This is a genomic window from Hydrogenophaga sp. T2, from assembly GCF_049843535.1.
GTDB lineage: Bacteria > Pseudomonadota > Gammaproteobacteria > Burkholderiales > Burkholderiaceae_C > Hydrogenophaga > Hydrogenophaga crocea.
This window is the reverse complement of sequence record NZ_JBBHZJ010000003.1, coordinates 219,911-276,952: the sequence shown is the minus strand read 5'-3', so window position 1 is coordinate 276,952 and position 57,042 is coordinate 219,911. Positions and strand designations below refer to the sequence as shown.

The following is a 57,042-nucleotide window of genomic DNA, read 5'->3' as shown; positions in this document are numbered from 1 at the left end:
CGTTTCGCCAACGGCGACGACGCGGGCGCCGAGCAGGGCCTGCTCGAGGTGCTGGGCGCCGACGGCCCGCGCCCGGCGCAGGAGTCCGACTGGCTCGCGCTGTTCGACCTCTACCGCGCCACCGGCCAGCTCGCCCCGTTCGAGAACCGCGCCGTCGACTTCGCCACGCGCTTCAACCGCTCGGCCCCGCAGTGGTACGACATGCCCGCCGAAGTGGCGCGGGCCGTGGGCCGCACCGAGACGCCCTGGGCCGCCGGCCAGACCCGCGCCATCTGGGTCGCCGAGGCCGAGCTCGACGCCCATGCCATCGGCACGCTGCAAAACGTGCTGGCGCGCGCGCGCCAGCCCTGGGTGCTCGACTGGACCCCGCTCACCGCCATGGACCCCAAGGCCGCGCGCGCGCTGCTGGGCCTGGTCACGCTCTGGACCGACCAGGACGTCGACCTGCAGTTCGCCGGCGGCAGCCGCCTGCGCGACCTGCTCAAGAGCATGACACCCTCGGGCCGCCGCGACGTGGAGCAGCTCTGGTGGGAGCTGCGCATGGCCGTGCTGCGGCTCATGAACCGCGTCGACGAGTTCGAGCTCACCGCGCTCGACTTCTGCGTCACCTACGAGCTCTCGCCCCCGGGCTGGGAGAAGCCGCGCTGCCGCTACCAGTCGGTGCGCGGCGACAACGGCGACGAAAGCCTGCACTCGGTGCTCGGCGAATCGGTGCTGGAGGCCGCGCCCACCACGGTGTCGGGCGAGTCCATCATCGATTCGCCCACGGGCGGCTACAGCCACCTGGGCCTGGTCGAGCTGCTCGGCGAAATCCGCGGCGATGCGCAGGGCACGATCGACATGCTCGAGCTGCGCCTGAACGGCGCCGACGTGCTCATCCTCTCGTGCCGCAACCTGATCCGCGTCGACTTCTCGGCCGCCGGCACGCTGCTCAACTGGGTCACGGGCCACCACGCCGAAGGCCGGCTGGTGCAGTTCGTCGACGTGCACCGCCTGGTCTCGGCCTTCTTCCACGTCGTGGGCATCACCGAATACGCCAAGGTGGTGGTGCGCAACGACTGACCGGCGGCACCCCCGCCGCGCTGCGCGCGACCCCGCAAGGGGCGGCACCGATGGCCGGGCCAAGCCGGTTGCACGGTGTCTCTTGATCGGCTCCCTCGAACCCCCATCTTGTTTTCCATGGAATCCTTTCACGGCACCACCATCGTTTGTGTCCGGCGCGAAACGCCGTCGGGCGTGCAGGTCGCCATCGGCGGCGACGGGCAGGTGACGCTCGGCAACATCGTGATCAAGGGCACGGCGCGCAAGGTGCGCAAGCTGCACCACGACCGCGTGCTCGCGGGCTTCGCGGGCGCCACGGCCGACGCCTTCACCCTGTTCGAGCGCTTCGAGGCCAAGCTCGAAAAGCACCAGGGTCACCTCGCGCGGGCGGCCATCGAACTCACGCGCGACTGGCGCACCGACCGCGTGCTTCGCCGGCTCGAGGCCATGCTGGCCGTGGCCGACAAGACCGCGGCCCTGGTCATCACCGGCAACGGCGACGTGCTCGAACCCGAACACGGCATCGTGGCCATCGGCTCGGGCGGTGCGTATGCGCAGGCCGCGGCCAAGGCGCTGATCGACCACACCGCGCTCAGTGCCGAGCAGGTGGTGCGGCAATCGCTCGCGATCGCGGGCGAGCTGTGTATCTACACCAACATGAACCACACGATCGAGACACTCGACTGACCAGCGCCATGTCGTCCATGACCCCGCAGGAGATCGTCTCCGAACTCGACCGCTTCATCATCGGCCAGCAGGGCGCCAAGCGCGCCGTGGCCATCGCGCTGCGCAACCGCTGGCGCCGCCAGCTCGTGGACGAGAAGCTGCGTCCCGAGATCACGCCCAAGAACATCCTCATGATCGGGCCCACGGGTGTGGGCAAGACCGAGATCGCGCGCCGGCTCGCCAAGCTCGCTGATGCGCCCTTCATCAAGGTCGAGGCCACCAAGTTCACCGAGGTGGGTTATGTGGGCAAGGACGTGGACAGCATCGTGCGCGACCTGGCCGACATCGCGATCAAGCAGATGCGCGAGAGCGAGATGCGCAAGCAGCGCGCGCGCGCCGAAGACGCCGCCGAGGAACGCATCCTCGACGCGTTGATCCCGCCGCCGCGCAGTGTGGGCTTCGAGCCGCCGCCACCGGCGCAGGACAGCACCGCGCGCCAGACGTTTCGCAAGAAGCTGCGCCAGGGCGAACTCGACGAGCGCGAGATCGAAATCGAACTCGCCGAGCCGCGCCCGGCCATGGAAATCATGGGCCCGGCGGGCATGGAGGAAATGGCCGAGCAGCTCAAGGGCCTGTTCGGCCAGTTCGGTGCCGGCCGCAAGCAGGTGCGCAAGCTGCGCATCGCCGAGGCCATGAAGCTGCTCATCGACGAAGAAGCGGCCAAGCTCGTCAACGAGGACGACATCAAGACGCGCGCCCTGCACAACGCCGAGCAGAACGGCATCGTGTTCATCGACGAGATCGACAAGGTCACCTCGCGCAGCAGCGAGGGCGGCACCGCCGAGGTGTCGCGCCAGGGCGTGCAACGCGACCTGCTGCCGCTGGTGGAGGGCACCACGGTGTCGACCAAGTACGGCCCGATCAAGACCGACCACATCCTGTTCATCGCGAGCGGCGCGTTCCACCTGTCCAAACCCAGCGACCTGATCCCCGAGCTGCAGGGCCGTTTCCCGATCCGGGTCGAGCTGCAATCGCTCTCGGTCGACGATTTCGAGGCCATCCTCACGCAGACCCATGCCTCGCTGGTGCGCCAATACCAGGCCTTGCTGGCCACCGAGGGCGTGAGCCTCGCGTTCACGCCCGACGGCATTCGCCAGCTCGCGCAGATCGCCTGCGAGGTCAATGAACGCACCGAGAACATCGGCGCGCGCCGCCTGTCGACGGTGATGGAGCACCTGCTTGACGAGGTCAGCTTCGATGCCCCGAACCGGCAGGGGCAGACGGTGGCCATCGACGCGGCCTATGTGAATCAACGCCTCGGCGCGCTGAGCCGCGACGAAGACCTGTCGCGCTACATCCTCTGAGGTGCCGGCCGGCGGGCCTCAGGCCGCGTGCACCCGGCTTCGGGTGCCGTCCAGGGCCATGGGCAGGTCGCCGGCCACCGTCACGCGCCGCATGATGCGCATGCGGTCGCCATAGTCGTTGATCGCGTAGTGCTGCGTGGCGCGGTTGTCCCACATGACCAGGTCGCCCGGGGCCCAGCGCCAGCGGATGGTGTTCTCGAGGCGCGTCACATGGGCCTGCAGGATTTCGTAGATGCGGTCCGAATCGTGGGTGTCGCAGTGCACGAAGCGCTGGGCGTAGTGACCCAGCAGCAGGCAGCGCTCGCCGGTTTCGGGGTGCACGCACACCACGGGGTGTTCGCTCTTGATCACCTGTGATGCGTACCGCCGGCGGTACTGGCGCGCGGCCTCGTCGCGCAGCAACTCGACCCGGCTGGCCGCGTAGTCGAAGTCGTTGCCGTGCACCGCCCACAGGCGGTCGGCCATGGCCCGGATCGGCGCGGGCAGGTGGTCGTAGGCCGCGGCGGTGTTGGCCCACACCGTGTCGCCGCCGCGCTGCGGCAGCGTCACCGCCCGCAACATCGAGATCTTCGGCGGGCGCAGCTCGAAGGTGACGTCGGTGTGCCAGGAGTTGGCACGGCCACCGCGGTGCGAATGCAGCTCGAGGATCGATCCGTCGGCCGGGTCGCCCACCGTCGGGTGGCCCACGATGTCGCCGAATTGCGCCGCGAAATCGCGGTGCGATTCGTCGCTGAGCTGATGCTGGTTGCGAAAGAACACCACCCGGTATTTCAGCAGCATCTGGTGGATAAATCCGATTTCGTCGGCCGACATGTTGTGCCGCACGACCATGCCGCGCAATTCCACGCCGAATTCGTCGGAAAACGGCAGGGCGTGGTGAATCGATCGACCCTTGACGTCGCACGCAGACAGTTGTGATTCAGGCAGTGGTGTTTCCATGGGCGGCTCAAGTGGCGCGTTGAAAGGCGAAACGGAGCAGGGTGGCTTCACAGCGCCCCCGCAAGATGAACAAGGCCTGCGTCACGGTGCCCTGAATGGGAGGGCCGGGCGGCTGGCTTTGCAGCAGGCTTGCCAATGCCGGGCCGAGCGCCGCCTGGTAGCGTTCGATGAATTCGTCGGTTTCACCGTCGGGCGGTGAAACCATGAAGGCGCAAAAATCCACATTGGCCACGAAACGGTCCAGTGGGGTGGCCATTTGGGCGCCAGTCGGGTTGAAGAGGAGGGGGAAGAGAATGGTTGAGAGGGATGCCTTTTTGATCATGGATTCGTGACAGCGTTAGGCCTCGATTTCATGGAATTATTAGATTGATCTTAGGCTTGCAAAACGCCTGCAGGCAAACAAAGAGTTGTTATCCGCGGCATAACAGACCGTGAATTCACCCACGCCACCCGCGCCTTCCGACCCCCCGGCGCGCGCCGACATGCTGCGCGGGCGCCTGCTCGCACCCGAGCTGCTGCGCGCCTTCGTGGCCGTGGTCGACTGCGAGGGCCACACCGCCGCGGCCCGCTACCTGCACCGCACCCAGGCCGCCATCAGCCAGCAGATCTCACGGCTCGAAGACTGCGTGGGAACCGATCTGTTCGAACACCGCAAGAAGCCCTTGCGGCTCACCGATGCCGGTCGCGTGCTGCTGGGCTACGCGCGCCGCCTGCTCGCGCTCAACCAGGAGGCGATGGCGCAGATGCAGCCGGACATCGTGCGCGGCACCGTGCGCATGGGCGCGACGCACTTCTACGCCACGGCGGTGCTGCCGCCGCTGCTGGCCGAGTTTTCGGCGCTCTACCCGGCGATCCACATCGATCTGCAGGTGGGCGTCGCCGGAGAGATGCAGCGCAAGCTCGGCACGGAGTTCGACATCACGATCAACGCCTTCCAGAGCGGCCAGGGCCACGGCGTGCTGCTGCGCCGCGACCCGGTGGTGTGGGCGGTGTCGCGGCGCGCCGATCCTCACCGCAAGACCCCGCTGCCACTGGCGGTGTTGCCTTCGGGCTCGCTGCTGCGGCGCTGGGCCGAGGAAGCGCTGACCGCCGCGGGCAGGCCCTGGGTGGTGGTGCAGGAGAGCGCCAGCGTGGAGGTGCTCAAGGCCTCGGTGATGGCCGGGCTCGCGGTGGGTGTGTTCCAGAAGGCCTCCGTCGGCCACCTCGCGGGCCTGCGCTTGCTGACGCCCGACGAGGGCTTTGCGCCGCTTCCGCTGTCCGAGATGTGGCTGGAGCGCGCCGATCGCGAGCTGCCGCGGGCGGCGATGTGCCTGTATGGCTTTCTGCGCGAGCAATTGCCGCCCTGGGACCTGCCGCTGGCCGCGCCGATCGGGCCGGGCGCGGCCTGAGCGACCGCCTGTCGCCCCATCACGGGGCACGGACACCCCATGCGGGTGTTCCGGTTTTGAAGCATCACATGCAGAGCACGTTGTAAGTGCTTGCTTTTTATGTGCTTTTTGGCTTCAAAAGTTGCACGAAATCGCCTCTAAGTGGTTGATTTCATTGGAAAAAAGGCGAGCGACACCGCTCGCTTTGCGGTTTTTTCCTGCTACAGTGGAAAAAAGTGCAATTAAGTGGTGGAAAGTCCCATTTCCAGGGTGATCGCGGTGTTCCAGGGCGCCTCCAATCTCAGTCTCGATGCCAAGGGTCGGCTCTCCGTGCCGACCCGGCACCGTGACGCCCTGGGCGGCGCGCTGACCATCACCAAGCACCCGCACGGCTGCCTGATGGTGTTTCCGCGCGAAGCCTGGCTCGAGTTCAGCGGCCGCATCGCCACCCTGCCCATGCAGGCGCAGTGGTGGAAGCGGATTTTCCTCGGCAACGCCATGGACGTGGAGGTCGATGGCACCGGCCGCGTGCTCGTCTCGCCCGAGCTGCGCGCCGCCGCCGGCATCAGCAAGGACGTGGTGCTGCTCGGCATGGGCGCCTACCTCGAGCTGTGGGACGCCCAGGCCTATGCGGCCCAGGAGGCCGAGGCCATGAAGGCCGAGATGCCCGACGTGTTCAAGGACTTTTCGTTCTGAGGACCCGGGTGCAGACCGAATGGACCCATCAGACCGTCTTGTTGACCGAAGCCGTGCAAGCGCTTTCGATCAACCCGGACGGCCACTACGTCGACGCGACCTTCGGCCGCGGCGGTCACAGCCGCGCGGTGCTCGAGCGCCTGTCTCCCCGGGGCCGGCTGACGGTGTTCGACAAGGACCCGCAGGCGATCGCCGAGGCGCAGGCCCTGGCCGCGGCCGATGCGCGCGTGGCGCTGCGCCACGAAGGATTTCGTGCCCTCGGCGCGCTCGGTGCGGGCTCGGTCGACGGCGTTCTCATGGACCTGGGTGTGAGCTCGCCCCAGCTCGACGACCCCTCGCGCGGTTTCTCGTTCCGCCACGAGGGGCCGCTGGACATGCGCATGGACACCACGCGCGGCCAGAGCGTGGCCGAGTGGCTCGAGACGGTTCCGGTATCCACCCTGGCGGAGATCATTCGTGACTATGGCGAAGAACGGTTTGCTGCACCGATTGCAAAGGCGATTGATCGCCGCCGACAGGAACGGGGCGCTTTTCGAACCACCCGTGAGCTGGCCGAAGTCGTGGCTGGCGCGGTCAAAACCCGCGAGCCGGGCAAGGACCCTGCAACGCGCACATTTCAGGCTCTTCGGATTTTCATCAACGCCGAGCTTGAAGAGCTGCAAGCGGCGCTAGAAGCCAGTCTGACCGTGCTCAAGGCCGGAGGCCGTCTCGTGGTGATCAGCTTCCATTCGCTCGAAGACCGCATGGTGAAGCAGTTCATGGCGCGCCATTCGCGCACCGTGGTGGACCGGCGCGCGCCTTTCGCCGAGCCCGCGCCGACGCTGTTGTGCGACGTGCAGCGCCTCATGCCCTCGGAGGCCGAGGTGCAAGGCAACCCCCGTGCCCGCAGCGCGGTGATGCGCATGGCCACGCGCAGCGCGGTGGGGGTGTCCGCATGATCCGGCTCAACCTCGTGCTGTTGCTGGCCGTGCTCGCGAGCGCCTTCTACCTGGTGCACACCCAGTACGAATCGCGCCGCCTCTACACCGCACTCGACCGCGCGCAGGCCCAGGGCAAGCGGCTCGACGTGGAGCACGAGCAGCTCGTGGTGCAGCGGCGCGCGCAGGCCACGTCGGCGCGCGTGCAGCAACTGGCCTCGCGCCAACTGCAGATGCGCCCGGTGTCGCCCGGCATCACGCAGTACGTGAGCGAGCGCGCCAGTGGCGGCCAGCCCGCACAGCCGGCCACCGGTGCGGAGGCCCGGCCATGAGCCGCAGCATCAACTACACCTCCAGCCCGCTGCTGGCGAGCAAGACGCCGGTGTGGCGCAGCAAGTTCATCGTGGCCGGCCTGGCGCTCGCGTTCGCGGGGCTCGCGGGCCGTGCGGCCTACGTGCAGGTGCTGGGCAACGACTTTTTCCAGCGCCAGGGCGAGGTGCGCTTCGCGCGCACGCTCGAGCTGCCCGCCAACCGCGGCCGCGTGCTCGACCGCAATGGCCTGATCCTCGCGTCCAGCGTGGTGGCGCAAAGCATCTGGGCCATCCCCGAAGACGTCGACAAGAACCACCCCAAGCTGCGCGAGCTCGCGCGCCTGCTCGAGATGCCGCTGGCCGAGCTGCGCAAGCGCCTGGCCGACGAGGACAAGACCTTCGTCTGGATCAAGCGCCAGGTCGACGAGCCCGTGGCGCGCCAGATCGCCGCGCTCGACATCAAGGGCATCTACCAGCGCCGCGAGTACAAGCGCCAATACCCCGAGGGCGAATCCGCCGCGCACGTGGTGGGCTTCACCAACGTGGAAGACCGCGGTCAGGAGGGCGTGGAGCTGGCCTTCAACCAGGAGCTCGCGGGCAAGGCCGGCTCGCGCCGCGTCATCAAGGACCGCCTGGGTCGCGTGGTGGAAGACGTGCGCGACGTGGTGCCGCCCGAGGACGGTCCCGACCTGCAGCTCTCGATCGACAGCAAGGTGCAGTACTTCGCGTGGCAGAAGCTGCGCGACGCGGTCGCCCAGCACAAGGCCAAGGCCGGCAGCGTGATCGTGATCGACACCCGCACCGGCGAGGTGCTCGCGCTGGCCAACATCCCCGGCTACGACCCGAACCGGCGCCGCAACCTCAGCGGCGAGCAGCTGCGCAACCGCGTGCTCACCGACACCTTCGAGCCCGGCTCGACGATGAAGCCATTCATCACCGCGCTGGCGCTCGAAAAGGGCATGGTCAAGCCGACCACGCCCATCAGCACCGCGCCGGGCCGCATCACCATCAGCGGCTCGACCATCCGCGACACGCACCCCTCGGACATCCTCACGGTCTCGCAGATCATCCAGAAGTCGAGCAACGTGGGCACGGTCAAGCTGGCCATGCAGATGAGCCCGCGCGAAATGTGGGAAACCTACGCGCAGGCCGGCTTCGGCCAGAAGCCGCAGGTGCCCTTTCCCGGCGCAGCCGCGGGCCGGCTGCGGCCCTACAAGAGCTGGCGTCCGATCGAGCAGGCCACCATGAGCTACGGCTACGGCCTGTCGACCTCGCTGTTCCAGCTCGCCCATGCATACACCATCTTCGCGCGCGACGGCGAGCTGATCCCGCTCACGCTGCTCAAGAGCGACGCGACCGTGCAGGGCGTGCGCGTGTTCAGCAGCCAGAACGCCCGCGCCGTGCGCGACATGCTGGGCCTGGCCGTGCAGCCCGGCGGCACCGGCACGCGCGCGCAGACCATGGGTTATTCGGTGGGCGGCAAGTCGGGTACCGCGCGCAAGCAGGAAGGCAAGGGCTATGCCGAAGGCAAGTACCGCGGCGTGTTCGTGGGCCTGGCGCCGATCGAGAACCCGCGCATCGTGGTGGCGGTGATGATCGACGAGCCCGGCAACGGCCAGTTCTACGGCGGCCTGGTGGCCGCGCCCGTGTTCAGCGAAACGGTGCAGCAGACGCTGCGCATCCTGGGCGTGCAGCCCGACATGAGCGTCAAGCCCATGATCGTGGCCGAGCCGGTGGAGGAGTCGTTCTGATGGTGCAGACCCTCGTGCACCCGCAGGCCGTGGCCACCTGGTTGCGCTCCAGCGTCACGGGCTCGCTCGTGTGCGACAGCCGCCGCGTGGGCGCAGGCGACGGCTTCGTGGCCTGGCCTGGCGCCGCCACCGACGGCCGCCGTTTCGTGCCCGATGCGCTGCACGCGGGCGCCGCGGTGGCGCTGGTCGAGCGCGAAGGGCTGGAGGCGCACGATTTCCGCGACGACCCGCGCGTGCTCGCCGTGCCCGGCCTCAAGGGCCAGGCCGGCCCGATCGCCAGCGCCTTCTGCCGCGAACCCAGCGCCGCGCTCGACGTCATCGCCATCACCGGCACCAACGGCAAGACCTCCAGCGCCTGGTGGATCGCGCAACTGCTCGGCGCCTGCGCGCGCCCCGCTGCGGTGGTGGGCACCCTGGGCATGGGCCGCCCGGGCGAGGCGCTCGTGGCCACCGGCCTCACCACGCCCGACCCGGTCATGCTGCAGCACCAGCTGCGCGATTTCGTCGACCAGGGTTTGCGCGCGGTCGCGATCGAGGCCTCGTCCATCGGCGTGGTCGAAGGCCGGCTCAACGGCACGCGCGTGTCGGTGGCGGTGTTCACCAACTTCACGCAGGACCACCTCGACTACCACGGCAGCATGGCCGCGTACTGGGCGGCCAAGCAGCGCCTGTTCGACTGGCCCGGCCTCAAGGCCGCGGTGGTCAATGCCGACGACCCCCAGGGCGCGGGCCTGCTCGAGCGCCTCACCGGCCGCGGCCTGGACCTGTGGTCCGTGGGCATCGCTCACCCGGCGCGGCTGCAGGCCCAGCACCTCACCGTCACGCCCGCGGGCGTGGCCTTCGACCTCGTCGAACGCGACCGCCAGGGCCAGGTGCTGAGCCAGCGCTCGATGAGCCTGCCGCTGGTGGGGCGCTACAACGTGCACAACCTGCTCGGCGTGATCGCCACCGCGCGCGCGCTGGGCATTCCGCTGGCCACGGCCGTCGAGGCCTGCGGCGCGATCACGCCTGTGCCCGGCCGCATGGAACAGGCCCGTCCCGCCAGCGCCGGCGCGCCGCTGGTGCTGGTCGACTACGCGCACACGCCCGACGCGCTCGAAAAGGCCTTGCAGGCCCTGCGCCCGCAGGCGCAGGCGCGCGGCGGCCTGCTCTGGGTGGTGGTCGGCTGCGGCGGTGACCGCGACCCGGGCAAGCGCCCGCTCATGGCCGCCGTGGCCGAGCGCCAGGCCGATCGCGCCGTGCTCACGAGCGACAACCCGCGCAGCGAAGCGCCCGAGGCCATCCTCGCGCAGATGGCCGCGGGCCTGTCTTCGCCGCAGGCCGCGCGCACCGTGGTCGACCGCGCCGAGGCCATCGCGCTCGCGATCCGCGACGCCGCCCCGGCCGACGTGGTGCTGATCGCGGGCAAGGGCCACGAGGACTACCAGGAGATCCGTGGCGTGAAGACGCCCTTCGCCGACATCGAACACGCGCGCCGCGCGCTCGACACCCGCCAGGGGGCCGCCGCATGAAGACCATCGCCGAACTCATGCTCGCATTGCCCGGCGCCCGCGCCGTCGGTGCCCTGAGCGCGCCGGTGCAGCGCGTGCACACCGACACCCGCAGCCTGCAGGCCGGCGACCTGTTCGTGGCGCTGCGCGGCGAGCGCTTCGATGCCCACGCCTTCCTGCCCCAGGCCGCGGCCGCGGGCGCCGTGGGCGCGATCGCGCACGCGGGCCTGGCCGAAGCGGGCCTGGCCGGCGTGGAGGTGCCCGATACCCTGGCCGCGCTGCAGCTGCTCGCGCAGGCCTGGCGCGCGCAGTTCACGCTGCCGCTGATCGCTGTGGCCGGCAGCAACGGCAAGACCACCGTCACGCAGATGGTGGCGAGCATCCTGCGCGCGCACGCGGGCGATGCCGCGCACGCCACGCAGGGCAACTTCAACAACCACATCGGCGTGCCGCTCACGCTGCTGCGCCTGGGGCCGCAGCACCGCTGCTCGGTGGTCGAGCTCGGCATGAACCACCCGGGCGAGATCGCGCTGCTCGCGGCCGTGGCCGCGCCCACGGTGGCGCTGGTCAACAACGCGCAGCGCGAGCACCAGGAATTCATGGCCACGGTGGACGCCGTGGCGCGCGAGAACGGGGCTGCCATCGAGGCCCTGCGCGCCGACGGCACGGCGGTCTTTCCCAGCGACGACGCCCACACCGCGATCTGGCGCGAGCTGGCCGGCGCACGCCGCGTGATCGCCTTCAGCGACACCGACCCCGGCGCCGAGGTGCGCGCCACCAGCGCCCGCTGGCTCGGCGAAGCCTGGGCGCTGCACCTCGCCACGCCCGCGGGCGAGACCGAACTCACCCTGCGCATCGCGGGCCAGCACAACGTGCGCAACGCGCTCGCGGCCACCGCGTGCGCGCTCGCGGCCGGTGTGCCGCTCGACGCCATCCGCCGCGGTCTCGAGGCCTTCGAGCCCGTGGGCGGCCGCTCGCGCGCCATCGCCCTGCAGGTCGGTGGCCGCGTGGTCACGCTGGTGGACGACAGCTACAACGCCAACCCCGATTCCGTGCGCGCCGCCATCGAGGTGCTGGCCACGCTGCCCGGCCCGCACCTGCTGGTGCTGGGCGACATGGGCGAGGTCGGTGACCAGGCCCTGGCCTTCCACCTCGAGGTGCTGCGCCACGCCTACGCGCGCGGCATCGACGAAGTGCGCGTGAGCGGCGAGCACATGCGCGCGGCCGTCGAGGCACTGCAGGCCGCCGGCGAGCCCGCGCCCCAGCACGTGGCCGACGTGGCCGCGCTGGCCAGCGACGTGGCGGCCGAGGTCGCCACCGGCGCCGTGGGCAGCGTGCTCGTGAAGGGCTCGCGCTTCATGCGCATGGAGCGCGTGGTGCAGGCCGTGCGCGCGCTCGATCCCACGCAGAACAATCCCGACAAGGACCATCCCCATGCTGCCTAGCATCGCCCTCTGGCTGCAGGGCCTCTCACCCGACCTGGGCTTCCTGCGGGTGTTCCAGTACCTCACCTTCCGCGCCGTCATGGCGGCGCTGACCGCGCTCGTGCTGGGCCTGGTGGCCGGCCCCTGGTTCATCCGCCGCCTGGCCGCGCTCAAGATCGGCCAGCCGATCCGCACCTACGCGATGCAGACCCACATCACCAAGGGCGGCACGCCCACCATGGGCGGTGTGCTGATCCTGTTCTCGATCGCGCTGTCCACGCTGCTGTGGTTCAACTGGAGCAACCGCTTCGTTTGGATCGTGCTCATCGTCACCCTGGGCTTCGGCGCCATCGGCTGGGCCGACGACTGGCGCAAGGTGGTGCACAAGAACCCCGAAGGCATGCGCTCGCGCGAGAAGTACTTCTGGCAGTCGCTGATCGGCCTGGTGGCCGCGTTCTACCTCGTGTTCGCGGTGTCCGAGACCAGCAACGCGCGCGTGTTCGAGCTCTTCATGGACTGGGTCAAGTCGGGCTTCACGCTCGACCTGCCGCCGCAGTCGGGCTTTCTCGTGCCCTTCTTCAAGGAAGTGAACTACCCGCTGGGCGTGGCCGGCTTCGTGATCCTCACCTACCTGGTGATCGTGGGTGCGAGCAACGCGGTCAACCTCACCGACGGCCTCGACGGCCTGGCCATCATGCCGGTGGTGATGGTGGGCTCGGCGCTCGGCATCTTCGCCTACGTCACGGGCAACGCGGTGTTCGCGCGTTACCTGCTGCTGCCGCACATCCCGGGCTCGGGCGAGCTGCTGATCTTTTGCGGCGCCATGGCCGGCGCGGGCCTGGCCTTCCTGTGGTTCAACACCCACCCCGCGCAGGTCTTCATGGGTGACGTGGGCGCGCTCGCGCTCGGCGGCGCGCTCGGCACCATCGCGGTCATCGTGCGCCAGGAGATCCTGCTTGCCATCATGGGCGGCATCTTCGTGGTCGAGGCGCTGTCGGTGATGCTGCAGGTCTCGTACTTCAAGTACACCAAGAAGCGCTACGGCGAAGGCCGGCGCCTGTTCCAGATGGCGCCGCTGCACCACCACTTCGAGAAGAAGGGCTGGAAGGAGACGCAGGTCGTGGTGCGCTTCTGGATCATCACCATGCTGCTGTGCCTCGTGGGCCTGTCCACGCTGAAGCTGCGATGAAAGACCAGCCTGTCCTCATCCTCGGTCTCGGCGCCTCGGGCCTATCGATGGCGCGCTGGTGCGTGCGCCAGGGCGCGCGCGTGACCGTGGCCGACACGCGCGAGGCCCCGCCGCAGCGCGAGGCGCTGCAGCGCGACTGCCCCGAGGCCACCTTCGTGGCCGGCGCCTTCGACGCCACCCTGCTCGCGCGCGAGCCCTGGGCCCTGATCGCGCGCAGCCCGGGCCTGATGCCCGAGGCGCTCCAGACCGTGTTCGAACACGCCCGGGCGCAGCAGATCCCCGTGCTCACCGAGCTCGACCTGTTCGCCCAGGCGCTGCAGGCGCTGTCGCAGCGCGAGCGCTTCCCCTACCGGCCCAAGGTGCTGGCCATCACGGGCACCAACGGCAAGACCACGGTCACCTCGCTCACCGGCCTGCTGCTGCAGCGCGCGGGCTGGCCCGTGGCGGTGGCCGGCAACATCGGTCCCGCGCTGCTCGACGTGCTGGGCCAGGCGCTCGACGCCGAGGCCGTGGCGCAAGCCGCCGACGATCAACGCGCCGCCGCCGAGGCCGCCGAGCAGGCCGCGAAAGACGCGGCCGAGCAAGCCCTGCGCGAAGCGGCCGAGGCCGCCGAAGCGCCCGCCCAGGCCGAGCTGCCGGTGGACGCCGACGCCCCCGACACCGAGGACCCGGCCGACGACGAACCGCTGCCCGCGCCGCCCGAGGACGAGGCCGAACCCCTGCTGGTGCCGCCGCCCGCCGAGCCGCCGCCCGCGCCGCACCTGCCGCGCGTCTGGGTGCTCGAGCTCTCGAGCTTCCAGCTCGACGGCACGGCCCAGGGCGCCTGGGCCGCCGTGCCCACCGCGGCCACGCTGCTCAACCTCACCGAAGACCACCTCGACTGGCACGGCAGCATGGACGCCTACACGCAGGCCAAGGCCGCCGTGTTCGGCAGCCAGGCCCTCATGGTGCTCAACCGCGACGATGCGCGCGTGATGGCCCTCAAGCCCGGGCTGGTCACGGTGAAGGTCGGCAACCGCAACCGCCAGGTGCCCGCGCGGCCCTGGATGAGTTTCGGCCTCGATGCGCCCACGCGCGCCGGCGACTGGGGCCTGGAGACCGTCAACGGCATGACCTGGCTGGTGCGCGCGCTCGCACTCGACGAAACGCGTGCCAAGGGCAAGGCCCAGGCCGACGAAGAGGTGTACTTCCAGCGCCTCATGCCCGCCGAGGCGCTGCGCATCCGCGGCCGCCACAACGCGGCCAACGCGCTCGCCGCACTCGCGCTCGCCACGGCCACCGGCGCACCGCTCGCGCCCATGCTGCACGGCCTGCGCGAGTACCGCGGCGAGCCGCACCGCGTCGAGCCCGTGGCCGTCGTGAACGAGGTCGAGTACTTCGACGACAGCAAGGGCACCAACGTGGGCGCCACGCTGGCCGCGGTCAACGGCCTGGGCGCCGAGCGCCGCCTGGTGGTCATCCTCGGCGGCGACGGCAAGGGCCAGGATTTTTCGCCGCTGGCCGAGCCGCTGGCGCGCCACGCGCGCGCCGTCGTGCTCATCGGCCGCGACGCACCGCGGCTGCGCGCCGCGCTCGGCGAGGCCTTGCAGGCCGCGGGCGTGGACCTGATCGATGCCGGCGAACTGGCCGCCGCGGTGCCGCTCGCGGCCGAGCGCGCGCACGCGGGCGACGCGGTGCTGATGTCGCCGGCCTGTGCCAGCCTGGACCAGTTCCGCAACTACGTGGCGCGCGCCGAAGCCTTCGTGGCCGCCGTGCGCGAGCTGGCCGAGAGCCGCGGCATGAGCCTGGAGGGTGGGCTGTGAGCCGCGCCCAGCGCAAGACCCCCGCCGCCGACACCGGCAGCCCCGCCAGCGGCCTGCGCGCGCGGCTGTCGGGCTGGCTGCCCGCCTGGGCCGGCGGCCTCGCGGGCTCGGGCGTGGGCGACATCCCGGTGCGCCTGTCCAGCCGCAGCTACGGCGGCCAGCGCAACATCGCGGTGCGCGAAACCGGCTTCGACCAGCCGCTGCTGTGGGTCACCGTGGCGCTGGTCTGCTGGGGCCTGGTGATGGTGTATTCGGCCTCCATCGCGCTGCCCGACAACCCGCGCTTCGCCAACTACGCGCACACGCATTTCGTGGTGCGCCACGCGCTGTCCATGGCCATCGGCGTGGTCGCCGCGCTGCTGGCCTTCCAGGTGCCGCTCAAGACCTGGGAACGCACCGCGCCCTGGCTGTTCGCGGCGGCGCTGCTGCTCATGGTGGTGGTGCTCGTGCCCTTCATCGGCAAGGGCGTGAACGGCGCGCGCCGCTGGATCTCGCTGGGTGTGATGAATTTCCAGCCGTCCGAGCTCGGCAAGCTCGCGGTGCTGTTCTACGCGGCCAGCTACATGGTCCGCAAGATGGAGATCAAGCAGAACTTCTGGCAGGCCGTGTGGCCCATGGCGGTGGCCGTGGGCGTGGTGGGCATGCTGCTGCTGGCCCAGCCCGACATGGGCGCCTTCATGGTGATCGTGGTGATCGCCATGGGCATCCTGTTCCTGGGCGGCGTGAACGCGCGCATGTTCTTCCTGATCGCGGCCGTGGTGGTCGCGGCCTTCGCGCTCATGATCATGGCCAGCAGCTGGCGGCGCGACCGCATCTTCGCCTACCTCGATCCCTGGAGCGAAGAGCACGCGCTGGGCCGCGGCTACCAGCTCTCGCACGCCCTGATCGCCATCGGCCGCGGCGAGATCTTCGGCGTGGGCCTGGGCGGCAGCGTGGAAAAGCTGCACTGGCTGCCCGAGGCGCACACCGACTTCCTGCTCGCCGTCATCGGCGAGGAGTTCGGCCTCGTGGGCGTGCTCACGCTGATCGCCATCTTCCTGTGGATGACGCGCCGCATCATGCACATCGGCCGCCAGGCGATCGCGCTCGACCAGGTCTTCTCGGGCCTGGTCGCGCAGGGCGTGGGCCTTTGGTTCGGCTTCCAGGCCTTCATCAACATCGGCGTGAACCTGGGCGCGCTGCCCACCAAGGGCCTCACGCTGCCCTTCATGAGTTATGGCGGCTCGGCCATCCTGCTCAACATGATCGCGCTCGCGGTGGTGCTGCGGGTCGATTACGAGAACCGCCAGATGATGAAAGGGGGCCGTGCATGAGCCCCAACACGGGCACCCGCGCTCCCTGCGCCCTCGTGATGGCCGGCGGCACCGGCGGCCACATCTTCCCGGGCCTGGCCGTGGCCGAGGCCCTGCGCGCGCGCGGCTGGCGCGTGCACTGGCTGGGCGCGCCGGGCAGCATGGAAAGCCGCCTCGTGCCGCCGCGCGGATTCCCGCTCGAGACCGTGGCCTTCGGCGGCCTGCGTGGCAAGGGCCTGCTCACCCAGCTGCTGCTGCCGCTGAACCTGCTGCGCGCCTTCTGGCAAAGCCTGCAGGTGGTGCGCCGCGTGCAGCCCGACGTGCTCGTGGGCCTGGGCGGCTACATCACCTTCCCGGGCGGCATGATGGGCGTGCTGCTGGGCAAGCCACTGGTGCTGCACGAACAGAACTCGGTGGCGGGCCTGGCCAACAAGGTGCTCGCGGGCGTGGCCGACCGGCGCTTCAGCGCCTTCCCGAACGCGCTCGCCAAGGCCGAGTGGGTGGGCAATCCGCTGCGCGAGGCCTTTCTGCGCCAGCCCGCGCCGGCCGAGCGCTTCGCGGGCCGCAGCGGTCCGCTGCGGGTGCTGGTGGTCGGCGGCAGCCTGGGCGCGCAGGCGCTCAACCGCGTGGTGCCGCAGGCGCTCGCGCGCATGCCCGAAGACCGGCGCCCGCTGGTGCTGCACCAGAGCGGCGAGAAGCAGATCGAGGCGCTGCGTGCCAACTACGCCGCGGCCGGTGTGAACGCCGAGCTGACCCCTTTCATCGACGACACCGCGAGCGCTTTCGCCGAGGCCGATGTGGTCATCGCCCGCGCCGGCGCGAGCACCGTGACCGAGCTCGCCGCCGTCGGCGCGGCCTCGGTGCTGGTGCCGTTCCCCGCCGCGGTGGACGACCACCAGACCCACAACGCGCGCTTCCTGGTCGACGCGGGCGCCGCCTGGCTCGAACCCCAGGCCGGCCTCACGCCCGAGAAGCTCTCGGCGTTGCTGCTCGCGCTCGACCGCGAGCGGCTGCTGGCCATGGCCGAGAAGGCGCGCGGCGTGGCGCGCACCGGCGCGGTGGAGGCCGTGGTCGACGCCTGCGTCGAACTCGCCGGAGCACGAACGACATGAAACACGCCATCCGCCACATCCATTTCGTCGGCATCGGCGGCGCCGGCATGAGCGGCATCGCCGAGGTGCTGCTCAACCAGGGCTACCGCATCTCGGGCAGCGACCTGGGCGAGAGCGCGGCCACGCGCCGCCTGGCCGCGCTGGGCGCACAGGTGCACGCGGGCCACGACGCGAAACACATCGAAGGCGCCGACGCCATCGTCACCTCCACCGCCGTGAAGGCCGACAACCCCGAGGTGCTGGCCGCGCGCGCCAAACTCATCCCCGTGGTGCCGCGCGCCGTGATGCTGGCCGAGCTGATGCGGCTGCAAAAGGGCGTGGCCATTGCGGGCACGCACGGCAAGACCACCACCACCAGCCTGGTGGCCAGCGTGCTCGCCGAGGCCGGCATGGACCCGACCTTCGTGATCGGCGGCCGCCTCAACAGCGCGGGCGCCAACGCGGCGCTGGGCAGCGGCGAGTACATCGTGGTCGAGGCCGACGAGTCCGATGCCTCGTTCCTGAACCTGCTGCCCATGATCGCGGTGATCACCAACATCGACGCCGACCACATGGACACCTACGGCCACGACTTCGGCCGCCTCAAGGCCGCGTTCGTGGAGTTCCTGCACAAGATGCCGTTCTACGGCGCGGCCGTGGTCTGCGTGGACGACCCTGCGGTGCGCGAGATCCTGCCGCAGATCGCACGGCCCATCACGAGCTATGGCACCAGCGAAGACGCCCAGGTGCGCGCGCTCAACGTGCGCGCGGTGGGCGCGCAGATGCACTTCACGGTGCAGCGCCGCAACGGCGTGCAGCTGCCCGACCTGGACGTGGTGCTCAACCTGCCGGGCCGGCACAACGTGCTCAATGCGCTTGCGGCCATCGGCATCGCGGTCGAGCTCAACGTGCCCGACGACGCCGTGCAGCGCGCGCTCGCGGGCTTCAAGGGCGTGGGCCGGCGCTTCCAGCGCTATGGCGAGGCCACGCTGCCCGGCGGCGGCCAGATCACCGTGGTGGACGACTACGGCCACCACCCGGTGGAGATGGCCGCCACGCTCGCGGCCGCGCGCGGCGCGTTTCCGGGCCGCCGGCTGGTGCTGGCCTTCCAGCCGCACCGCTACACCCGCACGCGCGACTGCTTCGAGGATTTCGTGAAGGTCATCGGCCAGGCCGATGCGGTGCTGCTGGCCGAGGTCTACGCGGCCGGCGAGGCGCCCATCGTGGCCGCCGACGGCCGCTCGCTGGCGCGCGCGCTGCGCGTGGCGGGCAAGGTCGAACCCGTGTTCGTCGACGACATCGCCGCCATGCCGCAGGCGGTGCTCGACAACGGCCGCGACGGCGACGTGGTGCTGTGCATGGGCGCCGGCACCATCGGCGCGGTGGCCGGACAGATCATTGAACGCGCGCAGGCGCACAAGGCGTGAAAGAGGCCATGGAGAAGACCCTGGTGGATGTGAAGTCGTTCGGCAAGGTGGCCGTGCTCATGGGCGGGCGTTCCGCCGAGCGCGAGGTCTCGCTGATGTCGGGCACGGGCGTGCTGCAGGCCCTGCGCGCCAAGGGCGTGGACGCCCATGCCTTCGATCCCGCCGAACGCGACATCGGCGAGCTCAAGCGCGAGGGCTTCCAGCGCTGCTTCATCGCGCTGCACGGCCGCTTCGGCGAAGACGGCACGGTGCAGGGCGCGCTCGAACTGCTGGGCATTCCCTACACCGGCCCGGGCGTGATGGCCTCGGCGGTGGCGATGGACAAGCTCATGACCAAGCGCATCTGGATCGCCGAGGGCCTGCCCACGCCGGCCTGGCGCCAGGTGCGCAGCGCCGCCGACACGCGCGCCGCGTTCGAGGCCCTGGGCGCGCCCATGATCGTCAAGCCCGTGCGCGAGGGCTCCACCATCGGCCTCACCAAGGTCACCCGCATCGACCAGTGCGACGCCGCCTACGCGCTCGCCGCCCAGCAGGACCCGATGGTGATGTGCGAGCAGTTCATCGCGGGCGACGAGGTCACCTGCCCGGTGCTGGGCGCGGGCGCGCAGGCGCAGGCGCTGCCGGTGATCCGCATCGTGGCGCCCGACGGCAACTACGACTACCAGAACAAGTACTTCACCGACGACACGAAATACCTCGTGCCCTGCGGCCTGCCCGCGGGCGAGGAAGCCGCGATCCAGCTGCTGGTGCTCAAGGCCTTCCAGACGCTGGACTGCCGCGGCTGGGCGCGCGCCGACGTGATGATCGACGCCGCCACGCGCAAGCCCTACCTGCTCGAGATCAACACCTCGCCCGGCATGACCGGCCACTCGCTGGTGCCCATGTCCGCGCGCGCGGCCGGCATCAGCTACGAAGACCTGTGCGTGCGCCTGCTGGCCGCCGCGGCACTGGACAACGCGTAAGCCCCCGACCATGGCGACGAGCACCGAACTGCCCCTGGACGTGAAGCTGATGGCCGTGGCCACCCAGCTTCTGCTGGGCGTGTTCGCGCTCTTCGCCCTGGTGGGCGTGGGCACCTGGGCGGTGCGCCACCCGGTCTGGACCGTCAAGGCCATCAGCGTGCACGGCGACGTCGCGCACCAGAGCGTGGTCACGCTGCGCGCACAACTGGCCTCGCAGATGCGCACGCGCCTGTCGTCGAGCTTCCTCAGCGTCGACCTGCAGCAGGTGCGCGCGCTGTTCGAGCAGGTGCCCTGGGTGCGCCGCGCGGTGGTGCAGCGCGAATTCCCCAACCGCCTGCGCATCACGCTCGAAGAGCACCGGCCCGTGGCCTGGTGGGGCGACACCGGCTCGGGCGAGCTCGTGAACACCCTGGGCGAGGTCTTCGAGGCCAGCCCCGACGACGCCGACTACCTGCCCGAGCTCGCGGGCCCGGCCGACCGTTCGGCCGAGATCTGGGCGCTGTACCAGGCGCTCGAACCCGTGTTCTCGCGCCTCGAGCTCGGCCTGGACCGGCTCGAACTCGGCGAGCGCGGCAGCTGGCGCGCTCGCCTGCACAGCGGCGCCGTGATCGAGATCGGCCGCGGCACGCCCGACGAACTCGTGGCCCGCGTGCAGCGCTTCACCGCCACGCTGCCGCAGCTCACCGAGCGCTACGCCGGCGCGCTGCAAAGCGTGGACCTGCGCTACCCCAACGGCTATGCGCTGCGCGTGCGCGGCGTCACGACCACCGAACAACCCGTCCGCACCCCCTCACACCGGTAAAGAAGCCTCCACACATCATGGCCAAGGAATACAAGGACCTCGTCGTCGGACTCGACATCGGCACCGCCAAGATCATGGTGGTGGTGGCCGAGGTGCAGAACGGCGGCACGCTCAAGCTCGCGGGCCTGGGCGTGGCCGCCAGCCATGGGCTCAAGCGCGGCGTGGTGGTCAACATCGACGCGACCGTGCAGAGCATCCAGCAGGCCTTGAAAGAGGCCGAGCTCATGGCCGACTGCCGCATCGCGCGCGTCTACACCGGCATCACGGGCAGCCACATCCGCGGCATCAACAGCAGCGGCATGGTGGCCATCAAGGACCGCGAGGTCAGCGCCACCGACGTGGCGCGCGTGATCGAGACCGCCAAGGCCATCAACATCTCCACCGACCAGCGCCTGCTGCTGGTGGAGCCGCAGGAGTTCGTGATCGACGGCCAGGAGGTGAAGGAGCCGATCGGCATGAGCGGCATCCGCCTCGAAGCCAAGGTGCACATCGTCACCGGCGCGCAGAGCGCGGCCGAGAACATCATCAAGTGCGTGCGCCGCTGCGGCCTGGAGGTCGACCAGCTCATGCTCAACCCGCTGGCCAGCAGCCAGGCCGTGCTCACCGACGACGAGAAGGAGCTCGGCGTGGCGCTGGTGGACATCGGCGCCGGCACCACCGACGTGGCGATCTTCTCGGGCGGCGCGATCCGCCACACCGCGGTGATCCCGATCGCGGGCGACCTGATCACCAGCGACATCGCCATGGCGCTGCGCACGCCCACGAAGGACGCCGAAGACATCAAGGTGGAGAGCGGTTGCGCCAAGCAGCTGCTGGCCGACCCCGACACCCAGGTGGAGGTGCCCGGCCTGGGCGACCGCGGCCCGCGCCTGCTGGGCAAGCAGGCCCTGGCCGGCGTGATCGAGCCGCGCGTGGAAGAGATCTTCTCGCTGGTGCAGCAGGTGCTGCGCGACAGCGGCCACGAAGAAATGCTCTCCAGCGGCATCGTGCTCACCGGCGGCAGCGCCGTCATGCCCGGCATGGTGGAACTCGGCGAGGACATCTTCCTCAAGCCGGTGCGCCGCGGCGTGCCCAACTACACCAGCGCGCTCTCGGACATGGTGGCGCAGACCCGCGCTTCGACCGTGATGGGCCTGCTCGAAGAAGCGCGCCTGGCGCGCGCGCGCGGCCACAAGGTGGCGCAGAAGGCGGGCTCGATGTCGGGCGCGCTCGAGCGCGTGAAGAACTGGTTCGTGGGGACCTTTTGATGAACACCCCCCGCCACGCTCCGCGTGACCCCCCGAGGGGGGCGGCGCCAGAGGCCCGGCAGAGCCGGTTCCTCGGCGCCCCCGGGTTCGACCCGGGCGCGCGACGGCGACGACGATGTTGCACCGGACCGCCGGACTGAACCGAACCCGATTTCCCAGGCTACTCAGACATCCACAGACAAACAGGCAACTGCACAAGGAGCACCGAAATGAGCATCGAAATGATCGAAGTCGAAGAATTCAACATGGGCACCCAGATCAAGGTCATCGGCGTGGGCGGCGGCGGCGGCAACGCGGTCGAGCACATGATCGCGCGCCAGGTGCAGGGCGTGGAATTCATCTGCGCCAACACCGACGCGCAGGCCCTCACGCGCAGCGCCGCGCACAAGACCATCCAGCTCGGCGTGACCGGCCTGGGCGCCGGCAGCAAGCCCGAGAAGGGCCGCGAGGCCGCCGAAGGCGCGGTCGACCAGATCCGCGAGTGCATCCAGGGCGCGCACATGCTGTTCATCACCGCGGGCATGGGCGGCGGCACCGGCACCGGCGCGGCGCCCGTGATCGCGCGCGTGGCCAAGGAAATGGGCATCCTCACCGTGGGCGTGGTCACCAAGCCCTTCGACTGGGAAGGCGGCCGCCGCATGACCAACGCCGACAACGGCCTGGCCGAGCTCGAGGCCAACGTCGACTCGCTGATCGTGGTGCTCAACGAGAAGCTGCTCGAGGTCTACGGCGACGACATCACCCAGGACGAGGCCTTCGCCCAGGCCAACGACGTGCTCAAGAACGCCGTCGGCGGCATCGCCGAGATCATCAACGAGTACGGCAACGTCAACGTCGACTTCGAAGACGTGCGCACCGTGATGGGCGAACCCGGCAAGGCCATGATGGGCACCGCCACCGCGGCCGGCCCCGACCGCGCGCGCATCGCCGCCGAGCAGGCCGTGGCCTGCCCGCTGCTCGAAGGCATCGACCTCTCGGGTGCCAAGGGCGTGCTGGTGCTGGTCACCGCGGCCAAGGGCTCGCTCAAGCTGTCGGAATCCAAGCTCGCGATGAACACCATCCGCGCCTACGCCTCGCCCGAAGCGCACGTGATCTACGGCGCCGCCTACGACGACAGCCTGGGCGACGAGATGCGCGTGACCGTGGTGGCCACCGGCCTGAGCCGCCAGGGCGCGCGCCGCACCGCGCCGCCGCTGCAGGTGCTGCGCACTGGCACCGACAACACGCCCTTCCATGTGCCCACCGTGAACCAGGCCGTGGGCGGCCCGGGCGCGGGCGGCATGGGCGCCAGCGCCGGCGTGGCCCAGCCCGACTACCAGCACATGGCCGTGCCCAGCGTCTGGCGCACCAACCGCACCCAGGCCGCGGCCAAGGTCGACGCGCTGGCCTCGGGCGGCATGGACGACTTCGAGATCCCGGCGTTCCTGCGCAAGCAGGCGGATTGATCGACCGCCAGCGGGGGCGGGCATGGGCCCGCCCCTATCGCGGTCATCACCTTTTCTCACCGTGTTCCACAGGGCGAAAACCTACAATCCGGGGATGCTTGCGCAACGAACCCTCAAATCCCTGACCAAGGCGGTGGGCGTGGGCCTGCACAGCGGTCAGCGCGTGGAGCTCACGTTGCGCCCGGCAGCGCCCGACACCGGCATCGTCTTCCGCCGCGTCGACCTGCCCCAGCCGGTCGACATTCCCGTGAGCGCCACCTCGGTGAGCGACACGCGGCTGGCGTCCACCATCGCCAACGGTGGCGCCAAGGTGCACACCATCGAACACCTCATGAGCGCCTGCGCCGGCCTGGGCCTGGACAACGTGCTCATCGACATCACCGCCGAAGAGGTGCCCATCCTCGACGGCTCCTCGGCCTCGTTCGTGTACCTGCTGCAGAGCGCGGGCATCGTGGCGCAGAACGCGCCCAAGCGTTTCATCCGCGTCACGCAGCCCGTGGAGGTGCGCGAAGGCGAGGGCCGCAGCCTCAAGTGGGCGCGGCTCGAGCCCTACCACGGCTACAAGCTCAGCTTCGAGATCGAGTTCGACCACCCCGCGGTGAACGCCTCGGGCCAGCGCGTGGCGTTCGACCTCGGCAGCGGCAACTACGCGCGCGAGATCGCGCGCGCGCGCACCTTCGGCTTCACCAAAGACGTCGAGATGATGCGCTCGCACGGCCTCGCGCTCGGGGGCGGCCTGGACAACGCCATCGTGATGGACGACGTGAAGGTGCTCAATGCCGATGGCCTGCGCTATGGCGACGAGTTCGCCAAGCACAAGATCCTCGACGCCATGGGTGACCTCTACATCGTGGGCAAGCCGCTGCTGGCCGCGTACAGCGCCTTCCGCAGCGGTCACGCCATGAACAACCAGCTGCTGCGCGCGCTGCTCGCGCGGCCCGAGGCCTACGAGATCGTGAGCTTCGACAACGAACGCGAAGCCCCGCGCGGCTTCGCCCAGGTCGCGCCCGCCTGGTGAGCGCGGCGCGGGCCTTCTGATGCTGCTCTTTCGCTGGACCGTCATGCTGCTGCTGCTCGCGGCGGGCGTGTGCTTCGCCTTCTACGTGGGCACGGGCCAGGGGCGCTACCGGCAGTGGGGGCTGGTGATCCTCAAATGGACCATCCTCGCGGCGCTGGGCTTCTTCGGGGTGCTGGTGCTCGAACGGCTGCTCTAGCGGCGGGCGCGTCAGACCCGGCCCTGGTTCCTGGACCGCAGGTGGTCGCACGCGTCGGTCACTGCCTGGCGCAGCGCCTGGTGCACGGGGTTGGCCGGAACGGTCTCCGGGTGCACGAGCAGCCAGGTCGAAAGCATCTCGTTCATCGAGTCGTCCAGCACGAACAGGTTGACCGCCCGGTACCAGCCCTTGAAGTCCTCGCTGTCGGCGAACACCAGCCGCTTGCCCAGCTCGGTCCATTGCGCCGCCTCGGGGCCTTCGAACGAGAGCGCGCGCAGCAGCTGGATGGACGCCGCGCTGTTCGCGTAGGGCAGCAGCGGGAGCAGCGCGGGCAGCAGGTCGTCCAGCGTCGCGCCGCCCGCGGCCGATTCGTTCGAGGCTTCGCGCCGCCGGCGCAGGCAGTGGTCCATGAACCCGATCAGGCGCACCGTCACCACCGACGGCACGACGCCGCGCGCCAGCGTCGCGAGCATGGCCGACTGTGCCGGCGTCCAGGTGTCGGGCCGGGGCGCCCCCGAGGCCTTGAGCAGGGCATCGAACAGCTGCGCCACCGCCGGGCCGGCGTTGCGGTCGCGGCGCAGCGTCTGCACGAACTGCAGACCGATGGTGTCGCCCGGCGTCTCGGCCCATTGCAGCAGGGCCTGGGCCAGGCCCTCGTCGATCGCCAGCCGGCCCTGCTGCCGGTGCCACTGCAGCAGGTGCAGCGACAGCGCGCGGGCGTTCGGGCTGGCCAGCAGCCACGCGCTGCAGCTCGCAACGCTGAACACGCCCGAGCCATCAAGGTTGAGGCCTTGCGGGCCAGGATCGACGAAGGCCAGGGTGAGCTGCATCGCTTCCGGCAAGGCCGCGATCTGGGCCTGCAACTGCCGCCGGAGGTCGTCCATCGCGGCGGGCGTGCCGGCGGCCTCGGCGGGCGCGCCGGGCGGTGGCAGCCGGTGCAGGCACAGCCGGGCTTCGGGGTGGGCGCCGAGGCGCTGGTGCCAGTAGGCCACCAGGGCCGGCTGTCCCTCGCCGTCGAAGCCCGACGCCAGGCTGGCGCCCAGCCACACCCATTGCGCCAGGCGCGCCACCACCGCCGTGTCCTCGGGCGCGCGGATGGGTTCCTGGCCGCGCGCAGGGGCGGGCACGAGCAGCTTCATGAGCGCCTTGGGCAGGCGCTGGAGCACCAGGTCCGTGAACAGCGCCCGCTGCTGCGGCGACAGCACACCGTCGTCGGTGGTGAGGAAGAGCGACAGCGGCGTGAGCAGGTCGAGGGCCTCTTTGGCGCTGGAGAAGGTCTTGGCGGTTGCCGTGAAGATGCGCACCATGGCCCCGGGCGCTTCGATGGGCGCGAGGCAGTTGAGCAGGCACACGATGGCGGGCGGATCGCAGTGGCCGAACAGGGCCATTTGCAGCGCTTCGCCCACCACCCGCGCGCGGTGGAAGTCGCAGGCGTCGGCGGGTTCGCTGCGCCGGGCGTACAGCCGCGCCAATGTCTGGAACGCCTGCTCGATGCTCACGAGGTCGCCGCGCGCGGGCGCGTTCTGCAAGGCGAGGTCGCAGATCGCCCGCAGGTGGTCGAGCGCGTCCAGGGTCGGCTGGTCCGGCTCGCCCTCGGCCGGCTGCCACCACTGCAACAGGGTGTCGATCAGGGGCAGGTAGAGGTGCGCGGTGTCGCGCGAGACCTCGAGCTGGCGCGCGATGTGCAGAAAGGCCTGCTGCGACAGGCAGGCATCGGGCCAGCGCGCGACCGCATCGATGCGATCGCTCGCGTCGATCTTGAGCGCCCATTGCATCTGCAGATCGGCACCGAGCCGGCCTTCGAGGGCCTTGAGGGTGCTGGCCGCCTTGGCCGCGGCGTCCACGCGCAGGCTCAGGGCGCGGCTCTTGCGCCAATGGCTGGGCGCGCCGGCCCGAGGCGAGCCTTCGGTGCTGCGCACGGGCGAATGGGGGTTGGGGGGCGGCAGGCGCCGGCTCGCGCGCCACTCCTGCCGCACGATCGGGTTGGACTGGGCGCGCAAGGGTTTGTCGCGCGCCGGCTCGGCCGGGCCGGGGCCGGTCGCGTCGGGGGCCGCATCATTGAACAGCGGGCGTTGCGTCAACGGCAGGCGGCTCCTGACCTGGCTGCGCAAGACGGGGCCGCGGCAGGCCTGGAACACGCGCCGGGCCCACGCGGTGTCTCCGCCATCCAGCAAGACGCGCAGCATCGCGGCCAGCGCCTTGAAGGTGTCCGGTCCGGCGTCGTCCTGCCGGGCGAAGCGCACGTCCGCGCCGTCCGCGTCACCGAAGCCGGTCACCAGTTCGAAGCTCGATGCATCGCAGCCGTGCAGCGCGTCCCACACCTCGTCGCTGTCGATCAGGGTGATGGCCGTCATGAGCGGCAGCCGGAACGCGCCGATGAACGCCACCAGCGCATCGGCGACGCGGCAGATCGCCTGGCCCTGGTCTTGCGAGGCTTGGGCGATGGCGTCCTTGAGCCGGCTCTGGACCGCGAACGCAATGGCCTGGCTGAGGTCGTCGCCGTCGGGGCCGGGGTGGGTGCGCCGGATGTTGACGCTGGCCTGCCGCGTTGTGGGCAGCCACTCGACGTGCACGAGCGGCCGCGACAGCGGGGGCAGCTCTTCGTTCGAGTGCGACACCGGGGGCTGCACCGGTGGCGCTTCGGTCACGTGCGCCGGGTTTTTGCGGTGGCGGGGGTTCCTGGCGATCACGATGGGGCTTCCCCTGTCGCTGTGATCCACATGAAAAACGTGGCCTGTGTGGTTGCCTGAGCTCTTGCGCATGGCGTCGACTCCCTGTGATGAACGAACCCGGCGGCGCCTCAGTTCGGAGCGCGCACCCTCTCCATTTCGACGACCGCGGCCTCCACGGTGCTCCAGAGCCGAGGCGGGCTTTGGGGCGTGTCCTGGTGTTCCATGAGCCAGGCCCGCAGCACCTGGATCTGGTCTTCCCGGTGCGGGTCGCTGTAGAAGGCCTGGAACCACTTCAGAAAATCGTCCTGCGTGTGGAACGTCAGGTGGCGGCTGAAGTGGGCCAGCTCGGCCTTGCGCAGCCGCTGCGGCGACAGGCGCTTGGTCAGCGCCACGGACGACAGCCGATCCACAAAGGGCAACAGCGGGACCACGACCGGCAGCAGGGCGTTGATGTCCTTGTTCTGGCGGGCGGCAGGATGCGCCGTGACGAATTGCAAGAGCGCTTTGCCCACCGCGGCGGGCACCACATGGCAGGCCACCTGCGCGAGCAGCGCGCCGATCGATGCCGGCCATTCGGGGCGCGGCGCTTGCGCGATGGTGTCGAGCAAGGCCCTGAACAGCGGCGGCATCTGGTGGCGCTCGTCTTGCAGCCGGTTCAGCAGCGCCGCGCTGCCGCCCGACTCGCGGCCCCAGTGCAGCAGGCCTTCGAGCAGCATGTCCGGGGGGCCGGGCGGGCAGAGCCGGGCCCCGTCGGGCCCGTGGAGCCGCAGGAGCAGACGCGCTTGCGCCTCGCACGGCAGGCTCTGCACCTGCTCGGTGAGCCGGCGCTCGATGGCGTCGGCGTCGGCCGCGGCATCGGTGGGGCCCTGCAGCGCTTTCAGGCGCTTGAGCGGCAAGGCGAGCTCGAAGCCATTGCTCCAGCGGTGGCCGACATGGGCCGCGAGCGCGGGCGCCTGGGTCCAGTCGAACGGCGGATTGAGGCTGCGGCAGAGCCAGATCCAATGCGCCAGCCGATCGTGCGCCGCGCTGTCTTCGGGCGTGGCATCGGCGGCGGGCGCGACGCCGGCCGGCTGGAGCAGGCGCGCGAACTCGCCGGGCCAGTAACGCAGCACGAGGTTTTCGAGCGGGCCACAGGCGTGCTGCAGCCCGGCCGCCGTGTCGCTGGTGAGGAAGCGCGTGACCATGGCGATGAGGGCCAGCGCGTCGGCCGCCGTCACGCAGGCGCCCGCGGCGGTGCCGAGCACGCCGCAAAAGACCGCGGCGGGGTCCTCGATCTGCAGCAGCAGGCCCAGCAGCCGGTCCACCGCCGCGGTGTCGCGCTGGCGCAGCGCGTCCAGCAGCCGCTCGCCCACCAGGCCGGCTTCGCGCGTGCGCAGCCGCTCGGGGTCTTCGCCCGTGAGGCCGGACACGTCGCGCCAGACGGCGAAGGCCCGGGACGCGCCCGGCGTGTCGCCGCGCGCCAGCGCCGCGCCGTAGGCCGCGGCGCAGCAGGCCTGCAGCCGCTGCAGGGCCTGCGCCACCCGCGGCTCGGCGTCGCGCCAGGCCGCAAAGTCCGGGTCCTGCGCCAGGCCTTGCTGCAGGGTGTCGATGAGGTCGAGGTAGAGCGGCTCGGTGTCGGGCTGGATCTGCAGCTGTTCGGCCACCCCGAGAAACAGCGCGGACGGAAAACGCGCCGAGGCCTGCGGGTGCACCAGGCGGATGCCGCCGTCCACCGCTTCGAAGGCCCAGCCGTGCGCCCCGCACGCGGGCCCCAGCCGCTCGCTCAGGCCGTTGAGCACGGCGCCGGTGTCCCAGGGCGGGGCAAAGCTCGCGCGCAGGTTCTGGCTCGAGCGCCGCGCCGGCGCCATGGTATGGGGCGAAGGCGAGGCCTTGCGCGAGCCCGGGTTGCGCGAGTGGCGGGAGTGGCGCCCCGATCGCGGGGGCGACAGGCGCGCATGCGACTGCTGCGCCCCGGCGATCGCCGCCGCGAGCGCACCGGTGTCGCCCAGCCGGGCCAGGGGCTTGGCCGGGTCCAGGCGCAGCTTGTCGATCACGCGCTGGCAGAAGCCCGGGTCGGTGCAGGCCTTGAACACCTCCAGGGCCTTGGCCGGGTCGCCGACGGCGATCAAGGCGCCCATGAGCGCGGCCACCGGGCCCGTGCGGCGCTGCTGGGCGAAGCCGATGGCGTCGTCGTGGGGGGCCTCGGGCCGCGCGAGCAGCGCAAAGCTGTCGGCCGAGCCTTCGGCGAGTTGCCACCACAGGCCGTCGTGGGCCAGCAAGGCCGCGAGCGTGTCCCGCGAGGGGCGGAACGCGAGCAGGAAGCCGCTCAGGGCGTCGGCGGCGGCGCAGAGGCGGGGCGCGGTCGTGGCGCTGCGCGCGAGCCGCTCGTTGAGCGCCTCCTGCAACAGGGCCGCGCACTCGATCAGGCCTTGCACGCTGCTGCCCAGGGCAACGCTGGCCGAGCCCGACGCGGCGTCGAAGGCGACGTGCCGGCCTTGCCACGGCGCGTCGTGGTCGGCGGGCTTGGGCTGGGGGGACGACTGCGTGAGCTTGGGCGAGGGCTCGGGGCTGGTGCCCGAGGGGTCCCGCGCGCGCGACCCGTGCAGGGCAATGGGCACCTTTTTGTGAACGATCGGGCTGTGCGAGTCGCCCGTGGCATGGGCGACACGATGGGACGCGCTGAGGCGTGCATCCTTGTGCATGGCTGGAACTCCCTGTGGTGACCGAAAGGCCCCCATGCGTGGGGTCCATACCCCAGGCGGTTCCGTATGCACGGTCCGGCGCCGCGCCGGAAAACCCCTATGGTCAAACGCCCGTCGCGGCATTACTCGCGCGGCCTCGGTTCGACCCGGCGCCGGGCCGCCCCAAGCCGGGTCAGCTCCCTCGGGGGGCAGCGACCCGCACAGCGGCGGAGCGTGGGGGCATCAGTAGTTTCGGCCGCCCTTGTACGCCGCGTGCGTGCGCGCGCGCAGCGGCGCCACGCGTTCGATGGCCGCGGTGGTGCGCGCCACCTGCGCGTGCGTGATCGCCAGGCCCAGCGCGTCGGCCGCGTCCTTGCCGGGCAGGCCGGGCAGCTGCAGCAGGCGCTTGACCATCTCCTGCATCTGCTCCTTGTTGGCGCGGCCGTGGCCGGCCACGGCCTTCTTGAGCTGCAGCGCGGTGTACTCGGCCACGTTCAGGCCGTTGGCCACCAGCGCGGTGAGGCAGGCCCCACGCGCCTGGCCCAGCAGCAGCGTGGCCTGCGGATTCACGTTGACGAACACGATCTCGCAGGCCGCGACCTCGGGCTGGTAGCGCCGCACCACCTCGCCGATGCCGTCGAACAGCACCTTCAGGCGCGCGGGCAGCAGCGCGCCGTCGGCGGGGCTGGTGCGGATGGTGCCGCTGGCCACGTAGTGCAGCCGCGGGCCGTCGGTGTCGAGCACGCCGAAGCCGGTGCACTGCAGGCCGGGGTCGATGCCGAGGATCCTCATAGCAGGGGCGTGGCCGCGCGCAGCGCGTGGAAGAACACGGGCGCGGCGAAGCACAGCGCATCGACGCGGTCGAGCAGGCCCGCGGCGCCCGTGACCGAGCGGCGCTCGCCGCCCCAGTTCGTCACGCCGCGGTCGCGCTTGATGGCCTTCATCACCAGGTGGCCCGCGGTGCCCGCCACGCAGGCCACCAGCGCCATGGCCACGGCCTGCACCGGCTTGAAGGGCGTGACGCCCGCGAGCAGGCCGCCCACCAGGCCGCCCGCGAGCAGGCCCCAGCCCCAGCTCTGCCAGTGAAAGCTCGCACTGATGGCCGGCGCCACGGGCTTGCGACGGCCGCGCGCCGCGAGGTGCTGCACCAGCATGCAGGTCTGCACCACCAGCACCAGGAAGAACACCAGGAAGGCGTTGTTGCCGAGCCAGCGCGGGAACTGCAGCAGCAGCAGCGCAGGCACGTGGCTCAGGCCGTAGATGCAGACCATGATGCCCCACTGCAGCTTGGCGTTGCGTTCGAGGAAGCGCTGCGGGTCGTTGCGCAGCGCGCTCACCACGGGCAGCGCCAGGAACACGTAGACCGGGATGAACACCGTGAACAGGTTGAAGTGGCCGTTCCACACCAGCGCGTATTGCAGCGGCAGCACCACGAAGAAGGCCAGCACCAGGCTGCGGTGGTCGCCGCGGCGCGTGGGCGAGAGGCTGATGAACTCGCGCAACGCGAAGAACGAGAGGATGCCGAACAGCGCAATGGACACGCCCTCGCCGAGCACCCAGCCGACCCAGAACACGAGGGCCATGATCCAGGAGATGTTGAGCAGCGCGGCGTTGTCCTGGCGGCGCTGGGCCAGCGCGAGGTCGTCGCCGTGCGCGCGGCGCTCGCGCAGCGACAGCAGCACACCCGCCACCGACACCAGCGCGAGCAGGCCGAACAGCACCAGGAACAGCAGGCCCACCTGCTCGTTGGCGCTGAGGTTGCGCAGGTAGCTGGTCATCAGACGTCCCTCAGCGCCATCACGGCGGCGCGCGCGCGCACCAGGAAATCGGCGCGCGGCTCGTCGGCGCCAGGCTTCACGGGCTCGCCGAAGGTGACCGAGCACAGCACCGGCACGGGCACGACCTCGCCCTTGGGCATCACGCGCTGCACGTTGTGGATCCAGGTGGGCACGAGCACCACGTCGGGGAAGCGCGTGGCCAGGTTGTAGAGGCCGCTCTTGAAGGGCTGCGGGTCTTCCTCGAAGCCGCGCGTGCCTTCGGGGAACAGGATCAGCGAATCGCCGCTTTGCAGGGCCGCGATCAGCGGCGCGAGCGGGTCTTCGTCACCCTTGCGCTCGCGTTCCACGTAGACCGCGTTGAACACCTCGGTGGTGATCCAGCGCTTCAGGGGCGAGGCCGTCCAGTAGTCTTTGGCCGCGATCGGGCGCGTGATGCTGCGCAGCTCCTTGGGCAGCGCGGCCCAGATCAGCACCAGGTCGGCGTGGCTCTGGTGGTTGGCGAAGTAGATGCGCTGCTCGGCCTTGGGCGGGCAGCCGTACCAGCGCGCCTGCGCGCCCGTGAGCAGGCGCACCAGGCCGAGCAGGAAGTAGCCGACGGCGGTGGCGGCGAGTCTCATGGCAGGCGCACCTCGCCCATGCGCGCGGCGATGGTGCCGGCGCGGCGCGCCAGGTAGGCCGAACCGGGGCGGGTCTCGAAGAACTTGGGCGAGGGCAGCATCACGGCGAGCCGCGCGGCCTCGTAGGCCGTGAGCCGGCTCGCGGGCTTGTTGAAGTAGCGCTGGGCGGCGGCCTCGGCGCCGAACACGCCCTCGCCCCATTCCACGCTGTTGAGGTAGATCTCGAGGATGCGGCGCTTGTCGAGCACGAGTTCGAGCATGAGCGAGAGCACGAGCTCCTGGCCCTTGCGCAGCAGCGTGCGCTCGCCCGACAGCAGCAGGTTCTTGGCGAGCTGCTGCGTGATGGTGGAGCCGCCCACCACCTTGGCCTCGCGCGCGGGCCGATCGGGGTTCTGCGCGGCGCGGCGCTCGGCCAGTTCCTGGCGGCGCTCGTTCTTCTGCCGCGCCTGCTGGATGGCCTCCCACTCGATGCCGCGGTGCTGGAAGAAGCCCGCGTCCTCGGACGCCACCACCGCGCGCCACAGGTGCGGGCTGATCTGCCCGCCGTCGACCCACTGCTGGCGCCAGCGCCAGTCGCCGTCGCGGCGCGCGCTCTTGACCGCGATGCGCCAGGCCTCCGAGCGCTGGAACGCGGTGCTTTGCGGGTCGACCACGGCCATGAGCGCGATGCGCGCGAGAAAGAACAGCTGCAGCGCGGCGCCCGCGAGCAGGAGCCAGAGCAGCCAGCGACCCAGGGAGCGCAGCACCGCCATCGCGCGACTACTGGCCCGAGAGCTGGGTCTGCAGGCCGTCTTCGCGCGTGAAGCGGAAACGGGAGACCACCAGGATCTGGTCGGCCTGGCGGCGCATGGCGTCGCTGAAGCGGCCGAACATGAGGCCGCGCACGATGGCCTGGGCACGGCGGTCGAGCAGGGCGTTGCCCGAGCCCTGCACCACCTCGCTCTCGAGCACCTGACCGGTGTGGTTCACGGTGATCAGCATGGTGAGCTCGCCATAGAGCTTGCGGCCGTTGGCCTCGGGGAAGTTGGCCGTGCCGTGCTGCTCGATGCGCCGGCGCAGGCTGTCGTAGTACACGGCGTACACGGCCTCGCGCGTGGCCGGGCTGATGTAGCGCTTCTTGGGCCGCGCGTTCTCTTCGTTGATGCGCTTTTCGATCTCGGCCAGGATCTTGACCAGCGCCTGGCGCTTCTGCTCGCGCTCGCGCGCTTCGGGGCTGGGCTGGGCGCTGGCCTTCTCGGGTGGCGGCATGGCCGCGAGCGCCGAACGCACCTGGGCCAGCAGGCGGTCCTGCTGTTCGCGCAGCGCCTCGATGCGGCGGGCTTCTTCGTCGGGCGCGTCGCCCAGGCGCGCGATGGCCGAGGGCGGCAGCGGCGAGGTGGCGCGGCCGCGTTCGGCGTCGCCGCCGCCCGCGAGCGAGGCCTGGGCGATGGCCTGGGCCTTCTCGGGGCGCTGGTCGCTGCGCGCGTTCACCAGGATGACTTCGAGCGGCGTGTCCTTGAAGACGCGCTCGATGCGCTCGGGGCCCACGAAACGCACCGTCAGCAGCGCCGCGTGAACACCGAGCGACACCAGCAGCGCGAGCTGCAGGGTGCTCAGGTTGCGCAGCCGGCGGGCCACCGCCGACGGGGCGGGGCGCGAGGGCGCGCGGGCGGGCTTCACGCGGTCGGGCTTCACGCGGCGGATTATCCGTTCTCGTCGGGTGCCGCAGCGGCGTTGTCGGGCTGGGCGTCGTTCACGTCGATGGCCAGCGCCAGCGGGGCGCCGAGCGGTTCCTCGTCGTCCTCGGCCTCGGCCTCGGTGTCGAGCGCGGCGGCGCTGTCCACCGGCGGGTCCAGGCGTTCGACCACGGTGCCCGAGATCTCGAGGGTGATGTCGTCGGCCTGGCCCAGGCGCACGCGCAAGTGCGCGCCTCGCGGCAGGCCCTCGGCGCCCAGCACGGGCAGCACCAGGGGCAGGGTGTCGGCGCGCACCAGGCCGTCCTTGATGAGGGTGGCGCTGAGCTCGGTGATGGCGTTCTGCCGCAGGTACTGCAGCGTCCAGTAGCGCTCCATGCCGCCCTGGAAGCCGTTGTAGGCGCTGTAGGCGGCGTCGAAGGCGCTGATGACCGCGAACAGGTTGGCGTCCTTGGGCTTGAAGGGCGCGGCGAGCGCGGCCGTCTTGCCGTGGCGCGCGCAGGCAATGATCTGCCACTGGTTGACCAGGTCCACGTAGCGGCGCAGCGGCGAGGTGGCCCAGGTGTAGCACTTGACCCCGATGCCCGCGTGCGGCAGCGCCTTGGTGCCCATGCGCACCTTGATGCCGGGCAACAGGCTGGCCTGGCTGCGGTAGATGCCGGGCACGCCGCAGTCGGCGAGCCACTGGCCCCAGGTCTTGTTGGCCAGGATCATGGCCTCGGCCACGATCAGGTCGAGCGGGGCGCCGCGCGAGCGCGTGCCGATGAGCACGCGTTCGCTGCCATCGGGTTCGTCGCCCTGCACGCCCTCGAGCTTGAAGGTGTAGTCGGGCCGCGTGAAGGTTTCGGGCTTGCCGCGCACCAGCTCGCGCTGCGCCTTGTGGTGCTGCGCGAAACGGTGCAGGAAGGCCAGCATGGGCTGCAGCGCGGCGAGATCGGCGGGCGCGTCGGCGCTCGGTGCGCCGCCCAGCCAGGCCTCGGTGATGACGGCGTCGAGCTTGTCGTGGCGCAGGTTGCGCACGATGGGCACGCGTTCGAGCGCGGTGCGGCTGTCGCGCACCTCGAGCGTGGCCTCGTCGAACACCACGTAGAGCGACACCGCGGGGCAGTCGCGCCCCTCCTGCAGCGTGTAGGCCTGCACCACGGCGTCGGGCAGCATGGTGATCTTGTGGCCCGGCATGTACACCGTGGACAGGCGGTGGCGCGCGATCTGGTCGAGCGCGCTGTCGGGCGTGATGGCCAGGCCCGGCGCCGCGATGTGGATGCCCAGCGTGACCGTGCCCGTGCCCAGGCCTTGCAGCGAGAGCGCGTCGTCGATCTCGGTGGTGGCCGAGTCGTCGATGGAGACGGCCTGCACCGGCGCGAGCGGCAGGTCGTCGGTGATGGCGGGCGCCTGCAGGGCCGCGAAGCCCGTGCCCTTGGGAAAGTGCTCGAACAGGAAGCGCTGCCAGTGGAACTGGTAGGCGCTGCGGATCGCGCCAGCCTGCTGCAGGAGCGCGAGCGGCGCGGTCTGGCTGCGCTTGGCGGCCTCGACCACGGCCTTGTACTCGGGGCCGTTCTTGTCGGGCTTGAAGAGGATGCGGTAGAGCTGGTCGAGCACCGGCGGCGGGCAGCGGCCCTGCACCAGTTCTTCGGTCCAGGCCTCGATCTGCGCCTGCAACTGCTGCTTCTTTTCGATCGCGGCCAGGGCCTGGGCCACGGTCTCGGGCGGCGCCTTCTTGAAGCGGCCCTTGCCCGCGCGACGGAAATAGTGCGGCGCGCCCTGCAGCGTGAGCAGCGCGGCCACCTGCTGGGCGGGGCTGGCCTGGGCGCTGAAGTACTCGCGCGCCAGGTCGGCGAAGCCGAATTCGTCGTCGGGCGCGAATTCGTAGGCGAGCTCGAGCTCCAGGGTCTGGGCGATCTGTGCGGCCTCGGCCATGAGCTCGGCCGGGGCGGGTTTGTCGAAGCGCAGCAGCGCGTTGGCCGCTTTCACTTTCACGCGCTTGCCCGAGTCGAGTTCGACCTGCATCGAACTCTCGGCCTCGGACATCAATCGGCCGGTCAGGAACTTGCCGGCCTCGTCGAACAGGATGTGCATGGACGGCATTGTCCCATTCCGCCCTGGCCTGTTCTCAGAACGGAGCGACCGCCCATACCGGCGCCGCCCAGGCGGCCTGCTGCTCTGCGGCGGTGGAGACCATGGCCGCAGGCGGCGCGAACGCGGCCATGGCCTGGACCATCTGGTCCACCTGGGCGTTGAACCGGGCCTGCTGCGGCGTGATCTGCGAGGGCTCCAGTGGCGGCGGTGCCGCCCCCTGCATCGCGCTGCCCCACCACGGCCGCGCCAGTTCCTCGCGGTGCTGCTGGTCCCACAGGTCGCGGATCCAGTTCGTGTCCATTCCACTGCCCATGCGATCATTCTCCTGGGTCATAGCCAGCGCGAGCATTTCCTCGCGCGACCACACCGTGCCATCGGCGAACTCGAAGCGCTCGATGCCCACGCCGGGCTGTGCATCGCCGTCGGGCATGACCACGTTCACCCCGCCCGGCCCGGCCCGCCCCAGCTCAGCGCCAAAGCGCGCTCGGGCCCGCGTTCCGTGTCCACCAGGGTCCATTGCGCCCGCAGCTTCGCTGCCTCGATGCCCGGGCCGAAGCGCACGGTATCGGCCTTGAGGGTGCGCAGCACCGCGTCATCGAAGTGCATCTGGGAACGCGCCTGCAAGGACTGCGCAGCGGTCGGGTCCCGAATCGGCTCGCCGCTGGCTTGCGCGATCAGGCTGTCCAACCCCGGGGAGCGGATGGACGAGTACGGGGTGGCAAAGCCGCCATCGTTGAGCCGGCCAAGCACAGGCAAGGCGTCCATCTGCATCAGGGCGTTGAGCGTGGTGGCGTTGGCCTGCAAGTAACCCATGCCCAACCCGAAGTCCAACGCGTCATACCACGCGCCGCTGGGCACGCGGTTGTCCTCCAGTGTTTGCCACAGCGGCTGCGGCACCGGGCTTTGGTAGTTCAGGGTGTCAATGCTCACCTGCAGCAGCGAACGCGCCTGGTCATCGATCAGGTCCCAACCGTCGTCGTTCGCATCGATCACGTACACGTCGGCGCCGGCGCCGCCCTCGAGGCGGTCGCTGCCCAGGCCGCCATGCAACTCGTCGTCGCCTGCACCTGCGCGGATGATGTCGTTGCCCGCACCGCCATCGATCCAGTCGGCGGAGCCGCGCATTTCCCCCCAGATGTCGTCGGCGTTCAGCCCGTCGCTTTGAGACCCATCGATGGCCTCGATCACGTCGTCGCCTGCGCCGGTGCTCACGATCTTGGACGCCGAGCCCAGCAGGGTGAGCCGATTGGCGCTGTCGCCGCCCTGGTACACCACGCTGGTGTCCTCGATGGTGCAGGTGGTGCGGTAGTAGTGGTCGCTGTAGGTGTGCGTCGACAGGACGGGCTCATAGACGGGCGTGGAGACATAGCGCCCGTCGCCCGGGATGCTCACATACAGCCGGCCATCGCGTTCGAACGGAATGACGGGGCCAGGGGATAAAACCACATTGCTGTCGCCCCAGAACGCCTCTGCGGTCATGGTCCGGTCCGGTGTGCCGACATAGCTCACGTCGTAACGCACGATCTGCGTGCTCCAGAAGCTCACGGAGCGTTCGACGGTGCGCAACAACTCGGTCGTGGACTCAACCGTCTCACGCTCGGCCTCGATGCACACGTCCGCATCGTCGTTGGCGATGCGCAGCGTGGTTTTCTTCAGGGTGTCCATGCGCTCGGCGGTGGTGCCGACACCGGTGATCACGGTGCCAGGCCGATCGGTTCCCGTGGCTCCGGCCTGCGCGTCGGCGGCCAAGGCAAAGCCCTGCTGCTGCTCTTCGGGGCTTTGCGCGTCGATGGCCTGTGCCGCCAGTGCGAGCAGGTCGTGTCCGGTTTCTGTGGCGTCCACCAGCGTCCACTGCGTGCCTGGCAAGTAGGCGTTGCGGATGAAGGCGGCGCCGTCCAGGGGCGACGCGGCATCGGCACGCCAGACCAGCAGGTCCAGGCCGATGCGCGCATAGTGCAGCGCTGTCGACACGTCTTCGGGCGCGAGGTCGACGAACACCAGGCGTGAGCGCTGGCCCGGGGCTTCGGCAATGCGGTCCAGACCGTCGCCGACCTCTTTCATGTAGCTGTCAATGCCGCGTCCGCCGTGCAGGTCGTCCGAGCCGCTGCCGCCCACGAGTTGATCGTCGCCCGCGCCGCCGAGCAGGGTGTCGCTGCCGCCTTCGCCCATGAGCAGGTCGGCACCGGCGTAGCCTTGCAGCACCTCATCGCGATCGCTGCCCACGGCGGCGAAGCCTTCGACAGCGAGGATGTCGGCGCAAAGGCCACGGGCCTGCAGCCGTTCGCCGTTGTCGAACTCCAGGCTCAGGCGATCGAGCAAATCCTCGGGGAAGAGCACCGCGTCGTGTGGGCTGTAACCCAGCCGGATGTGGCCCACGCCATCGATCTCCTCAAGCGTGGCGTGCAGCGAGGCCGCGGCGATGCCGGGGCCGAAGCGCAGCCGGGTCATGCCCTCGCTGACGTCGGTTTCGATCACGCGGTCCACGCCGTCGCCGAGCTGGAAGGTGTGAGTGTCATTGCCCTGGTTGCCGATCAGCAGATCGTCGCCGGTGCCACCCATGAGCGTGTCGTTGCCTTCTCCTCCCTGCAGTTCGTCGTCGCCGCTGCGCCCCGAGAGGGTGTCGTCACCCGCGGCGCCTGAGATGAAGTCGGCATGCGGACTGCCCGAGAGAATGTTGTCTTCTGCGGTGCCGACCAGGGTCAGGCCGCTGGTGGGCGCGATGCGTTCGATGAGGGCGGAAGACGTCCACACGGTGCCGTCGTCGAACACATAGCGCTGCACGGCGCCGTCGAGTGCCTGGCGTACCGTGAGGCTGTGTTCGGCATCGAGCCACAGGCGCACGTCGGTGCTTTCGCTCAGGCGTTGAATCTGCAGGTCTTCGGGCCGCAGTCCGGGCGCGAAACGCACGGTGTTGTGGCCCAGAAGGTCGGCGATGCGCGCGTGACCGGGCGCAGCGCCGGAGCGCAGGTCGATGCGGTATTCGTCGTCGCCCGCACCGCCCAGCAGGGTGTCGCTGCCGCCCTGGCCATCGAGGATGTCGTCGCCCGCGTTGCCGATGAGCACGTCATCGCCCTGGCTTCCAATGAGCTGGTTGTCGCTTGCATCGCCGCTGAGGCCCATGGGTCCCAGCGAGCGCACCAGATCGGCGAGGGGACGGATGCTGTCCGGATGGCCGTCATCGCCGAGCACGATGTCGAAGCGTGCACCGTGGATGAGGGCTTCGCTCAGGCGGATCGTGGTGTCGCCTGCCTGGAGCAGCAGATCGTTGCTGACCTGGCCATCGGCATCGGGGGCGGCGCGCTCGAGCCGCAGCGCGCTCCAGTCGTGTGCGATGCCGGCACCGAGCATGATGCGGTTGCGGCCCTCCCCGTCGTCGACGGTGGTCGGGGTGGTGGATGGGCTGGTGCCGCTATTGAATCGGTATTCATCGTCGCCGGCCCCGCCCGCGAGGAAGGCGCCCGCGGGCGGGGCGGCGAAGCGGTCTGGCAGCGGGGTGCCATCGACGTGCGTGGCGCCCGCATCGACCTCGATGCCCACGCCGTGGGCCAGCAGTGTGGGCCAATCGAGGGTGCGGCCGTCGGCAAACCGCAGTTGTGCGATGAAGCCGCTGTGGCCGATGTCCGAACGCGTGATGGGCAATTCGATGCGATCGCCTCTGTCTTGGCCGTCGTTGTCGGCGATGGCGATGGCCAGCTGGCCCGAGGTCGACAGGCGCAGGCCGAGCTCGTCGGGCGTGATGTCAGGACCGAAGGCGATGCGGTGCTGGCTGCCCCAGCCGGAGAGCCGGTCGTGGCCATCGCCGCGGTCGAAGCGAACCACCGTGCCAGCGGCATCGAGCTCGAGGCGGTCGTCGCCGCGTCCGCCCATGATCTCCGCATTGCTGCCCGTCACGCTCAACACGTCGTCGCCCGCGGCGCCCGAGAGCAGGCGCCCCGGTTCGCTGCTGCTGGCGGTGATGGACGCTTGCAGCGCATCGCCCATCCAGCGCGCGAGCGCCACGCGCTGGCCATCGGCGAATTCCACGTCGAAGCTGGTGGCTGTGGTGATCGAGTCCAGGGCCAGCAGGGCCATCTGCGGCTGGCCCTGGGCGTCGGTGCCGGTGCGCCAGGCCAGCAGCACGGCGCAAGCGCCGTTGTCGTGCAACGCAGGCAACAGCGTGATGTCCTGTTGCAGGGCGTCGACGTGCAGGGTGTTGTGCCCCTGGTTGTCACTGATCGTGGTGGACGGCTCAAGCGGGGCACCTTCGGCAGGGGCGGCGTGGGCCAGGTCGGCGCCACGCACGAGGTAGCTGTCGTTGCCGGCGCCACCCTCGAGATGGTTGATGCCGTTGCCGCCATCGAGCAGGTCGTCGCCGTCATCACCATACAGCGCGTCGTCGCCCTGGCCGCCGAGCAGCAGATCATCACCACCGAAGCCCCTCAACGTGTCCTGGCCCGCGCCGCCCTCCAGGACGTCGTCTCCATGGTCGCTGGCGGGCGTGTTCACGCCGTCGCCGTACAGGGTGTCGTCGCCGGCGCCGCCCAGTAGCCAATCGTCACCTCCGTCGCCATACAGGCGGTCATTGCCCGCCCCGCCGTCGAGGTGGTCATCGCCATCGAGCTCGTGGCGCACATTGCTCGAATCGCCCACCAGCACGTCGTCGCCCGCGCCGCCGTCGAGCCAGTCGCTGTCCGCGCCGCCGAACAGCACGTCCTCATCGCTGCCGCCATCAAGCAGGTCCTGCCCGCCTTCGCCGAACAGCCAATCGCCGCCGGCGCCGCCATGCAGTACATCGCCTTGGCCGGCGCGTTCGGTGTCGGCACCGGTGAAGGCGATGCCCGTGATGAACACGCGCCGGTTGTTGAAGCCGGTCACCGGGTCGGTCTGAGTGATGCGCTGCAGCGTCCATTCCCATGGCGTGACGTCGGTGTCGCGATCGCCGTAGAGCACGTCGTCGCCGGCGCCGCCCCAGAGGTCGTCGATGCCGGCGCCGCCGAGCAGCAGGTCGGCGCGGGTGTTGCCCACCACCCAGTCCTCGCCTGCACCGCCGGCGAGCAGTTCGCCTGGCAGGGCCACGCTGGCAGGGGTGAGGGTGTGCTCGAGGATCACGTCGGCGTCGCTTTGTTCGAGCTGGGCGAAGAGGCGGTCGTCGCCGTCCTGCCCGAACAGGCGGTCCAGGCCGTCGCCACCGATGAGCGTGTCGTCCCCGGCGCCGCCGCACAGCCAGTCGGCACCGTTGCCGCCATCGAGCAGGTCGTTGCCACCACGCCAGGCATTGAGCGTGTCGTCGCCGCCGTGGCCGTAGAGCCGGTCGTTGCCCACGCTGTCGTTGAGCGTGTCGCGCCGGTCGGCCTCGATGCGGTCGGGCTCGACGATGACATTGCCCAGTTGATCAAGGCCGGTCTGCACGTCGGCGGCGACGGGGTCGCGGTCGGCGGGCGCCCGGTCGCCCTCGAGCACGAGGTCGGCCGCAGGCAACGCGGGAGCGGGCGCTGCGTCCTGCAGGTGGATGCCCAGGTGGCCGTCGTGCCAGTCCTGCACGCGCACGCTGCTGGCACCGGCCTGAATGAGCAGGTGCTGGCGGTCGACCTCGGAGACGAGGCGATAGCGCACGCCGCCTTGCTGCCACTCGCGCGAGCCGGGGGAGGTTTCCGGGCCGCCGCTGAGGGCTTGGCCCCGGTAGAGGATCAGGCCACCATCGGGATCGATGATCACGTCCTCGCCGGCCGATCCGTCGAGCACATAGGTGTCCTGGCCGTCGCCGCCCATGAGCGTGTCGTTGCCGGCGCCGCCGTCGAGGGTGTCGTTGCCCGAGCCGCCTTCGAGGTGGTCGGCGCCGCCGAGGCCGGTGAGGGTGTCGGTGCCGGCGCCGCCGTAGAGGCGGTCGGCGAAGCCCTGGCCATCGAGCGCATCTGCTTGTTCACCGCCGAACAGCACTTGGATGCGCTGCGCGCTGCCCGCGCCCACGAGCAGCTCGGTGTGGCTGTCGACGTCGAGGTAGCGCCTGTTCTGGCTGCCCGGCAGGATGCCTTCGCGGTTCTCGCGGTTGCGCCGCAGTTCAAGCTCAAGCAGGGCGCTGCGATCGGTGAGCCATTGATCGCTGAAGTTGAAGGCATGGGCCGTGTCGCCTTGCAGCACGGCATTGCGGTCGGCGGCCCAGGCCAGGTAGAGATCGCCTTGAATGGCTTGCCAGGTGGTGTTGAGCGCGGCCTGATCGGTGGGGTCGGCGCAGCTCAGCACGAAGGGGCTCAGGCATTGCAGGGCGAGGAAGGAAGCGAAGTCGAGGCGGGCGGTGGAGGCGGCGGGTGCTCGGGCGGCCATGACGTCAACCCGGCCCGCCAAGGCCCCGAAGGCGCTGGACGACAGGATGTCATGGATGGACGCATACAACGACTGCAGGTCGCCCGTGGGCAAGGGCGCCTCACGGGTAGCAGTCAGCACATAGCGCAGTGCATCTACCGCGCGCTCGAGGCTCGCGTCATCGGCGTTGGCGCATGCCTCCAGCAGCGGCCCGTAGCGGGTCAACATTCCGGCCGGGGTGTCGGGCGCGCCCTCTCCTTCAAGTTGCCGAAAGACCTCGTACACAGCCAGGGCGTGCGCCATTTGGGCGGCGCCGTGCCCCACAGTGGTTTCCAAGGAGGTGCTTTCAATGAACACGGGCAGGTGGGTGCCGGGCTGGCGCAGGCCCAGGGGCGAATCCTGCGTGATGACGTTGAGGCCACGATCGCCGTAGAGGTTGAGGATGCGATCCGCGGAAAACGCAGCCGCGCCGCCCAACGTGACGAACACGCGGTCGATGTTGCCGGAGGCCGCCCCCAATGCGCTGTAGCCAGCGCCATTGATGCTCACGGCGTTGGCGGTATCGGTGGGAAACAGGCGGCTGAAGGCGCTGGCAAGGTGGCCGCCCAGACTGTGGCCGGTCACGTCCACGCGCTCGTCGGGGCCCACAAGCCCAAGCCCCGGCTGTGCCGATGGGCTGAGCACGATCTGCCAGGCCTGCCCGGCTTCCACAACCACGTCGGTGCGTCCCTCGGCGATTCGAGCGCTTGCCGCCAAGCCGGTGATGGGCACCGCGCTGGCCACCTGGTAGTCCGAGGTGCTGGGCGTGGAAATCGACTGCCACCAGTTGTACATGTCCAGGATCTGTTCCCAGGCCAGACCATTGGCCACGAGGTCGGCGATGTCGGCCGAGATCAGGTCGGGGTAGACCTGCGACAGCACATTGCCTTCGGTGCCGCGCACGGCCACCGCGAAGCGCGGCTCGCCGGCCTCGGGATCGGTGCGCTCGAACAAGGTGGCGCTGAAGCCGCTGGTGGTGTTGGGACAGTGGGCCACGACGCGCCAGTGGTTGGAAAAGTCTTCTCGGCGGGCTTCGGGCCAGGCTGCTTCGTCCTTGAGCAGCTGCTTGTTCAGATCGCTACCGGCCCATCCGTTTGCAGGTACTGGGTCGAAATTGATGTATGCAGCTTGTGCAAGGGCTGCGAGTGGCTCGACTTGATTGGCGTTGATCATTTGAGAGCTCCCTTCAATTGCTGGTTAAAGGCTATCAATTGAGAAATTGGATGCCTTTCCTCAGGAAAACAACTTCGGCGGGTCAGCCAAATGCGCGCGTCGTCGCGAGTTCCAAGTGAATAGTCAACGGCTTGTGCCAAGACCTGGTCTGTTTCTGCATCCACGATGCGCGTCTCGGATCGCAGCATTTCAAGAGCGAAGACCTCAGTGCGACTTGATCGGTGATCGTCCGCAAGCAAGCCGCCCATGTGCTCGTAGCGAGAGAAGCCCGAAGAGGTCTTCCAAGACTTGGACTTTGCTTCTGGATCGATCCCACGAAGTTCTTGAATCCGCACCTGGTGCGAGGCGACCCAATCCTTGGGGTCGATGAAGGCCTGAAATCCAGCGTCTTGCTCACAGGCCTTTCGATAGATCACTGCGGAGGGAACGACATTCCAGAACGCCAGCAAGTACACGGCCAGAAAGCCCAGCGCGCCGAATCCCATGCTTTTCAAGACAGAGCCATCGTTCTGTCGCCCCCGTCGCCAGGCCCAGCGAACGACAAAGAACATCAGCGATAGATAGAGTGCTGCGGCGCCCAGGTACATCAAGCCGAGCATGCCAACGCCTCTTTGTGGGTAGATGCAGCAAGCCAGGCTTTGGAAGCAGGCATGGACTGGCCCTTGACCGAAACCAATTCCCAGCCCGGGGGCGCCTCGCCCTCAGCACGCACGCACGCGCCGATCAGCAGCAGTGCGCTTATCCCGAATACACGCCAGCGCATGTGCCGACGCGATTCGATCCTGGGCCGTGTCGCTTGCATGGAATCTCCCTGCCAAATGCATTGACGCCAAGGATCGCGGTGTGCCACACCTTGGACCTATAGATACCCAAGACCCGTAGGTATGAATCACTCAAAAATCAAAATCCGTAGACTTACGGATTCGATGGGGTGTTCAGTACGATGTCGCGGTCGTCGACCAGGCAGGCGGCTCGGCGTCCAGCAGCACGATGCCGAACGCGCCGTCCGTCCAGTCCTGGATCAGGACGGCGCTCTCGCCGGCGCAGATGATCAGGTGCTGGCGATCGCCTTCGATCAGGCGGTAGTAGGTGGCGTCCTCGCCCTGCCACTCGTCTGCGCCGGGACGGGTTCTGCGGCCGCCGCTGAGCACCCGGTTCCGGTACCGGACCACGCCACTGGCATCGTCGATGAGGATGTCCTGGGCGTTGGAGCCGTCGATGACGTGGATGCCGAGGCTATTACCGCTCGTCAGGGTGTCGCCCTCCGCAGGGGCGTCGGGCATGGTTGGGCTGCAGGGCGGCGACGCTTCGGGCTCGAGGATGTGGAGGGTGAAAAGAAGCGCGTTGACGGCAAGGACCGCCTTGCTCATGTGTTCCCGCTCCAGTACCTCGCTCATGTTCGTTTCCCTCGGATGCTGGCGTTGGTGAGGGCCACCACCATAGCCAGGTCGATCGGGGGCAACGGCCCGGGGTATGGGCGCTCGAGACCGGTGGCGTTGCCAGAGCCGGCTCAGGCCAGCCGCAGGAACCCGAACAGCACGCCGATGTGCCGATCGAAGTCGCTGATCGCGTGGTCGCTGTGTTCGAGCAGGCGGATCTGCCCGCCCGCGGCGAAGGCCTGCATCTCGCGCCAGTCGAGCAGCTCGTCGCCCTTGGCGATGAGGGCGAACAGCCGTTCGGGCGTGGCCGGGTGCTGCGGCGCCAGGCGCGCGATGTCGGCCTCCTGCGCGCGCAGCTCTTCGACGAAGCGGGCCTCGAAGAAGAAGTGCTCGTCGGGCTTTTGCCAGGTGCTGTGCTCGCCGATGTGGGCCGCCAGGCTGTCGGCCGGCCGCGGTGCGGGGTTGAGCAGGGCGGCGCGGCAGCCCGTGTGCAGCGCCAGCCAGCGCGCGTAGAAGCCGCCCAGCGACGAGCCCACCACGGCCATGCGCGCGCGCGGCCAGCCCGCCACGCCCGCACTGACCAGGCCCATGGCCTCGCGCGGCGAGGGCGGCAGGGGCGGGCACCACCAGGTGACGCCCGGATGCTCGCGCGCCACGCGCTCGGCCACCAGCTGCGCCTTCTGCGACAGCGGCGAGGAGCGGAAGCCGTGCAGGTAGAGCAGGTGGGTGACGGGTTCGGTGAGGGGCTCGAAGACCGGGGTGTCCATGGCCGCAGGATAATCGCCGGCCATGGCCATCGTGATCGAAAAACCCAGCCTGATGCAGCGGATCGTGCCCTTCCTCAAGGGCTTCGACTGGCCGCTGATCACCATCGTGCTGTTCATGGCGGCGCTGGGCCTGACGACCATGTACTCGGTGGGCTTCGACCACGGCTCGCGCTTCGCCCAGCACAGCCGCAACATGCTGATCGGCGCCACCGTGATGCTGGTGTTCTCGCAGATCCCGCCGCAGCGCCTCATGCGCCTGGCACTGCCGCTGTACGTGGTGGGCGTGGTGCTGCTGCTGGGGGTGGAGGTGGCGGGCATCGTGCGCAAGGGCGCGCAGCGCTGGCTCGACGTCGGCGTGACCGTGATCCAGCCCAGCGAGCTCATGAAGATCGCCATGCCCATGATGCTGGCCTGGTGGTTCCACCGGCGCGAAGGGCAGCTCAAGGCGGCCGACTTCCTGGTCGCGGGACTGATCCTCGCGGTGCCCGCGGCCCTGATCCTCAAGCAACCCGATCTCGGCACCACGCTGCTGGTGGTGGCTTCGGGCCTGGCGGTGATCTTTTTCGCCGGACTGAGCTGGAAGCTCATCATTCCGCCGGTGCTGATCGCGGCTGTCGGCGTCGTGGTGCTGATCACCAACGAGTCGTCGTGGTGCGCGCCGGGGGTCGACTGGCACGTGCTGCACGAATACCAGCGCCAGCGCGTGTGCACCCTGCTCGACCCCACCAAGGACCCGCTGGGCAAGGGCTTCCACATCATCCAGGGCATGATCGCTATCGGCTCGGGCGGCGTCTGGGGCAAGGGCTTCATGCAGGGCACGCAGACCCACCTCGAGTTCATTCCCGAGCGCACCACCGACTTCATCTACGCCGCCTTCTCCGAGGAGTTCGGCCTGCTCGGCGTGCTGCTGCTGCTCGCGGGCTTCACGGCGCTGATCGGCCGCGGGCTGATGATCGCGGCCGAAGCGCCCACGCTGTTCGCGCGCCTGCTGGCGGGCGCGCTCACGCTCAACATCTTCGTCTACGCCTTCGTCAACATGGGCATGGTCAGCGGCATCCTGCCGGTGGTGGGCGTGCCGCTGCCCTTCGTGAGCTACGGCGGCACCGCCATGGTCACCATGGGCGTGGGCCTGGGCATGTTGCTGTCGATTTCCCGGGCCAAGCGGCTCGTCCCCACATGAACCTTCTCGATCCCGTGGCCTTCGTGGGTGCCGGCATCATGGGCGGCGCCATGGTGCATCGCCTGCGCGAGCGCGGCTGGCCCGTGGCCGTGTGCGACATCGACCCGTTGCGCCAGCGCGAGGCGCGCGAGGCCGGCGCCACCGTGTGCGACACGCCGCACGCCGCCGCGGCCACGCTGGGCGAGGGTGGCTTGCTGGCCGTCGTGGTGGTCGACGCGGCCCAATGCCGCGAAGTGCTGTGGGGTGCGGCCGGTGCGGCCGCGGCGCTGCGCGCGGGTCAGACCGTGCTGCTGTGCCCCACCATCGCGCCCGAAGACGTGGAGGCGATCGCGCTGCGCCTGGCCGGGCAGGGCGTGCACACGCTCGACGCGCCAATGTCGGGCGGCCCCGCCCGGGCGCGCGCCGGCACCATGAGCCTGATGCTCGCGGGGCCGGCCGGCGTGGTCGATCGCCACGCGCGCCTGATCGGCGACCTGTCGAACGCGGTGTTCCGCGTGGGCGAGCGCGTGGGCGACGGGGCGCGCACCAAGCTCGTGAACAACCTGCTCGCGGGCATCAACCTCGCGGGCGCGGCCGAGGCCATCGCGCTGGCCGAGCGCCTGGGTCTGGACCCGCGCGGCACGCTCGATGTGATCGAGCGCTCCAGCGGCCAAAGCTGGATCGGCGGCGACCGCCTGGGCCGCGCGCTGGCCGGTGACACCGCGCCGCGCGCCCACATGACCCTGCTGGCCAAGGACACCCGGCTCGCCGTGGCCGCGGGCCGCTCGGCCGGCCACGAGGGCGTGCTCGGGCCGCTGGCCAGCGCCGTGTTCGCCGCCGCCCTGGGCGACGGCATGGCTGGCGAGGACGACGGCGCGCTGCTGCACTGGATGCGCGACCACCCCGGCGGCCTGCCAAAACCCTGAGCCGCGCGCGCGGGCGCGCGCTTCCTACAATGGCCCCCATGATCGCGCGCGAACCCACCCTGGCCCGCCTGGCCACCGCCGAGCAGCTGCTGCTCGAACCCTTCGGCCTCACCACCGCCCACCTGCACAAGGCGCTGGCGGAAATCCGCTCGCACGGGGTGGACGACGCCGACCTGTACTTCCAGGCCACGCGCAACGAGGGCTGGAGCCTCGAGGAAGGCATCGTCAAAACCGGCAGCTTCAGCATCGAGCAGGGCGTGGGCGTGCGCGCGGTGAGCGGCGAAAAGACCGCCTTCGCGTACTCCGACGACCTGTCCTGGGACTCGCTGATCGACGCCGCGCGCGCGGTGCGCAGCATCTCGGGCCAGGGCCAGGCGAAGAAGGTCAAGGTCGCCACGGCCAAGGTCGCCAAGTCGCGCTCGCTCTACGCCGGCGTCGATCCGATCGCCTCGCTCGACAGCAATGCCAAGGTGGCGCTGCTCGAAAAAGTGGAGCGCCTGGCCAAGGCCCAGGACCCGCGCGTGGTGCAGGTGATGGCCGGCCTCGCGGCCGAGCACGACGTGGTGCTGGTGGCGCGCGCCGACGGCACGCTCGCTGCCGACGTTCGGCCGCTGATCCGCCTGTCCGTCACCGTGATCGCCGAGCAGAACGGCCGCCGCGAAATGGGCAGCTCGGGCGGCGGTGGCCGCTTCGGCCTGGCCTATTTCGACGACGCCATGGTGCAGAGCTACGTCGACGAGGCGGTGCAGCAGGCCCTCACCAACCTCGATTCGCGTCCCGCGCCCGCGGGCGAGATGGTGGTGGTGCTGGGCAGCGGCTGGCCCGGCATCCTGCTGCACGAGGCCGTGGGCCACGGCCTCGAAGGCGATTTCAACCGCAAGGGCTCGAGCGCGTTCGCGGGCCTGATCGGCCAGCGCGTGGCGGCCAAGGGCGTGACCGTGCTCGACGACGGCACCATCGCCGACCGCCGCGGCTCGCTCAACGTGGACGACGAAGGCAACGCCTCGCAGCGCAACGTGCTGATCGAAGACGGCATCCTGCGCGGCTACATCCAGGACGCGATGAACGCGCGCCTGATGGGCGTCAAGCCCACGGGCAACGGCCGCCGCGAGAGCTACGCGCACACGCCCATGCCGCGCATGACCAACACCTACATGCTCGCGGGCGACAAGCACCCCGACGAGATCGTGGCGAGCATCAAGAAGGGCCTGTACGCGACCAATTTCGGTGGCGGGCAGGTCGACATCACGAGCGGCAAGTTCGTGTTCTCGGCCAGCCAGGCCTTCTGGGTCGAGAACGGCAAGATCCAGTACCCGGTCAAGGGCGCCACGCTGGTGGGCAACGGCCCCGACGCGCTCAAGCGCGTGAGCATGATCGGCAACGACATGCGCCTCGACACCGGCGTGGGCACCTGCGGCAAGGAAGGCCAGAGCGTGCCCGTGGGCGTGGGCCAGCCCACGCTGCGCATCGAAGGCCTCACGGTCGGCGGCACGGCGTGAGCGCGCGCGGGGCCGTGCCGTTCGGCCAGGCCCTGCGCTTCTGGCTCAAGCTCGGCTTCATCAGCTTCGGCGGCCCGGCCGGCCAGATCGCGGTGATGCACCGCGAGCTCGTGGAGCAGCGGCGCTGGATCAGCGAGCGCCGCTTCCTGCACGCGCTCAACTACTGCATGCTGCTGCCCGGCCCCGAGGCGCAGCAGCTCGCGACCTACATCGGCTGGCTGATGCACCGCAGCTGGGGCGGCATCGTGGCGGGTGCGCTGTTCGTGCTGCCTTCGCTGCTGCTGCTCATCGGCCTGAGCTGGGTCTATGTGGTGTACGGGCAGGTCGGCTGGGTCGCAGGCCTGCTCTACGGCATCAAGCCCGCGGTGGCGGCGATCGTGCTGCAGGCGGTCTGGCGCATCGGCGGGCGTGTGCTGCGCAGCCCGCGCCGCGCGCCCTGGCTCTGGGCGCTGGCCATCGGCAGCTTCGTGGCGATCGCGCTGCTCAAGCTGCCGTTTCCGCTTGTGGTGCTGTCGGCGCTGGCCTTGGGCTGGCTGGGCGGGCGCGTGGCGCCTGCGCAGTTCCTGCCTGCGGGCGGCCACGGGCGCGCCGCGGCCGACGGCAGCCAGCACCCGCCCGCGCTGATCGACGACGACACCCCCACGCCCCAGCACGCGCGCTTCACGCGGCCGCGCCTGCTGCGCGTGCTGTTCGCGGGCGCCGCGTTGTGGCTGCTGCCCATGGGCGTTCTGCTGGCCTGGCAGGGCCTGCAGGGCACGCTGCCCACCATGGGCCTGTTCTTTTCGAAGGCCGCGCTGCTCACCTTCGGCGGCGCCTACGCGGTGCTGCCCTACGTGTACCAGGGTGCGGTGGTACAGCACGGCTGGCTCAGCGGACCGCAGATGATCGACGGGCTCGCGCTCGGTGAAACCACGCCCGGACCGCTGATCATGGTGGTGGCCTTCGTGGGCTTTCTGGGCGGCTGGCACACCGGTGTCCTGGGGCCAGAGGCGCGCTTTCTCGGCGCGGCGCTCGCCGCCTGCGTGGTCACCTGGTTCACCTTCCTGCCCTCGTTCATCTTCATCCTCGCGGGCGGGCCGCTGGTGGAGCGCACGCACGGACAGCTCGGCTTCACCGCGCCGCTCACGGCCATCACGGCCGCGGTGGTGGGCGTGATCGCGAGCCTGGGGCTGTTCTTCCTGGTGCACATCGCCTGGCCCGTGCCCGGCGGGCCGGTGGACGTGGCGGCCCTGCTGATTGCAGCGCTGGCCGCGCTCGCCCTGCTGCGGTTCAAGCTGGGTGTCATTGCCGTGATCGCGGCCTGCGCGCTGCTCGGTGTGTTGCTCAAAACCACCGGTCTGGCCGGCTGAGCGCAGCCCCCCGATCGCCTGTGCTACATTGCCGGCCATGGTTTCGCGCTCCGCTTACTTCGCTTTTTACTTTTGGTTCTCTGTCCCCGGCGGACGAGAGGCGAAGTCGTAAGCGCGCCAAGAATCTCGAACAGAAACCGCCGGGCCCCCAAAGCCCGGCGGTTTTTTTTCGCCCATTCGCCGTATTCCCCCAAACCCACCCTGGAGCCCATGATGAACGCCAAAGCCACCTCCGCCGCCAGCGACGCCTGGTATGCGCGTCCTCTCGACAAAACCAGCGAGACCGACGACGAACGCATTCAGGACATCACCGTGCTTCCCCCGCCCGAACACCTCATCCGCTTCTTCCCGATCGCCGGCACGCCGACCGAAGCGCTGATCAGCCAGACCCGCCACCGCATCCACCGCATCCTGCACGGCAAGGACGACCGGCTGCTCGTGGTGATCGGCCCATGCTCGATCCACGACCCGGCCGCCGCGCTCGATTACGCGCGCCGCCTGAAGCCGCTGCGCGACCAGTACGCCGACACGCTGGAGATCGTGATGCGCGTGTACTTCGAGAAGCCGCGCACCACCGTGGGTTGGAAGGGGCTGATCAACGACCCCTACCTCGACGAGAGCTACCGCATCGACGAAGGCCTGCGCATCGCGCGCCAGCTGCTGATCGAGATCAACCGCCTGGGCCTGCCCGCGGGCAGCGAGTTCCTCGACGTGATCTCGCCCCAGTACATCGGCGACCTGATCAGCTGGGGCGCGATCGGCGCGCGCACCACCGAGAGCCAGGTGCACCGCGAACTGGCCTCGGGCCTGTCGGCCCCGATCGGCTTCAAGAACGGTACCGACGGCAACATCAAGATCGCGACCGACGCCATTCAGGCGGCGGGCCGTGGCCACCACTTCCTGTCGGTGCACAAGAACGGTCAGGTCGCCATCGTGCAGACCAAGGGCAACAAGGACTGCCACGTGATCCTGCGTGGTGGCAAGGCGCCCAACTACGACGCCGCGAGCGTGGCGAGCGCGGTGAAAGACCTCGAGGCCGCCAAGCAGGTGCCGCGCCTCATGATCGACTGCAGCCACGCCAACAGCAGCAAGCAGCACGAGAAGCAGCTCGACGTGGCGCGCGACATCGCGGGCCAGATCGCGGGCGGCAGCCGCTCGGTCTTCGGCGTGATGATCGAAAGCCACATCGAGGCCGGTGCCCAGAAGTTCACGCCGGGCAAGGACGACCCGTCGGCCTTGCGCTATGGCCAGAGCATCACCGACGCCTGCCTGGGCTGGAGCGATTCGCTGCAGGCGCTCGAGCTGCTGTCGGCCGCGGTGAAAGCCTCGCGCGGCTGAGCTCGCATCGGGGCTTGCCCGGAGCAGCGCGCGGCGGTGGCGGGGCACAATGCCCCGACATTGCAGACCAGCCGAGGAGCCCCCATGCGCAGCCAAGTCACCGTCACCTGGGGCGAGCCCGCCGCCTACCGCATCGATCTCGAGGAGGTACAGCCCATGCCACACGACCAGGCAAGGCAGTGGCTCGACGAGCAGTTCACGCAGATGGGTTGCGAGCCGCTGCGCGCCACGGGCAAGGTGCTCACGGTCGACAAGATCCTGTGCATCGCGCAGGCGGCGGGGCAGGACCACTTCCGCGATCCGGGCCACCGCGAATGGGCGCTGGCCTATGCGCGCGCCGCGAGCGCGGCCCTGGCCAAGCCGGTCATCACGGTGGACGTGCCCGGCCAGGCGCTGGCTTACTGAGCCGGCGCGCGGGCCTTCAGGTCTTGAGCGCCTTCAGCAGGCGCTCGTGGATGCCCCCGAAGCCGCCGTTGCTCATGCAGACGATGTGGTCGCCGCCGCGCGCGGCCTGCACCACCTGCTGCACCAGGGTGTCGATGTTGGCGGCCACCGCCGCGCGCGCGCCCATGGGGGCCAGTGCCTCGGCCGCATCCCAGTCGAGCCCGCCCGAATGGCAGAAAGCCAGGTCGGCGTTCTCCAGGCTCCAGGGCAGTTGCGACTTCATGGTGCCCAGCTTCATGGTGTTGCTGCGCGGCTCGAACACCGCAAGGATGCGCCCGCGCGGTGTGCCGAGGCGGCGCGCCAGGCCGTCGAGCGTGGTGCGGATGGCCGTGGGGTGGTGGGCGAAGTCGTCGTAGACGGTGATGTCGCCGCCCGCGCGCGCCACGCTGCCGCGCAGCTCCATGCGGCGGCGCACGTTCTGGAAGCGCCCGAGCGCGGCCGCAGCCTCGGCCGGCGGCACGCCCAGGTGCTCGGCCGCGGCGATGGCCGCGAGCGCATTGAGCTGGTTGTGCACGCCCGACAGTGCCCATTGCACGCGGCCCACGGGCCGGCCGTTGCGCTGCACCGCGAAGTCGTGCGGCTCGCCCTCGGCGGTGAAGTCGCTCACCGCGCTGCCGAAGCTGCAGACCTCGCTCCAGCAGCCCTGGTGCAGCACGCGTGTGAGGCTTTCTTCGAGACCGTTGACCACGACACGGCCACTCGCGGGCACGGTGCGCACCAGGTGGTGGAACTGGCGCTCGATCGCCTTGAGGTCGTCGAAGATGTCGGCGTGGTCGAACTCGAGGTTGTTGAGCACGGCCGTGCGCGGGCGGTAGTGCACGAACTTGCTGCGCTTGTCGAAGAAGGCGGTGTCGTACTCGTCGGCCTCGATCACGAAGGCCTTGCCCTCGCCGAGCCGGGCCGAGACGCCGAAGTTCATCGGCACGCCGCCCACCAGGAAACCGGGTTGCTGGCCGCAGGCGTCGAGCACCCAGGCCAGCATCGAGGTGGTGGTGGTCTTGCCGTGTGTGCCGGCCACCGCGAGCACATGCCGCCCCTGCAGCACGTTTTCGGCCAGCCACTGCGGCCCGCTGGTGTAGGGCGCGCCCGCGTCGAGGATGGCTTCCATCAGCGGGAACTTGGGCGAGCCGTCGGCCAATCGCGCGCGGCTCACCACGTTGCCGATCACCCAGACGTCGGGCTGGAGCGCCATCTGTTCGGCGCCGAAACCTTCGATGAGCTCGATGCCCAGGGCCCGCAACTGGTCGCTCATGGGAGGGTAGACGCCGGCGTCGCAGCCGGTGACGCGGTGGCCCGCTTCGCGGGCCAGGGCCGCGACACCGCCCATGAAGGTGCCGCAGATGCCCAGGATGTGAATATGCATGTGCGGATTCTAGGTTTGGCGCCCCGGGCACAATGCGGGATGCTTTCGCGAGACGACACCGCTGCCGAAATCGCTGCCGTGGCCGCCGGTCTGGTGGTCGACGAAGGGCAGGACTACGCCGCGGCCAAACGCGCCGCGGTCCGCCAACTCGGCCTGCCGCCGCGCACCGCCTTGCCCGACAACGACCTGCTCGAAGCCGCCGTGCGCGAGCACATCGCCGTGTTCTGCGCCGACACCCAGCCCGGCGAGCTGCGCGCGCTGCGGGAACTGGCGCTGGTCTGGATGGATCGTTTGCAGGCATTCCGCCCGCACCTGGGCGGCGCCGTCTGGCACGGCACGGCCACGCGCCACAGCGACATTCACATGCACCTCTTCTGTGACGACCCCAAGCAGGCCGAATGGGCCTTGATCGACCACCGCGTGGACTACCACCCCGGCACCGCCAGCGACTGGCGCGGCGACGCGGTGCAGGCGCTCACCGTGCGCACCCGCAGCGAGGCGCTGGGCCAGTGGGTGCTGTTGCACCTGCTGGTGCACGACCACGATGCCCAGCGCGGCGCGCTCAAGCCCGACAGCCAGGGCCGCAAGCCGCGTGGCGATGCGGCCGCGGTGCGTGCGCTGCTGGCCACGGAGGGCGGGGCATGAAGCTGCAGCGCCGACACTTGCTCACGGGCGGCGTGGCGGTGGCCGCCGCGGGCGCGGGGGTCTTCTGGGCGGAGCGCCGCTGGCGCCCCCAACCCGTGCTCGATGGCACGGAGGCCGAGTTCTGGGCGTCCCGCTTCGACACGCCCGAGGGCCAGCCGCTGGCGATGGCGCCCTACCGCGGCAAGCCGCTGCTGGTGAACTTCTGGGCCACCTGGTGTCCGCCCTGCATCGAGGAACTGCCCATGCTCAACGCCTTCCAGCGCGAGCAATCGGCCAAAGGCTGGCAGCTGCTCGGCCTAGCGGTCGATCGGGTGGACGCTGTGCAGGCCTTCCTCAAGAAGCTGCCGCTCGACTTCCCGGTCGCCATGACCGGCTTCGCGGGGGCCGACCTGAGCCGCAAGCTCGGCAATCCCTCGGGTGGCCTGCCGTTCACCGTGGTCTTCGGGCCCGGGGGCGGCATCGTCCAGCGCAAGATCGGCCAGCTCAAACCCGACGACCTCGCGGGCTGGGCGAAATCCATCTGACGCGCTGAAATCACGCCAACGTCGTTGATCGCCCTGCCAAGTGCGGGGTGATGGGCGTTTGGATCCGGGGAAACCCATCGTGTACACTGCTGCACCCTTGCGCTGGCCGGTGCTGTGCGATTTCGCGAAATTGCATGCAATAGAGCCAATTTGGTGCAGAAATCGTTGGAGATACCATGGATTTGCGAAAACTTAAGACTCTGATCGATCTGGTGTCGGAGTCGAACGTCTCGGAGCTCGAGATCACCGAGGCCGAGGGCAAGGTCCGCATCGTCAAGGCCAGCCCGGCGGTCATGCCGGCGCCGGTGACCTACAGCATGGCCCCCGCTCCCGCCCCCATGGCGGCCGTTCCCGCGGTGGAGGTTGCGGCAGCGCCCGCGCCCGCTGCCGCCCCTGCAGCGCCCACCGGACACGTGGTCAAGTCGCCCATGGTCGGCACCTTCTACCGCTCCTCCGCGCCCGGCGCAAAGCCTTTCGTCGAAGTGGGCTCCACCGTCAAGGAAGGCGAGACCATCTGCATCGTCGAGGCCATGAAGATCCTCAACGAGATCGAGGCCGACAAGAGCGGCACGGTGACGCAGATCCTGGTCCAGAACGGCCAGGCGGTCGAGTACGGCCAGCCGCTGTTCGTGATCGAGTGAGGACCGCTCACCCATGTTCAAGAAGATCCTGATCGCCAACCGCGGCGAGATCGCGCTGCGCATCCAGCGCGCCTGCCGCGAGATGGGCATCAAGGCGGTGATGGTCTATTCCGAGGCCGACCGCGATGCCAAGTACGTCAAGCTCGCCGAAGAAGCGGTGTGCATCGGTCCGGCGCAGTCGGGGCAAAGCTACCTGAACATGCCCGCGATCATCTCGGCCGCCGAGGTGACCGACGCCGAGGCCATCCACCCGGGCTACGGCTTCCTGAGCGAGAACGCCGATTTCGCCGAGCGCGTCGAGAAGAGCGGCTTCACCTTCATCGGCCCCACGCCCGACTCGATCCGCCTCATGGGCGACAAGGTCTCGGCCAAGCAGGCCATGATCCGCGCGGGCGTGCCCTGCGTGCCCGGCTCCGACGGCGCATTGCCCGACGACCCGGTGGTGATCAAGCGCACCGCCAAGGCCGTGGGCTACCCGGTGATCATCAAGGCCGCGGGCGGCGGTGGTGGCCGCGGCATGCGCGTGGTGCACACCGAGGCCGCGCTGCTGCACGCGGTGCAGACCACCAAGGCCGAGGCCGGCGCCGCCTTCGGCAACGCCGAGGTCTATATGGAGAAGTTTCTCCAGAACCCGCGGCACATCGAGATCCAGGTGCTGGCCGACCAGCACCGCAACGCCGTCTACCTGGGCGAGCGCGACTGCTCCATGCAGCGGCGCCACCAGAAGGTGATCGAAGAAGCGCCGGCGCCGGGCATTCCGCGCCGCCTGATCGAGAAGATCGGCGAGCGCTGCGCGGCGGCCTGCAAGAAGATCGGCTACCGCGGCGCGGGCACCTTCGAGTTCCTGTTCGAGAACGGCGAGTTCTATTTCATCGAGATGAACACGCGCGTGCAGGTCGAGCACCCGGTGACCGAATGGATCACGGGCATCGACATCGTGCGCACGCAGATCGCCGTCGCCGCGGGCGAGAAGCTGCCGTTCACGCAGCGCCAGATCCAGCTCAAGGGCCATGCGATCGAGTGCCGCGTGAACGCCGAAGACCCCTACAAGTTCACGCCGTCGCCGGGCCGCATCTCGACCTGGCACCCGCCGGGCGGGCCCGGTGTGCGCGTGGACTCGCACGCCTACGCCAACTACTTCGTGCCGCCCAACTACGACTCGATGATCGGCAAGATCATCGTGCACGGCGACACGCGCGAGCAGGCGCTGGCGCGCATGCGCACCGCGCTGGCCGAGACCGTGGTCGAGGGCATCAAGACCAACATCCCGCTGCACCGCGAGATCATGGTCGATGCCAACTTCGTGGCCGGCGGCACCAACATCCACTACCTCGAAGAGTGGCTGTCGCAACGTGAGCGCTGAGCCCGGGTCCTTGTTCGAGCTCGTGCTGCTCGTGCCCGAGCAGGCGGTCGAACCCGTGGGCGACGCGCTCGACGCGCTCGATGCGCTGAGCACCTCGGTCGAAGACGCCGACGCCATGACCGAGGCCGAGCAGGCCTTGTTCGGCGAGCCAGGCATGCCGCCGCCCAAGGAAGGCTGGCAGCGCTCGCGCGTGGTCGCGCTGTTCAACACCGAAGCCGCGGCGCGTGAAGCCGCCACCCTG

The 57,042-nt window shown here is 70.0% G+C and carries 48 protein-coding genes (2 of these 48 only partly in view); 32 read left to right on the top strand and 16 right to left on the bottom strand.

Annotated elements, in window-relative coordinates:
- From WDZ95_RS08350 to hslU, 3 genes are all read left to right on the top strand, one after another.
- Positions 1–1,062, top strand: the 3' portion of a protein-coding gene (locus WDZ95_RS08350) for an STAS domain-containing protein (protein ID WP_425777651.1). 738 nt of this gene lie to the left of the window's left edge; only the last 1,062 of its 1,800 coding nucleotides appear in the window; the start codon falls outside the window, past its left edge; its stop codon occupies positions 1,060–1,062.
- 117 nt (positions 1,063–1,179) lie between these two features.
- Positions 1,180–1,728 (top strand): ATP-dependent protease subunit HslV, encoded by a 549-nt coding sequence (gene hslV, locus WDZ95_RS08345; protein WP_166227542.1) that lies wholly within the window; start codon positions 1,180–1,182, stop codon positions 1,726–1,728.
- Positions 1,729–1,736: 8 nt separating this feature from the next.
- Positions 1,737–3,071 (top strand): ATP-dependent protease ATPase subunit HslU, encoded by a 1,335-nt coding sequence (gene hslU / locus WDZ95_RS08340; RefSeq protein WP_287469760.1) that lies wholly within the window; start codon positions 1,737–1,739, stop codon positions 3,069–3,071.
- Positions 3,072–3,089: 18 nt separating this feature from the next.
- Here the strand turns inward: hslU and WDZ95_RS08335 are convergent, their stop codons facing one another.
- Both WDZ95_RS08335 and WDZ95_RS08330 read right to left on the bottom strand, forming a co-directional pair.
- Positions 3,090–4,010, bottom strand: coding sequence for a TauD/TfdA dioxygenase family protein (locus WDZ95_RS08335; RefSeq protein ID WP_425777648.1), 921 nt, complete (start codon positions 4,008–4,010; stop codon positions 3,090–3,092).
- Positions 4,011–4,017: 7 nt separating this feature from the next.
- Positions 4,018–4,266 (bottom strand): hypothetical protein, encoded by a 249-nt coding sequence (locus tag WDZ95_RS08330; RefSeq protein WP_425777646.1) that lies wholly within the window; start codon positions 4,264–4,266, stop codon positions 4,018–4,020.
- Between the two features lie 175 nt (positions 4,267–4,441).
- Between WDZ95_RS08330 and WDZ95_RS08325 the strand changes: the two genes are divergently transcribed.
- From WDZ95_RS08325 to WDZ95_RS08240, 18 genes are all read left to right on the top strand, one after another.
- Positions 4,442–5,398, top strand: a complete 957-nt coding sequence (locus WDZ95_RS08325) for a LysR substrate-binding domain-containing protein (protein ID WP_425777644.1) — start codon at positions 4,442–4,444, stop codon at positions 5,396–5,398.
- Between the two features lie 258 nt (positions 5,399–5,656).
- Positions 5,657–6,073 (top strand): division/cell wall cluster transcriptional repressor MraZ, encoded by a 417-nt coding sequence (mraZ, locus tag WDZ95_RS08320; protein WP_166231285.1) that lies wholly within the window; start codon positions 5,657–5,659, stop codon positions 6,071–6,073.
- 8 nt (positions 6,074–6,081) lie between these two features.
- Positions 6,082–7,011: a 16S rRNA (cytosine(1402)-N(4))-methyltransferase RsmH gene (rsmH, locus tag WDZ95_RS08315; protein WP_425777642.1), complete on the top strand. Its 930-nt coding sequence runs from the start codon at positions 6,082–6,084 to the stop codon at positions 7,009–7,011.
- Positions 7,008–7,322 carry a cell division protein FtsL gene (gene ftsL, locus WDZ95_RS08310; protein ID WP_166227536.1) on the top strand — a complete coding sequence of 105 codons (315 nt, stop codon included), beginning with the start codon at positions 7,008–7,010 and terminating at the stop codon, positions 7,320–7,322. Before rsmH ends, ftsL begins: the two co-directional genes overlap by 4 nt.
- On the top strand, positions 7,319–9,052 hold the full coding sequence (locus WDZ95_RS08305) for a peptidoglycan D,D-transpeptidase FtsI family protein (RefSeq protein WP_166227535.1): 1,734 nt from the start codon (positions 7,319–7,321) through the stop codon (positions 9,050–9,052). Before ftsL ends, WDZ95_RS08305 begins: the two co-directional genes overlap by 4 nt.
- Complete coding sequence (locus WDZ95_RS08300; protein WP_425777639.1) at positions 9,052–10,563, top strand: UDP-N-acetylmuramoyl-L-alanyl-D-glutamate--2,6-diaminopimelate ligase; 1,512 nt, start codon at positions 9,052–9,054, stop codon at positions 10,561–10,563. Before WDZ95_RS08305 ends, WDZ95_RS08300 begins: the two co-directional genes overlap by 1 nt.
- Positions 10,560–11,987 (top strand): UDP-N-acetylmuramoyl-tripeptide--D-alanyl-D-alanine ligase, encoded by a 1,428-nt coding sequence (locus tag WDZ95_RS08295; protein ID WP_425777637.1) that lies wholly within the window; start codon positions 10,560–10,562, stop codon positions 11,985–11,987. Before WDZ95_RS08300 ends, WDZ95_RS08295 begins: the two co-directional genes overlap by 4 nt.
- Positions 11,977–13,155, top strand: coding sequence for a phospho-N-acetylmuramoyl-pentapeptide-transferase (mraY, locus tag WDZ95_RS08290; protein WP_166227533.1), 1,179 nt, complete (start codon positions 11,977–11,979; stop codon positions 13,153–13,155). The genes WDZ95_RS08295 and mraY overlap by 11 nt, the downstream gene beginning before the upstream one ends.
- A complete protein-coding gene (gene murD, locus WDZ95_RS08285; RefSeq protein ID WP_425777634.1) occupies positions 13,152–14,957 on the top strand; it encodes a UDP-N-acetylmuramoyl-L-alanine--D-glutamate ligase in 1,806 nt (601 codons plus the stop codon). Before mraY ends, murD begins: the two co-directional genes overlap by 4 nt.
- Positions 14,954–16,270 (top strand): putative lipid II flippase FtsW, encoded by a 1,317-nt coding sequence (gene ftsW, locus WDZ95_RS08280; protein ID WP_425777632.1) that lies wholly within the window; start codon positions 14,954–14,956, stop codon positions 16,268–16,270. The genes murD and ftsW overlap by 4 nt, the downstream gene beginning before the upstream one ends.
- Complete coding sequence (gene murG, locus WDZ95_RS08275) at positions 16,267–17,361, top strand: undecaprenyldiphospho-muramoylpentapeptide beta-N-acetylglucosaminyltransferase (RefSeq protein WP_425777630.1); 1,095 nt, start codon at positions 16,267–16,269, stop codon at positions 17,359–17,361. Before ftsW ends, murG begins: the two co-directional genes overlap by 4 nt.
- Positions 17,358–18,767, top strand: coding sequence for a UDP-N-acetylmuramate--L-alanine ligase (gene murC / locus WDZ95_RS08270; RefSeq protein WP_425777628.1), 1,410 nt, complete (start codon positions 17,358–17,360; stop codon positions 18,765–18,767). Before murG ends, murC begins: the two co-directional genes overlap by 4 nt.
- 8 nt (positions 18,768–18,775) lie before the next feature.
- Positions 18,776–19,729, top strand: coding sequence for a D-alanine--D-alanine ligase (locus WDZ95_RS08265; RefSeq protein WP_425778061.1), 954 nt, complete (start codon positions 18,776–18,778; stop codon positions 19,727–19,729).
- A gap of 10 nt (positions 19,730–19,739) precedes the next feature.
- On the top strand, positions 19,740–20,531 hold the full coding sequence (locus WDZ95_RS08260; protein WP_425777626.1) for a cell division protein FtsQ/DivIB: 792 nt from the start codon (positions 19,740–19,742) through the stop codon (positions 20,529–20,531).
- A gap of 17 nt (positions 20,532–20,548) precedes the next feature.
- On the top strand, positions 20,549–21,778 hold the full coding sequence (gene ftsA / locus WDZ95_RS08255) for a cell division protein FtsA (protein ID WP_166227528.1): 1,230 nt from the start codon (positions 20,549–20,551) through the stop codon (positions 21,776–21,778).
- Positions 21,779–21,987: 209 nt separating this feature from the next.
- Entirely contained in the window at positions 21,988–23,223 is a 1,236-nt protein-coding gene (gene ftsZ, locus WDZ95_RS08250; protein ID WP_425777624.1) for a cell division protein FtsZ, read from the top strand.
- Positions 23,224–23,317: 94 nt separating this feature from the next.
- Positions 23,318–24,241, top strand: a complete 924-nt coding sequence (gene lpxC, locus WDZ95_RS08245) for a UDP-3-O-acyl-N-acetylglucosamine deacetylase (protein WP_425777622.1) — start codon at positions 23,318–23,320, stop codon at positions 24,239–24,241.
- Between the two features lie 19 nt (positions 24,242–24,260).
- Positions 24,261–24,437 carry a hypothetical protein gene (locus tag WDZ95_RS08240; RefSeq protein WP_425777620.1) on the top strand — a complete coding sequence of 59 codons (177 nt, stop codon included), beginning with the start codon at positions 24,261–24,263 and terminating at the stop codon, positions 24,435–24,437.
- Positions 24,438–24,448: 11 nt separating this feature from the next.
- Here the strand turns inward: WDZ95_RS08240 and WDZ95_RS08235 are convergent, their stop codons facing one another.
- The 13 genes from WDZ95_RS08235 to WDZ95_RS08175 form a co-directional block, all read right to left on the bottom strand.
- Complete coding sequence (locus WDZ95_RS08235) at positions 24,449–27,127, bottom strand: hypothetical protein (protein WP_425777618.1); 2,679 nt, start codon at positions 27,125–27,127, stop codon at positions 24,449–24,451.
- A 110-nt stretch (positions 27,128–27,237) separates the two neighbouring features.
- Entirely contained in the window at positions 27,238–29,790 is a 2,553-nt protein-coding gene (locus tag WDZ95_RS08230) for a hypothetical protein (RefSeq protein WP_425777616.1), read from the bottom strand.
- A gap of 222 nt (positions 29,791–30,012) precedes the next feature.
- Complete coding sequence (gene ruvC / locus WDZ95_RS08225) at positions 30,013–30,561, bottom strand: crossover junction endodeoxyribonuclease RuvC (protein WP_166227522.1); 549 nt, start codon at positions 30,559–30,561, stop codon at positions 30,013–30,015.
- Positions 30,558–31,547, bottom strand: a complete 990-nt coding sequence (locus WDZ95_RS08220; RefSeq protein WP_166227521.1) for a phosphatidate cytidylyltransferase — start codon at positions 31,545–31,547, stop codon at positions 30,558–30,560. The genes ruvC and WDZ95_RS08220 overlap by 4 nt, the downstream gene beginning before the upstream one ends.
- The gene (locus WDZ95_RS08215; RefSeq protein ID WP_166227520.1) at positions 31,547–32,164 is read right to left on the bottom strand and encodes a lysophospholipid acyltransferase family protein; all 618 of its coding nucleotides are present in this window, start codon (positions 32,162–32,164) and stop codon (positions 31,547–31,549) included. Before WDZ95_RS08215 ends, WDZ95_RS08220 begins: the two co-directional genes overlap by 1 nt.
- The gene (gene mtgA / locus WDZ95_RS08210; protein ID WP_166231270.1) at positions 32,161–32,907 is read right to left on the bottom strand and encodes a monofunctional biosynthetic peptidoglycan transglycosylase; all 747 of its coding nucleotides are present in this window, start codon (positions 32,905–32,907) and stop codon (positions 32,161–32,163) included. The genes WDZ95_RS08215 and mtgA overlap by 4 nt, the downstream gene beginning before the upstream one ends.
- Positions 32,908–32,923: 16 nt before the next feature.
- On the bottom strand, positions 32,924–33,769 hold the full coding sequence (locus tag WDZ95_RS08205) for an energy transducer TonB (RefSeq protein WP_166231273.1): 846 nt from the start codon (positions 33,767–33,769) through the stop codon (positions 32,924–32,926).
- Between the two features lie 77 nt (positions 33,770–33,846).
- Positions 33,847–35,913, bottom strand: coding sequence for a ribonuclease catalytic domain-containing protein (locus WDZ95_RS08200; RefSeq protein WP_425777613.1), 2,067 nt, complete (start codon positions 35,911–35,913; stop codon positions 33,847–33,849).
- A 34-nt stretch (positions 35,914–35,947) separates the two neighbouring features.
- The gene (locus WDZ95_RS08195) at positions 35,948–36,343 is read right to left on the bottom strand and encodes a calcium-binding protein (RefSeq protein ID WP_425777611.1); all 396 of its coding nucleotides are present in this window, start codon (positions 36,341–36,343) and stop codon (positions 35,948–35,950) included.
- An 8-nt stretch (positions 36,344–36,351) separates the two neighbouring features.
- Positions 36,352–43,227, bottom strand: coding sequence for a hypothetical protein (locus tag WDZ95_RS08190; protein ID WP_425777609.1), 6,876 nt, complete (start codon positions 43,225–43,227; stop codon positions 36,352–36,354).
- Positions 43,228–43,400: 173 nt separating this feature from the next.
- Positions 43,401–44,003 (bottom strand): hypothetical protein, encoded by a 603-nt coding sequence (locus WDZ95_RS08185; protein WP_425777607.1) that lies wholly within the window; start codon positions 44,001–44,003, stop codon positions 43,401–43,403.
- Positions 44,004–44,339: 336 nt separating this feature from the next.
- A complete protein-coding gene (locus WDZ95_RS08180; protein ID WP_425777605.1) occupies positions 44,340–44,801 on the bottom strand; it encodes a hypothetical protein in 462 nt (153 codons plus the stop codon).
- Positions 44,802–44,914: 113 nt separating this feature from the next.
- On the bottom strand, positions 44,915–45,550 hold the full coding sequence (locus tag WDZ95_RS08175; RefSeq protein WP_425777603.1) for a YqiA/YcfP family alpha/beta fold hydrolase: 636 nt from the start codon (positions 45,548–45,550) through the stop codon (positions 44,915–44,917).
- Positions 45,551–45,572: 22 nt separating this feature from the next.
- On the opposite strand from WDZ95_RS08175, the gene rodA reads away from it, so the two are divergent.
- The 6 genes from rodA to WDZ95_RS08145 all read left to right on the top strand — a co-directional run bounded on the left by rodA (position 45,573) and on the right by WDZ95_RS08145 (position 52,226).
- Entirely contained in the window at positions 45,573–46,730 is a 1,158-nt protein-coding gene (rodA, locus tag WDZ95_RS08170) for a rod shape-determining protein RodA (protein WP_166227517.1), read from the top strand.
- A complete protein-coding gene (locus tag WDZ95_RS08165) occupies positions 46,727–47,635 on the top strand; it encodes an NAD(P)-dependent oxidoreductase (protein WP_425777601.1) in 909 nt (302 codons plus the stop codon). The genes rodA and WDZ95_RS08165 overlap by 4 nt, the downstream gene beginning before the upstream one ends.
- A 38-nt stretch (positions 47,636–47,673) precedes the next feature.
- Positions 47,674–49,134, top strand: a complete 1,461-nt coding sequence (tldD, locus tag WDZ95_RS08160; RefSeq protein ID WP_166227515.1) for a metalloprotease TldD — start codon at positions 47,674–47,676, stop codon at positions 49,132–49,134.
- A complete protein-coding gene (gene chrA / locus WDZ95_RS08155; RefSeq protein WP_166227514.1) occupies positions 49,131–50,483 on the top strand; it encodes a chromate efflux transporter in 1,353 nt (450 codons plus the stop codon). The genes tldD and chrA overlap by 4 nt, the downstream gene beginning before the upstream one ends.
- A gap of 213 nt (positions 50,484–50,696) precedes the next feature.
- Positions 50,697–51,821, top strand: a complete 1,125-nt coding sequence (locus WDZ95_RS08150; RefSeq protein WP_166231267.1) for a 3-deoxy-7-phosphoheptulonate synthase — start codon at positions 50,697–50,699, stop codon at positions 51,819–51,821.
- An 84-nt stretch (positions 51,822–51,905) separates the two neighbouring features.
- The gene (locus tag WDZ95_RS08145) at positions 51,906–52,226 is read left to right on the top strand and encodes a hypothetical protein (RefSeq protein WP_166227513.1); all 321 of its coding nucleotides are present in this window, start codon (positions 51,906–51,908) and stop codon (positions 52,224–52,226) included.
- A gap of 16 nt (positions 52,227–52,242) precedes the next feature.
- Here WDZ95_RS08145 and mpl read toward each other — a convergent pair whose 3' ends face one another.
- Entirely contained in the window at positions 52,243–53,628 is a 1,386-nt protein-coding gene (gene mpl / locus WDZ95_RS08140; protein WP_166227512.1) for a UDP-N-acetylmuramate:L-alanyl-gamma-D-glutamyl-meso-diaminopimelate ligase, read from the bottom strand.
- Between the two features lie 39 nt (positions 53,629–53,667).
- Here mpl and WDZ95_RS08135 point away from each other — a divergent pair, with 39 nt between their 5' ends.
- The 5 genes from WDZ95_RS08135 to prmA form a co-directional block, all read left to right on the top strand.
- A complete protein-coding gene (locus WDZ95_RS08135; protein WP_425777597.1) occupies positions 53,668–54,273 on the top strand; it encodes a hypothetical protein in 606 nt (201 codons plus the stop codon).
- Positions 54,270–54,797: a TlpA disulfide reductase family protein gene (locus WDZ95_RS08130; protein WP_425777595.1), complete on the top strand. Its 528-nt coding sequence runs from the start codon at positions 54,270–54,272 to the stop codon at positions 54,795–54,797. Before WDZ95_RS08135 ends, WDZ95_RS08130 begins: the two co-directional genes overlap by 4 nt.
- A gap of 176 nt (positions 54,798–54,973) precedes the next feature.
- A complete protein-coding gene (accB, locus tag WDZ95_RS08125) occupies positions 54,974–55,438 on the top strand; it encodes an acetyl-CoA carboxylase biotin carboxyl carrier protein (protein WP_425777593.1) in 465 nt (154 codons plus the stop codon).
- Positions 55,439–55,451: 13 nt separating this feature from the next.
- Positions 55,452–56,801 carry an acetyl-CoA carboxylase biotin carboxylase subunit gene (gene accC, locus WDZ95_RS08120; RefSeq protein ID WP_287469743.1) on the top strand — a complete coding sequence of 450 codons (1,350 nt, stop codon included), beginning with the start codon at positions 55,452–55,454 and terminating at the stop codon, positions 56,799–56,801.
- A 10-nt stretch (positions 56,802–56,811) separates the two neighbouring features.
- A protein-coding gene (gene prmA, locus WDZ95_RS08115; RefSeq protein WP_425778058.1) for a 50S ribosomal protein L11 methyltransferase crosses the window boundary here: on the top strand, positions 56,812–57,042 show its start. The gene runs 654 nt beyond the window's last position; the window shows 231 of its 885 coding nt (coding positions 1–231); it begins with the start codon at positions 56,812–56,814; the stop codon falls past the right edge of the window.

What these genes read in the sequence shown, in the direction of transcription:
- hslV (WP_166227542.1), top strand. Translation starts at nt 1,180, where the DNA reads ATGGAATCCTTTCACGGCACCACCATCGTTTGTGTCCGGCGCGAAACG.
- hslU (WP_287469760.1), top strand. Translation starts at nt 1,737, where the DNA reads ATGTCGTCCATGACCCCGCAGGAGATCGTCTCCGAACTCGACCGCTTC.
- WDZ95_RS08335 (WP_425777648.1), bottom strand. Translation starts at nt 4,010, where the DNA reads ATGGAAACACCACTGCCTGAATCACAACTGTCTGCGTGCGACGTCAAG.
- WDZ95_RS08330 (WP_425777646.1), bottom strand. Translation starts at nt 4,266, where the DNA reads ATGGCCACCCCACTGGACCGTTTCGTGGCCAATGTGGATTTTTGCGCC.
- ftsL (WP_166227536.1), top strand. Translation starts at nt 7,008, where the DNA reads ATGATCCGGCTCAACCTCGTGCTGTTGCTGGCCGTGCTCGCGAGCGCC.
- WDZ95_RS08305 (WP_166227535.1), top strand. Translation starts at nt 7,319, where the DNA reads ATGAGCCGCAGCATCAACTACACCTCCAGCCCGCTGCTGGCGAGCAAG.
- WDZ95_RS08300 (WP_425777639.1), top strand. Translation starts at nt 9,052, where the DNA reads ATGGTGCAGACCCTCGTGCACCCGCAGGCCGTGGCCACCTGGTTGCGC.
- WDZ95_RS08295 (WP_425777637.1), top strand. Translation starts at nt 10,560, where the DNA reads ATGAAGACCATCGCCGAACTCATGCTCGCATTGCCCGGCGCCCGCGCC.
- mraY (WP_166227533.1), top strand. Translation starts at nt 11,977, where the DNA reads ATGCTGCCTAGCATCGCCCTCTGGCTGCAGGGCCTCTCACCCGACCTG.
- murD (WP_425777634.1), top strand. Translation starts at nt 13,152, where the DNA reads ATGAAAGACCAGCCTGTCCTCATCCTCGGTCTCGGCGCCTCGGGCCTA.
- murG (WP_425777630.1), top strand. Translation starts at nt 16,267, where the DNA reads ATGAGCCCCAACACGGGCACCCGCGCTCCCTGCGCCCTCGTGATGGCC.
- murC (WP_425777628.1), top strand. Translation starts at nt 17,358, where the DNA reads ATGAAACACGCCATCCGCCACATCCATTTCGTCGGCATCGGCGGCGCC.
- WDZ95_RS08265 (WP_425778061.1), top strand. Translation starts at nt 18,776, where the DNA reads ATGGAGAAGACCCTGGTGGATGTGAAGTCGTTCGGCAAGGTGGCCGTG.
- WDZ95_RS08260 (WP_425777626.1), top strand. Translation starts at nt 19,740, where the DNA reads ATGGCGACGAGCACCGAACTGCCCCTGGACGTGAAGCTGATGGCCGTG.
- ftsA (WP_166227528.1), top strand. Translation starts at nt 20,549, where the DNA reads ATGGCCAAGGAATACAAGGACCTCGTCGTCGGACTCGACATCGGCACC.
- ftsZ (WP_425777624.1), top strand. Translation starts at nt 21,988, where the DNA reads ATGAGCATCGAAATGATCGAAGTCGAAGAATTCAACATGGGCACCCAG.
- lpxC (WP_425777622.1), top strand. Translation starts at nt 23,318, where the DNA reads ATGCTTGCGCAACGAACCCTCAAATCCCTGACCAAGGCGGTGGGCGTG.
- WDZ95_RS08240 (WP_425777620.1), top strand. Translation starts at nt 24,261, where the DNA reads ATGCTGCTCTTTCGCTGGACCGTCATGCTGCTGCTGCTCGCGGCGGGC.
- WDZ95_RS08230 (WP_425777616.1), bottom strand. Translation starts at nt 29,790, where the DNA reads ATGCACAAGGATGCACGCCTCAGCGCGTCCCATCGTGTCGCCCATGCC.
- ruvC (WP_166227522.1), bottom strand. Translation starts at nt 30,561, where the DNA reads ATGAGGATCCTCGGCATCGACCCCGGCCTGCAGTGCACCGGCTTCGGC.
- WDZ95_RS08220 (WP_166227521.1), bottom strand. Translation starts at nt 31,547, where the DNA reads ATGACCAGCTACCTGCGCAACCTCAGCGCCAACGAGCAGGTGGGCCTG.
- WDZ95_RS08215 (WP_166227520.1), bottom strand. Translation starts at nt 32,164, where the DNA reads ATGAGACTCGCCGCCACCGCCGTCGGCTACTTCCTGCTCGGCCTGGTG.
- WDZ95_RS08200 (WP_425777613.1), bottom strand. Translation starts at nt 35,913, where the DNA reads ATGCACATCCTGTTCGACGAGGCCGGCAAGTTCCTGACCGGCCGATTG.
- WDZ95_RS08195 (WP_425777611.1), bottom strand. Translation starts at nt 36,343, where the DNA reads ATGCCCGACGGCGATGCACAGCCCGGCGTGGGCATCGAGCGCTTCGAG.
- WDZ95_RS08185 (WP_425777607.1), bottom strand. Translation starts at nt 44,003, where the DNA reads ATGCTCGGCTTGATGTACCTGGGCGCCGCAGCACTCTATCTATCGCTG.
- WDZ95_RS08180 (WP_425777605.1), bottom strand. Translation starts at nt 44,801, where the DNA reads ATGAGCGAGGTACTGGAGCGGGAACACATGAGCAAGGCGGTCCTTGCC.
- WDZ95_RS08175 (WP_425777603.1), bottom strand. Translation starts at nt 45,550, where the DNA reads ATGGACACCCCGGTCTTCGAGCCCCTCACCGAACCCGTCACCCACCTG.
- rodA (WP_166227517.1), top strand. Translation starts at nt 45,573, where the DNA reads ATGGCCATCGTGATCGAAAAACCCAGCCTGATGCAGCGGATCGTGCCC.
- WDZ95_RS08165 (WP_425777601.1), top strand. Translation starts at nt 46,727, where the DNA reads ATGAACCTTCTCGATCCCGTGGCCTTCGTGGGTGCCGGCATCATGGGC.
- tldD (WP_166227515.1), top strand. Translation starts at nt 47,674, where the DNA reads ATGATCGCGCGCGAACCCACCCTGGCCCGCCTGGCCACCGCCGAGCAG.
- WDZ95_RS08150 (WP_166231267.1), top strand. Translation starts at nt 50,697, where the DNA reads ATGAACGCCAAAGCCACCTCCGCCGCCAGCGACGCCTGGTATGCGCGT.
- WDZ95_RS08145 (WP_166227513.1), top strand. Translation starts at nt 51,906, where the DNA reads ATGCGCAGCCAAGTCACCGTCACCTGGGGCGAGCCCGCCGCCTACCGC.
- mpl (WP_166227512.1), bottom strand. Translation starts at nt 53,628, where the DNA reads ATGCATATTCACATCCTGGGCATCTGCGGCACCTTCATGGGCGGTGTC.
- WDZ95_RS08135 (WP_425777597.1), top strand. Translation starts at nt 53,668, where the DNA reads ATGCTTTCGCGAGACGACACCGCTGCCGAAATCGCTGCCGTGGCCGCC.
- WDZ95_RS08130 (WP_425777595.1), top strand. Translation starts at nt 54,270, where the DNA reads ATGAAGCTGCAGCGCCGACACTTGCTCACGGGCGGCGTGGCGGTGGCC.
- accB (WP_425777593.1), top strand. Translation starts at nt 54,974, where the DNA reads ATGGATTTGCGAAAACTTAAGACTCTGATCGATCTGGTGTCGGAGTCG.
- accC (WP_287469743.1), top strand. Translation starts at nt 55,452, where the DNA reads ATGTTCAAGAAGATCCTGATCGCCAACCGCGGCGAGATCGCGCTGCGC.